Origin of the sequence: Sutterella wadsworthensis 2_1_59BFAA, assembly GCF_000297775.1 — a bacterium.
Lineage (GTDB): Bacteria > Pseudomonadota > Gammaproteobacteria > Burkholderiales > Burkholderiaceae_F > Sutterella > Sutterella wadsworthensis_A.
In genome coordinates, this window is record NZ_JH815521.1 from 41212 (window position 1) to 84837 (window position 43626).

Genomic DNA, 43626 nt, shown 5'->3' on the forward strand with positions numbered 1-43626 from the left:
TCGACAGGTCGCAAATCAAGAATTAGAGTCTTCCTGCCATCTACGGGCGAGACTTGAATCTTGAAAGAAGTGATCTGGAAGCCGGGCCATGGATCGAGAGATTTGAAAAGTTGCCCTACAATATTGGTCATAGCGCTCATCCTTTTTTCGCGGTTCTTCTCTAGTAACTTGAATCTGCCTGAAATTGGGAGTGAGCGCTACTTTTTTTTCTTGGAGGGAGCCGACCAGACTTTTTCTTAAAAGTCAAGGCCGCGTTCCACGGACTTCCGAGATGAACCAAGAAAAAGGCCGTCCGAGTCGTGAGACAGGGGCGGCCTTTAAAGATTGATGGGTTGTATTTGCGTCAGTACTCGGGCTCGAGCACATCCTCGGCCCTGCACACGTCGATGCAGGCAAGTCGCCAGGCGGCTTCGGCCTTCTCAAGGCTGCCGTTGGCGTCGATCGCGGCGGAGGCGTCGGTGATGACATGGGTGTCGAACCCTTCGCGAGCTGCATCGATTGCGGTGAACGAGACGCAGTAGTCAAGTGCAAGGCCGCACACCCAGACGTCAGTGATGCCGCGCTCGCGCAGACACCCCGCCAGCCCCGTCTTCGTCTCGTTGTCGGCCGCACAGAAGGCGGAGTAGCTGTCGATGTTGAGTTCCCTGCCCTTTCTAAGGACGAGGTCGGCCTTCATCGTGTCGACGCCCTCGATGGCAGCACCGTCGGTGCCTTCAACGCAGTGAACGGGCCAGAGCATCTGCATGCCGTATGGAAGTTCAATGACGTCGAGCACGTGCCTGCCTTCATGGTTCCGGGCAAAGGAGACGTGACCCGCAGGATGCCAGTCCTGGGTCATGACGATGCAGTCCCAGGAATTCTTTTCGAGCACTTCACGGATGACGGGCACGATCTTGTCGCCGCCGGGTACCGCCAGCGCGCCCCCGGGCAGAAAATCCTTCTGCAGGTCGACGATGATCAGGGCGTGCTTTCGTGAGGTTTGTGCCATTTCTTAGACTCCGGCAGCGGTTGAACGTTTGTGATTCCGCGGACGACTTCCACGGCAGTTGTTCGATTTTAAGGGACCTGGTGCGGACCTTGAGCCCGAGTCAGGATAAACCCTGCAGGGTTTGGCCTTTGATTGAGAAATGTCGACTCCCCTTGGGCGAATGCCTTAGGGAAGGCACCTTGAGCCCCTTTCCCGCACTGCTAGACTTTTCATCAGTTTGCCTGAAAATCAGGCGTTCGCAACAACCAACAATAAGAGATAGAATCATGACAGATATGGCAGGAACGGTGCCGGTCATCGCAGTGGACAAGGTGCAGGCCGTCGCGCTCGCAGTATGCACCTATTATTTTGGCGTCTGGCTCAAGGGGAAGGTCGGCGTGCTTTCACGCTATTCCATCCCGAGTCCCGTGGTGGGCGGCATGTCCTTTGCCATCGTCGTCTCCTTCCTCGAGTACTTCAACATTGTCAAGGTTCAGATCGACTCGACGCTGCAGACCGTGCTCATGCTCGGCTTCTTCACGACCATCGGCCTGATGGCCAGCCTTCGCGTCGTCAAGGACGGCGGCAGGCTCCTTCTCGGCTTCCTCCTCGCGGTCACGGTACTTGTGTTTCTCCAGAACGGCATGGGCATGGCCATAGCGGAAGCCATGGGCTTTGACAAGCACTACGGCATTCTCGCGGGCTCCGTCTCCATGATGGGCGGCCTCGGCACCGCCGCTGCCTTCGGTCCCTATTTTGAGGAAACCTACGGCATCACGGGCGGCACCGCCGTTGCCGTCACCGCCGCCACCTTCGGCATGGTCGCCGCCCTTCTCATCGGCGGCCCGTTCGGCGAATGGTGCATTCGCCGCTACAAGGTGAAGACTCCCGACGAAGTCCAGCAGCCTGAACCCGAGTTGCACCTCCCCGACGACATGGACACCGACATTACGGAACAGCACGCATCCGCGAAGCCAAACTTCACGAATGAGATCATGCGGGCGGTCTCCGTCACGGCGCTCGCCATGGGCCTCGGCACGATCGTCTCGAACTTCCTCGGCCACTACATCACGCTGCCCGCCTACATCGGTGCCATGATCGTCGCCACCGTCATCCGCAACGTCGGCGACTTCTCGGGGATGTACAAGGTCGAAGGCAAGGGCCTCAACGCAGTGGCCGACATCACGCTCGTCCTCTTCGTCACGATGGCCATCAACAACCTGAAGCTCCACGAGCTCGTGCACCTCGCGCTCCCGCTCGTAGTGATCCTCGCCTGCCAGACGATCCTGATGCTCATCTACGCCTGGACAGTGCTCTTCACGGCCTTCGGCCGCTCCTACGACGCCGTCATGCTCTCCGTGGGCGGCATCGGCTTCTCCATGGGTGCTACGGCCAACGGTCTTGCCAACATGCAGGCCATCAGCGAAAAGTACGGCTCGTCCCCGCGCGCCTGGCTCATCGTCTCGGTCGTGGGCGCATTCCTCATCGACCTGATCAACGCCGTCGTCATCACGTGGTTCGGCACGTTGTAACGACAGGCTCTCTTCTGATCTGAAGATGTCAGACCAAGCTCTCGTTTCACAACCCGACACGGCGCAGGAGGTCCTCAGGGGCCTTCGTGCCGCCGTGCCCGTCATGACGGGCTTCGTTCCGGTCGGCCTCATTCTCGGCTCTACGGGGACACATGCCGGGCTCTCGCCCTTCACCTCGGGCTTCATAGAAACGCCGCAAGGAGACATCTGACTTCAGGAAGCCGCGGCCAAGGCATTTCGAAAATCGTGTCAACCTCGTGCACGGCTTCCGTAGCCGATCAGGCTTTTTCGGGCTTCCTGATTGAAAGACCGCCCGCTTCGCGCCAAAGGGAGTGGAACCCGAGCTCGAGCACGTCATCGCGACCTTCTGCAAATTCCCGCGCAGCCTCGAGCACTGCGGGGAGATCCCAGGCAAGGAACACGTCATAGGCATACCGCCTGCCGTCGACCTTGACGACATCGGCGAGGATCTTGACCTTGTTGGGCATCAGGCGGGCGTTTTCGGCCTGCACGATCTTGAGGACATGGTCACAGGACTTCTTGTTGTAGTCGTGCAGGAACTTCGTGCGTTCCTCACCCTTGAGGCAGGCGGCCTTCTTCGTCACGGCGGCTCGGTCCTTCATGAACTTGGCTTCCTCAGCCTGGATGAGCTGCGTGCGTTTGGCGAGTTCGTCGCCGCGCAGGTAGTCGATGGCGTTGTTGGAGGCGCTGAAGACGCTGTGCGGCGTGAAGTCGGCACGGAAGTCGAACATGGCGGGAGTGCCTGCGAAGTGTTCCTTCGTCGCCGTGGCCGGATCCGTGAAGGCGGTGCCCTTGGCGGGGCCCGCGAGCGGATAGAGCGGCACGAAGACGGACTGGCACGGACGGCCGAGCGTCTTCCAGGCTTCGGTGAGCGTCGGATCGGCCGTCAGGTTGTAGACGATCGAGTCATGGGACGTCGTGCGGCAGATGCCTTCGGACTTGGAGTGATAGAGCTCCTGGTCCTGACCGATGTAGTCCTCGTGAAGGCGCAGGAGGGCCATGGCGTCCTTGACACCGAGCTTGCGGTCGATGACGGCGCTGTACGGGAACTTTTCAGGATCGTTGTATTCGACGCCCGTAAGGAACTTCCAGGCGAGCACGTTGCGGTTGGCGTTCCAGCGTTCGTGCCGAACGGATTCCTGAGCCACGACCATGCGCCAGTTGAAGATCGGGTTCTTGGCGTCGTGGCGGCCGTCTTTGACGGCACGCTCGACCTGCTTGGGCTCGATCCGCCAGGTTTCCTTGTCGTTGAGGTCCACCTTGTCCATCATGAAGTTGTTCGGGATGTAGACGACTTCGTTGTCATGGATCTTGCGGACGGCCCAGCTATTGCCCTGATGGATGGCGAGCTGCCAGGCTTCGTTGGCGTCGGCGAACGTATACGTGCGCCCGTCGTGGAAGTAGCCGAATTCGGCGAGCAGCTTCGTCGCGATGTCCACTGCCTCGCGGGCGGAGTGAGCGCGCTCGGCCACCAGACGGCGAATGCCGTAGCCGATGCCGCCGTCCTTCACCTCCATGCGGTCAGCGTCGAAGATTTCACCGCACCAGTTGGTGGCGACCACGACGCCCGCATCGTTGAAGAAGCCGTCAGCAAAGCTCGCGCCGTTGGGCACGAAGGTCTGCGTCCAGTAGAAGCCCAGCGTTTCCTCAACCTGCGGGATCTCGGCCGCGAACTTTTCGAACTTCACGGTCTCGCCCTTCTTGTGCTTGGCGGGCGGGACGTAGTGCTGCATGTTGAAGAGACGCCCGCCGTTGTCTTCGTAGTGGGCGACGATGATGCTCCACCGTCGAAGTTGAGTTTGAGGAAGCCTTCGAAAGCTTCTGAGAACGCAACTTCGACATGGGACGAAGAAAGCCCCGCCGAACAGATTATCGGGGGGACTTTTTTTGATGACAACGAGTGGACACGGGGTCCTGTCGGAAGTACAATACAACTACATTGTAAGTGCATTATTCTTTAGGAGGTAATATGGGAACTTTCACGATGCGTATGGACGATGAATTCAAAAAGGAATTCAGCGAGGCCTGCAAGGAATTGGGATGCAACATTTCGACTGTCGTGACGATGCTAGGGACCAAAATGATTCGCGAACGCCGCATTCCTTTTGAGGTCTGTTCGGATCCGTTTTATTCCGAAGCAAATATGGCTCACTTGAAGCGGTCAATTGCTCAGTTGGAGGCTGGTCAAGGAAAGGTTCATGAACTCATCAAACCCGAGGATTGATCATGCCTTTTACTTGGTCCGACGATGCGTGGAACGACTATGTTTGGTGGCAGTCTCAAGATCGCAAAACGCTGAAGCGAATTAATCTTTTGCTCAAAGATATTCAACGGAACCGATACGAAGGGTTGGGAAAGCCTGAGCCGTTGGAGTTTGAAAGATCCGGATGGTGGTCGCGACGAATCGATCAAAAAAACCGTCTGGTTTACAGGGTTTTGGACAATGGTTTCATCGACATTGCCTCCTGCAAGTCGCACTACGACGATTGAGAGAAAGCCCCGCCGCAAGACACTGATCTGGACCCCGAAACTTGGACTACAAAATAAACTCCAAGTTGAGTGCGGCCGATTTTAACGCTCGCCGCTTGGCATAGCCGGGACAAGCAAGTCCCGGCTACGCCGATAGCGTATTTTATCTGGGGCGCGTCAAGGGACGACCGAACAACTTAGATCCTCCCAAAGGGCCCCTCCAACTTCTTCGGTCAACCCTTGACCCGACTCATCGCTCTCAGACCGCTGAGAACGCTCTTATTCCGCTTTAACATAACGCTGACGGTACTCGGATGGTGCGTATCCATCCAAACGCTCCTGAGGTCTCTTCGTGTTCCAATGGGCGATATAAGCCGTCAGATCGCTCTTGAAGGCGTCAAAGCTATCCCAGCACTGCCCCCTGAAGAACTCGTCCTTCATATGGCCAAATGCCTGCTCTGTTGCCGCATTGTCCAAACAGTTACCCTTGCGAGACATGCTTCGCGTGACGTTGTGCTCCTTGGTCCATTTAATCCAATCAGGATTCTGATATTGCCATCCCATATCGCTGTGAAGGATGGGACTAGCCCCAAGGGGTAACGCCTTCACCAACGCGTCGAACATCTCTTCTTGCTGATCCATGTTGGGCGATCGACTGATGGAGAAAGCCAGAATCTCATTGGAGTAAAAGTCAACGACCTGAGCGAGGTATACCTTACCGAAGGACAAAGCGAACTCTGTCACATCGGTACCGATCTTCGTGAAGGGGCAGGCTGTTTTGAAATCGCGTGCCAAGAGATTGGGAACGGTACGATTGTCGCCTTTATAAGAGCTGTACTTTCCAAACCCCTGTCGCCTAATCTTACAGATCAACCCCAATTCTCGCATTACCTTCAATACCGTCTTTTTCGCGATGACGATGTTGAACTCACGACGTAAACGCATGAAGATCTGGCGATGGCCGCAACCATTTGACGTGCGGTTGAAGATTTCCTTGACCTTCTCATGAACGTCCGGGCGTGTAGCTGCCTTCGGATGTTTACGGGCATAGTAGTAGCTCGACCGGGGCAACCCAATGATCTTCAACAGAAGATCAAGATCATGTTGCCCTGAAAGAGAATAAACGATCTCTGCTTTCTCTCGATTGCTCAGTTTCGCCAATCTTTCAGGGCCGCGACTTTTTTTAAGATGGCATTCTCCGCTTCAAGTTGCTTGATACGAAGTTCCAGCTTCTCCATGGGGGTCAACTCTTGCACGGGCTTCTGCTTGGCCCCTAACTGACGTCCCCTTTTCTTCGGTTGCAGACCTGCTTCGCCATGTTCACTATAAATCTTGCACCAACGTCGAAGAAGCTTGGGAGCAACGCCATATGCAGCCAAGATGTCTTGGTACGAGACCTGATCTTCAATGCGAGCTTTGACTGCTGCCAGCTTGGTTTCGTAGGAATGTGTCGTTTTGACGGTATGTGACATTAGAAATCGAGAAACGCCCAAAATACGAATTGTAGCGCGCCAATCCCTAAGATCATGCTCATCCAGCCCAAGCTGGGTCATTATCTCTTGATAGCTTGCGCCATCCTCATAGAGCTCGAGAAACCTCAGCTTTCTAGCTTCAACTGTTCCCTTCCATTTATGTCCCATACAGATGGTCCCCAATTCTTTGTCCAAGAATCGGGGACCACATCACTTCCTCATCGTGAAGCGCACAAGCAAAGGCGTCAAGGTTTCCTTCAAGAATGAAAAGATCGAAGAAGCCAAGCGATACTGGGGGTACTTTGTCCTCGTGAGCAACGAAATTTGCGATCCCTTTGAAGCTCTGAAAGCATACCGCTCCCGCGAAAAGATTGAAGAGTTGTTCGCGACCTACAAGGACAGCTTCGACGGACGCAAGCCCAGAACGTGGTATCCGGAAAACCTTTACGGCAGACAATTCGCACAATTCGTCGGGCTGGGCTATCACTGCTTCCTGACGAAGAGAATTCAGGATGTGAAAAAGGGGCTTGCCCAAAAGAGCACTGAAAAGAAAACGAAGGAAGAGTTGAATCTCGAAGAAAAGCTGCTTGCTTGGCTCGATCAGCACTCACTGATTCAAATTCTTGATTGGTTCCGTTGCGTCGACTACGTTGCTACGACAGGTAACGACAGTGCTTCCAAATGGGCCACGGAAACAACCAAACGCGATCAGCTATTCCTCAAGCTGCTTGGTGTCAGTTGAATCGTGGCCGCATTAGACGACTTTTAGGGTACTACGGCGTCGCCCTCAAGTACGAATACCCGCTTTCCAAGCGCACCTCCGTCTATGGCGGCACGGGCTGGTACAAGGCCAAGGTCGACTACTCCGCCGACGACGTCTACAAGGAAGAGGGCTACCAGGCCTACCTCGGCCTCACGCACTGCTTCTGATGAGGCTCACGCATTGATCCTTCGGTCCGCATGGGAAAGATCGGTTCCGCGGACCGGGATTCAGGTTTGAAATACAGGACGGGCGGCTCCCGGTGAGGAGTCGCCCGTTTCCTTTGCGCCGATCGACACCCATCGAGTCTCGTCCCCTATGCGGATGTACGGAAGGGTGTCATTTACAAACAACTGCAGTAGAGCGCTTTACAAGACACCTTCCCCCGCCCTTGAACGTCAGTCTCCTGGGCCGGTTGTTGCAAATTAGCAACACTCCGCACGCAAAACACATATTTTTACAACCGAGGCTGACGTCACGATCGCCCCTTTCTGAAGGCCACTCTTACCGCCCTTCGGGAATACCCTTTCTTCGCAAAAAGAAGGCGGCAAACCCTTGCGCATCAAGGGGAGCGCTCATTTCGTCCGGATCCGTCGAGGTATTTCCGAAATGCCCTGCGTCGCTCGTGGACTTCGCCTTCATTTGCCCGGACGTCGTTGAGATGGGTTTGCGTACCGCCCGCATCGGCACTAGATTTGCGTTGCGATCAATTCAAACCCCTCGATCCTCCGGAAACGGAGGAAATTGGAGAAATACACAAATGTTCAAGAAGTCTCTTGCCGCGCTCGCCGTTCTCGGCGCTGCCGCCGGCTATGCCTCCGCTGCTGATGTGACCCTCTTCGGCGTCGTCGACACGGGCCTCATCTACACGCACCAGACCTTTGCTGACGACTCCAAGGCTGACGTCAACAAGTTCTCCATGGACTCCGGCGTCTCCTCCGCCTCCCGCTTCGGCCTGAAGGGCACGGAAGAACTCGGCAACGGCCTCAAGGTCGGCTTCAAGCTCGAAAACGGCTTCCAGTCCGATTCCGGCGCACTCAAGTCCGAAAAGCGCATCTTCGACCGCGAAGCTTCCGTCTCCGTCTACTCCGACTTTGGTACGCTCTCCATGGGCCGCATGGGCGGCGTTGGCTCCGGTGCCGGCACGTATGACCTCGTCCTCGCCACGGCTGATGCCTTCGACGGCGGCGACAACAACGTCTTCGGCTTCGCCACGTCCGACCGCTACGACAACATGGTCACGTACCAGACCCCGAAGTTCGCCGGTCTCCAGGCTACGGTCCAGTACTCCTTCAACGAAGACTCCGTCGAGGAAACGGCTCGTGAAGGCTCCTCCGCCGTGAACCGCTACAGCTCCGCCGCTCTTACCGGCGACTTCGGCGCTCTCCAGACGGTCCTCGCCTACGAATTCCAGAACTACAAGTCCTTCGGTGCTGCTGAACATGACGACGGCCAGATCGTCTACCTCGGCGGCAACTACGACTGCGGCTTCGCCAAGACCTTCGTCATGGGCCAGTACTTCAAGGGCATCAAGGCCGCTCAGCTCACCGCCATTACTGAAGCCGATGCCGATCGCATCGACACCGCTGTTGATCCGGAAGAATCCGCTGCCGCCGGCGTCAAGGGCTACGGCGTTCACCTCGGCACGATCGTCCCGGTTGCCGGCGGCGACCTGACGGTTGCGGCCTACTTCACGGACTTCACCGTCGAATTCGATGATGGTGTTGACGGTGATGCCAAGAGCTACGCCTTCGGTGCTAAGTACGAGTACTACCTCTCCAAGCGCACGTCCGTCTACACGGGTGCCGGCTTCGCTCAGGTCAAGTATGACGATGACGGCTCCGACAAGACGACCCAGGCTTACCTCGGTCTGACGCACCGCTTCTAACCGGATCCTTCAGTGCTCGGACCTGATCCTCAGCACTGAGTCATCCTGAAGCAAGGGCCGGCGGGCTCCGAAAGGAGCCGCCGGCCTTTTTCATGCCCGCCGTTTTCGTTCGCCTTACCCTTCCCTCTCATCATCGACGGCCTTCGCGATTCCGGACCGCGCCGCCCTCCGACAAAGCACCCGACCAAAAGAAAGACCGCCCTGCGTGATGCAGGACGGTCTTGTCATCTGTACCCTCAAGAGAAGGGATGATCGTGTCAGCGGACGATCAGAAGCGGTACGTCACACTCGCTCGCAACCGTCATCGTGACGGAGCCGAGCAGCGTGGCGGAGACGGAACTGTAGCCGTGGGAGCCCATGACGATCATGTCGTAGTTCTCTTCCTCGGCGTGTTCGGCGATGACGTCGCCCACGTCACCGTAGAGCGTCTTGGTCGAGACATTCATGCCGGCGCGTGTGAGAATGGCCTCGACCTCGTTGGCGATCGTGCCCGTTTCGGCAAAGCCGTTGGCCTGTTCGTCCTCAGCGCTCTTCTGAACGTGGATCAGCGTGAAGGACGTGCCCTGTTCGAAGAGGTCGACATGCTCCGTGAAGAAGCCCTGGACGCGAAGCGACTGGTCGGACTCATCAAGGCAGATCGCGATGCGCTTCAGGGACTCGGAAGTCGGCATGCGTTCGCGGATGAGCAGAATGGGACGATGAGAGTGCGCCACGACGTCGTTCGAGACGGAGCCGAAGAGCAGGCTGTCAAGCGGGCCCTTGCCGTGCGTGCCCATCACGACCATGTCGGCCGAAAGCTTGTCGCCGGCGGAAACAATGGTCTGGACGGGAGAGCCGACGCCGTAGTCGAGCGTCACGCTGGCGGGAAGCGTGCCGCAGCGGTCAATGATGGAGTCGAAGACGGTCTTCGCCTCCTCGCGGTAGAACTCGTCAAGGGTGTCAGGGTCCGTCGCAAAGCGGATGCGGTCCGAAGCGGGCTCCTGCGCGTAGAAAATGTGGATCTCGGGATCCTTGCCGAAGAGAGCGGGCTTGCCCGTCGCCCAGAAGGCGGCGTTCTTGCTGCATTCGGACGCGTCGATGGGAATAAGAATCTTCATTTTTTGGTCCTCCTCAGAGGTGCTCCTCGACGCAGGGTCCGTCGGAACGGTCGGAACGAAAGGGAGGCGTCGAATAACACCCTTGTGCCCCTTATCTTATAGAAAGAATCGGACCTTCGGGAGGAAAAATCGACATATACCCCCTATTTGATAGCACTTTTGCGTCACGAGTGAGCGCCCCTTGACCCCGCCCTCCTTCACGGGCCGTCTTTACACGGGAAAATCCCTCCAAAGGTCATGCAGGAAACGAGACACGCATAGGAAAAGAGCCGCCGGAAGCTTCCGTTCCGACGGCTCCTGATTGTTTGGACCGGGTCTTTTTTACCTGTCTTTGGCTTCCGCCACAACGAGCGTGAGACCGACTGCACGCAACGAGTCGAGCAGCACCTGAAGCGTCGGATTGCCGGACTTGCCGAAGGACCTGTAGAGGACCGCGCGGCCGATGCCGCTCGCCATGGAAACCTGGCTCATGCCGCGGCAGCGAAAGAGCTGGCCGATGCTCGCAGCGGCATCGGAGGCGGATCCATTGTTGAAGGCCTTGCAGATGTTGTCCATCTGAACCTGGTTATCCTCGAGGGACTTGGGCATGAGGACCGTCTTGTGCGAATTCATTCTGATCATCAGTTTCTCTCTGTATATTTTCGAGTTGAGATTCGGCCTTCAGCGGCGGCTCCTTGACGCAAGGCCCTGTCGTTCCTGCCTTTGAGGGGTATTGTGCGTATCCCCGACAGGCGCGACAGTCTCGAATCCGAGGGACCGTCAGGCCGTGTTTAAATTCGCGTATATGATACAGTCGCGCCGCCCCCTGCTGTCTACGACAAACACCTGAGTCGGGCCCATAAAGAAAAAATTTCTTGCGCCTGATCAAGGGTTTTTCCCAAAATTAACCTTTTCGCCGATGATTGAGCACGGCGTTTGGTTGTCGTCTTTAGGTTTCTCCCAAGCGTCATGAGACTGATTCTCGAGTCCTGAAGACTTCTGCAGGAGCGGTGTTTCGACCCGATTGTCGTGAAAAGGCGAACAATCTGAAGGATTTGGTTGCATTTGCCCGCCCTCTCCAGTTCTCCGGAGGACTTGTGGGTTCTTACCAGACTAAACAGTCCTATAAGGATAAAAATTTCTATATCAAAACACGGCTTTTCGGCCGGCAAAAAGGCCGCTTCGCGATGACGGCGAAACGGCCTTTTGGGGAGTCGTGAACGGGCGGAACTCGGGATCAGGCTCCGAGGCTCGCGACGAGTTCGGGCGCGAACTGTTGGCACCAGCCGTAGGCAGTGAGCAGGATGCCCGCGACGGGCACGAGCGCGTAGATGAGGAACTTCTCGAACGCGCCCCAGGTCTGGACCTTCGAGCGGAAGACGAAGGCAAAGACCACGGCTGCGCCGAAGATGAAGGAGCCCTGGCGGAAGTTCTGGCGGGCCTCCTCGATCGTGAAGTCGAACATCATCGAGAGGGAGACCGAGAGGGCCCAGGCGCAGATGATCGCGCCGGCCACCCAGAGAGCAGTGCCGATTCTGTCTTTCATAATTGGATTTCAGTCGGGTTCTTGTGGTTGGAAAAGGATTCAGTATTGTAGTCCTACGGAACGAGCGCCGTTGAAGCCGATCCGATTGCCGCGCCGCCCTCGCCCGCCGCCTTGCCCATGACGAAGGCTTGCCGATGCACGTTTTCTCCTTTTGCAGAGGACATTCGCCTTAGAATGACGTCATCAAGCAATTCACGAAGAGGACGCCATGCAGAGCCCGAAGCCGAAGATCCACGACCTTGCCATTCTCAACGCCCGCGTGCTCGACGTCTTCACGGGAGCGCTCGATACGAAGACAGTACTTGTTGAAGACGTCCTCATCCACGGGTTCGGTTCGGAACCCGCAAAAGAAACTTTCGAAGCAAAGGGCGCTGTGCTTCTGCCGAGCCTCATCGACTCGAACGTGCACATCGAGAGCCCGATGCTCTCCCCCGCCAGCTTCGCCTCACTGGTTCTTCCGTTCGGTACGACGACTGTCACCGCCGACCCTCATGAAATGACCAACCTACGCCATGCACGGGCTCGTCGAGGCCTGCCGGGACCTCCCGCTTGTCGTGAAGCTCATGGTGCCGTCCTGTGTTCCGGCCCTGCCCTTCGAGGATGAAGGCGCTTTCATTGATGCCGGGCAGACACAGGCGCTGCTCGAACACCCCGAGTTTTTTCGGTCTTGGCGAAATGATGAACGTGCCCGGCATCCTCAATGGCAACCCCGAGGCCTGCAGCAAGGTCGCGGCTGCCCTAAATCTCGACAAGCCCGTCGACGGCCACGCGCCGCTTTGCTCGGGCGCGGATCTCGAAGCCTATGCCCGTGCCGGCATCCGCACGGACCATGAATGCACGACGAGCTCAAAGCTTAGGGAACGCATTTCACTTGGCATGTACGTCTCGATCAGTGAAGGCTCGCTCGCGAGAAACCGTCTTCCCTTGATCGAGAACCTCATTGCCGACCTTTCGCGGCGCTGCAGCTTCTGCACCGACGACAGGCACCTCGCCGACACGCTTGAGCGCGGGAACATCAACGGCATGCTGGCGATGGCCGTTGAGGCGGGCATCCATCCCGTTGACGCCGTGAGGATGGCGACTCTCAATACCGCCGAATGTAATGGCCTTCAGGACCGCGGCGTGAGTGCGCCCGGACGCAGAGCCGACCTGCTGCTTCTCGACAACCTTGATGACTTCAGTCCGCTCGCCGTCTGGACGAAGGGCAGGCTCGTCGCGCGCAACGGGAGCCTTGTCATCGACGCTCCGAAGCAGAAGCCCGGATTTCTTGCGGACACGGTGAGGATTGCGCCCGTCACGGCCGAATCCTTCGACTTCCAAGCTCGTCAGGGAATGCCAGGATGATCGGCCTTCTGCCTCACAGCCTCATCACGGAGGAGGAGATTGCCTCGGTGAAGACGCTTCGCGACGGTACGGTAAGGCTCTCCGACAATCCGGGACTCGTGAAGCTTGCGGTCGTCGAACGGCGCAGGCGCACGGGCCGCATCGGCACGTGTCTTCTTGATCCCGCCTATAGGCTCAGAGGTGGCGCGATCGCCACGTCGGTTTCCCACGACTCGCACAACATCGTTGTAGCTGGTGACGACGAAGAGGACATGGCGCTCGCCGTTCAAAAGATTGAGGAAATGCAGGGCGGGATTGTCATGGTTGCGAGGGGAGAAGTACTCGACGCGCTGCCGCTTCCCGTCGCGGGCCTCATAAGCGATGGGACACCCGAAGAGACGGCGGCGGCCATCAGGCGGCTCACGAAGCTCGCCCACGGGCACTACGGCATTTCGCAGGACAGCGACGCCTTCATGACCCTCTGGTTCCTTGCGCTCCCCGTTATTCCGTACCTCAAGCTCACGACGAAGGGACTTTTCGACGTCACCCGATTTGATTTCGTGCCAAACGACGCGGCGCTTGAAGACAATCGCGGACGAGTGGGAGACCGGATTTCATCCCGACCCGCCGCATTTTTTGCCTGCCGTCATGCATTTCCGGCGATTCGAGCGTTTTCTTCGTATTTTTTGGCTTTCCCTCGTGTACACTTGAGCTCATTCGTTATTTAAGCAAGATCAGGAACATGTCCAACGTCTTCATCACCGGCGCTTCAAGCGGCATCGGTGCGGCACTTGCCCGCCAGTATGCGCAGCGAGGCGACGTCCTCGGGCTCGTCGCCCGCAATCCCGAAAAGCTGCAGGCCCTCATCGACACGCTTCCCGGCGACAAGTCTCGCTACCACGCGATTCCCGCCGACGTGACGAAAAAGGATGAGATCATTGCGGCCGCACAGAAGTTCGAGGCCCTTTCCGGGGGCGCTGACATCGTGATCGCCAACGCGGGCATTTCCATCGGCTGCAAGACCGAGTTCTACGAGGACCTTGAGGTGATGGAAGCCATCTACAGGACGAACGTCTTCGCGATGGCCTACACCTTCCACGGCTTCATCGAGCCGATGACGAAGCGCGGCCGCGGCAAGCTCGTGGGCATCGCCTCGGTCTCCGGCATTCGAGGCCTTCCCGGCAGCGAAGCCTACGGCGCATCCAAGTCCGCCGTCATCACCTACAACGAAAGCCTTCGCGTCGGCCTCAGGAAGACGGGCATCAAGGTCCAGACGATCAGTCCGGGCTTTGTGAGGACGCCTCTCACGAGCGCCAATCCCTACAAGATGCCCTTCGTACTCACGCCCGACGAATTCGCCGAGCGCGCCGTCAAGGCCATCGACAGCGACGCCTCCTACCGCACGATTCCCTGGCAGATGGGCCTTCTCGCGAAGGCCATGCGCATTGCGCCCAACTGTCTCTGGGACAAGATCGTCGCCAACCGCAAGCAGAAGCCCCGCCTCGCCGACAAGCAGAAGGCCGAAGCCGAGGCCGCGCAGAGGAAATGAGCGCGCCTGAACACTATGCTGATTGAACCGGTCCATTACAAAGAAAATGACCAGCGACCTTCCGGCTGCTCGACGTTGTGAGCAGGTTCATGCGCGACATGAATCCGCGCAGCACGCCGACCCTCATGGAGATTCACATGACCACCTACAAGCCCACCGGTGAGAAGCCCGACGAATTCAACCTTTATCTTCAGGGACGCATGTCCGCGCTCGGTCTCGATCCGAAGACCATCGCGGCAAACACGGGCATTGCGCTCCCCACGGTTCTCACCCATCTGAACCTAAAAGTCGTTCAAAACGGTCACGATACTCAAGTGAAAATGACGTTTTGATAGAAAAATCCGTGAAATACACGGACTTTTTCTTGCTTTCAATAGTGTACGTATGATAGAATATAAGGGCATTATTGGAGATACTCATGGGACGCCCTCTCACTGGAAAAACGCATGTCGGCATTCGCCGCGAAACCCGCTCGAATGGCGACGTCTACGTATACGAACGTGTGACTGGATATGATCCGAAAACTCAGAAAACAAAGACGCTCTCTACCCGACTTTTAGGCAAAATCCTGGCTAGGTCGACCGAAATGATCCCGACCCGCCCCAAAAAGAAGCGTTCCGAAGTTATCGAGGCACCCGTCCAGGCCGTCCGCACCCATGTCGGACTTCAAAAAATCCTCGAGTGGGCAGGTCATGAATCCGGTATTGATGCGGATCTCCAGAGGAGCTTCGAGATCGGCGACGCCCTCAAGTTGAGTTCGATCGCTCGGTACTGGGTCGCGACTGACGGTGACACGTTGCCGCGCATGGAATCATGGCAAGTAATGAATCCGCTACCGTACGGACACCCCATCACTCAGGATGTTTACGGCAAGCTGTTCGCCTCGGTTGGTCGAAATGAATCTGGAGTGCAGTCGTATTTTCAGTGCCGTGGACAAAGAGTCTCGTCGACGGGTTTGAATCTGGCGTTGGACACCACGACTTTCTCGACGTATTCGAAGAATCAAATTGAAGCGCGTCAGGGATTCAACAAGGATGGGGACGGGCTTGATACGATCAAGCTTCTCGTGCTGTACTCTGTGGAAAATCGTCAGCCCGTCGCTTTCAGCAAGCAGCCCGGGAACATCCCTGACAAGATCTCGCTCGCCAATGCGCTTCGACAGCTTGACATGCTCGATCTGGCGTCGCCGGTCATCGTGGCCGACAACGGGTTCTACAGTCAGGACAACATGACGCATTTTGCCCGCGAGCACACGAAGTTCTTGATGCTCGCCAACAGTACCGACAAGTGGGTTCGCTCGGAAATCGACGCCGCACGCGAAGAGCTCGGGCACTTCAGGAACGTCTGCCCGTTTGACGTCGATGTCAGCGGCGTCATGCGCCGCAGGCAGCACGGGTTCAGCATCGTGCGAAAACGCACGCGCGGGAATTTCGAAGCCGGGGAGACGGAATCGTTTACGCGACGCCTGTACGTCCATGTATTTCACAAACCGGAGGCTGCTCCGATTCAGGAGCGCAGGCTTCGCGAGAGCCTTTTCTCACTCAAGAAGGATCTAGAGGACGGCGTCGAGGAATTTCGGCCGGCTGCCCAGAAACAAATCGACAGCTACCTCACGGTGAAACGTACGGCCAAAGGCGTCAAGGTCGACTTCAAAATGGACGGGATCGAGGAAGCAAAGCGCTATTGGGGGTATTTCGTCCTTGTGAGCAATGAAATCAAGGATCCCTTCGACGCGCTGAAGGCATACCGTTCCCGTGAAAAGATCGAAGAGCTTTTCGCTACGTACAAGGACAGTTTTGATGGGCGAAAGCCGAGGACGTGGTATCCCGAGAATCTGTACGGCAGGCAATTTGCCCAATTCGTTGGTCTGGGCTACCACTGCTTCCTTGCGAAGAGAATCCTTGATGTGAAGAAGGCGCTCTCCGAAAAAGAAACCGAGGGAAAGACGAAGGAGGAGTTGAGTCTCGAAGCAAAGCTGCTCGCTTGGCTCAATCAGCACTCGCTCATTCAAATTTTGGACTGGTTCCGTTGTGTCGACTACATCGCCGCAACGGGGAATGCCAGTGCATCCAAATGGACAACGGAAACGACGAGACGCGACCAGCTCTTTCTCAAGATGTTGGGCGTGAAGTAATTCGTGGGGGCTTTAGACGACTTTAAGGATCTGAACCTCCCCGGCAAGCCCATCAAGCCCCAGAGCATCCAGAAGTTCGCAGCCGAGCTCAACGTTCCTTATGCGGTGCTTCGCGACCTCTACACGCGCGTGCGCTGCCAGGGCAAGGTTCGCACGAAGTACGTCATCGGCATGATGCCCAAGGGCGAGACCGCCCTGCTCGCCATGATGATCAAAAACACCCTGACCTACAGGTCCATTCCGATGACCGATTTCTCGGAGATGACGGGCATTCCTCTTGATCAGCTCATGTATCCCCCGAGAAAGCCCTCCGACGCCTTTGTCGCAGCCCTTGCACAGGGTTTTGACGTCGGCGAAGACGCCATCCGTGAACATACCACCAGTCTCGTGGGCACGAAGGACAGGACGCCCATCGTGCTCTCCGAGCTCCAGAAGCGGGGACTTTGCTTCAGAGACTGGATCGCCATGATCAACTGCTCCGTCGAGAACGCCTACAGGCTCCTTGTCGGCAGATTTCCGCTCGATCCCGACCTCAAGATCACGGCTGCTCTGGCCCTGCGCATCGATCCCGAAGAATTCATCTTCAGATACGACACCTCGAAGAGCACCACTGCCTCCGAAGCCAAGCGTGCGAAGCGCTTCTGCGAGCTTGTCATTGCCATGATGGAGCACAAGAAGCTCACGAAGTCCGAGTTCATTCACAAGAGCGGCGTGCACTCCTTCACGGCCGACACCATGCTGGCCGGCGAGACGACCTCGCTCCTCTACAGAACGCTGGAAAAGACCTCGGCGGCCCTGGAGATCCCCATCGAAACGATCATCGATCATATTTCGGGACTCAAGCCCGCCATTTGACGTCTCCTCGACGTCATCCTTCAGCGGTGACGACCGGGTCGCGGAAGACGAATCCCTCAGGACTAGGTCCGGCGGCAGCCCTTGGTGTGGAAATATCCGGTGGAATCCTTTTCAAAGATCGTACCGTCCGGATACGGTATTTTGCCGTCATAGCACATGCTGCGCATTTCAGGTGAAATCGAAATCGAGAAGCGAATTTTCATCATCTGTTGACGCGTGAGTTTGACACCCGCCTTCCTGGGTGCGTCGGCCGACACCCCGGCCGAGATCCTGACGCACGGACCGCCGTTAATGACGGCCGTACGCTGAAAGGCTCCGCACTTCTCCAGCATGGCCAGAACGAGGAACGCCGTCTGTTCGGTGGTGATCAGGCGCGCCAGCGCCTCGAGGCCACCCTCGGCCTGAAGGACGCGGGCGGCGTTTTCAAGGTGTTCGGGATTCCTGCAGAGTGGCGCAACCTGATGGATGGTTCGGTTGAGTGAAAGCCATTGCTCGTCGACGACAGGTTTCCTGAGGGTCATGTTTTTTATGTATGGTGTCATTTCTGTAGCTTGTGTTATTGCGAAGAAATGTCGAAACGCCTGAGCGGTTGCGACGCGAACATCGTGCCATGCAGATCAAAAGTTTTCAACCCGAGCAAATGACGGAAATGTCGTCTCAAGACGCATCCAAGGCGGTTTTCGCCTTTTGAAATCAATTTTCAGGGTGAAGATCTCTGCCGCTTCAATAGAACGTGATCGCCGTCAACGCCTGAAAGACAGAGGCCTTAAGGCGATGTTCACTTCCGGATTTCATCAGGAGCATCGACGAGACTTCGATTTCTTGATTCAAATCAAGCCTTTCTGAAATCACCCTCGAGATCAAGGATCAAGCTAAAAAAAATGGACCGCCTGCAGGCAGCCCTCTTGAGTGTCGAATGGAGCGCAAAATGCACGGTCGTCAGCGCATCATGCCATCGCAGGCCGTGCAGAGTTCTTCAATGTAGTCGATGCGGGAAAGCGCATGAGACCAGCAGACGGGAATGCCGTTGTCGCCGTCTTGGCCGTAGATGATGCCGGCAAGGCCGCCGGTAACCGCACCGATCGTGTCGGCGTCACCGCCCAGATTGACGGCCTTGAGGACGGCATCGACGTAGTTGTCGGAGTTGATGAGGCACCAGAGGGACGCCATGAAGACGTCGGAGACGAAGCCGGAGTTCGGCACGGAGACGCGCGAGAGGTGCGGCATGAGCTGCAGCTTCGGGAGGTAGTAGTCCGGAATCTCGACGAAGTGGTTCTCAATGAGCGCTTCAAGCGCCTCGGCGGGCTTGTGCCCCTGAAGGAGCTCGTCGACGTAGCACGAGTAGAGACGGCAGATGACGATGCTGATCTGGTGGCTGTGCGTGAGCGAACCAGCCGCATCGACGATCTCGAGGCGGTCGGGGCTGTTGAGAAGCGCATAGGGAAGCATGCGCATGAGTGCGCCTGCGCCGTTGTCGAGAATGTCGCCACCGCCGCAGATGTCGGCGGGCGTGCCGCTCCGATGGCGCGAGACGGCCCTGGCCGTCGTGCGGCCCCAGCCGTAGGCCTTGCCGTCGGGGGTGTAGGCCCCCTCGTGCAGCCAGCGGTCGAACTTCATCATCACGTCCTCGGCATCGTAGCCCTGCCTTTCACGAAGGCTGTCGAGCTCGGCCAGAATCATGGCCGTATCGTCCGACCAGAAACCGACGGGCTTTTCATGCCAGCCAAGGGGGTGCATGTTCTCGCAGACGTAGGTGTCCCTTTCCTGCCCTTCATAGGGCACGCCAAGAGCGTCGCCGACTGCTGCGCCGACAACGGCCTGCAAAAGATGCGACATCGAGAATTTCCTCCAATCCCGGAACGACCATCGTCCTAGGGTTTTCATTTGCTTCACGATTGTAGCCCATTCGCGTTAACCCTGAAGGGGACCGGTTCTCAATTCCCCTGACCTTTTCCCTGCAAAGCGGCTGCCCTGACCCGCCCTCTTCCGAAATTTTACGTTTTTCTACCGATCGCCATCCCATGAATGGGTTACGGCTCAGCCGCTCCGCTCCCCCTCACCGAAGGGGCCCGAGCGGCTCACCCGCTCTGTTTTGACACCTTTGCACGGCAGTCGATCGGCTCGAAACGACTGCAGGAGTAAAAACCGCTTCCTCTGAAAACCCAAATTCGAGGGTTTTCCCCAACGGGGCTGAAGCTTAATGAATGTCCCGTATGGCGAAAGGTTTTTGCCGAAGCGTACATTTGCTCTCGCCGGCAAACGAAAAACCCCGCCAACCGTCTCGAATCAACCGAACGTCGGCGGTTTTCTCAAAAAATCAGATGAAAATCATATGAAAATCAATTTCCATCAACTAGTATCCGCCGTGGGATCAAAGAAAGACAAGATCGCCGCAGGCCTTCTTGTTCTGTACGCCCAAGCAGCTTCCGCGGGGGACGTGCAGGCCTTCGACAAACTGTACACCCAGCTCACGGGCTGGGCCCAGGGCTCCCTGGGGAAGTCCATCGCCATCATCTTCCTGCTTGTCGGCCTCGCTGTCGGGCTCGCCAAGGGGAGTCTCTATGCTGCAGTTGTATCCATCGCCTGCGGCTTGACCTTGATGATCGCACCCTCCGTCATTGACAGCATCTTTACTGTCTGATGGCGGCACCCGAGGGCGTTCGCGTCCCGACCGGCCTTGACGATCCTCCTCGATTTCTCTTTTTCGATGCGGACCTCGTCGCCGTGGTCCTCACCGTGACCTATCTCGGTGCGGTGCTGGACCACATTGGGGCCGGCGTCTTTCTGGGCGCGCTGTCGGCCTACGGCTGGCACAAGGTCTCGGGCCTTCACGGCCGCGGCTACGGCGCAGCGCTCGCCTACTGGCACCTCGGCGCGTCTTCCTTCGGGCGGACGCCCCCGAGCTCGGCCAGACACTTCGTGCGCTGAAGCCCGTCCGCCGACGGTCAGGCCCGAACGTCAATCACTTCCCCCCATTCCCCAGGGCCGCAGCCGTACGTCCGCGCATGCGCAGCCGCCTCGGGGATCCTTCTCATGCTCTACACATCCATCGTCGCCGAACGCATCGGCTTGAGACGAAGCTTTGCCGTCATCATGGCGATGAGCTTTGCGCTCAACTTCATCCTCGCCCTCGCGCTTCTCCTGCAGCAGCCCGAGACGCGCACCATCGTCGTTCCGCCCACGCTCGCCGCCGAGCGCGAGGTCTGGACCTTCGACGAGGCGGGTCCCGGAGCGCCGTACCTCGAGCGTTGGGCCCTCTCCGTCCTCTCCCATGCGGCAAGCGTCACGCCCGAAACCGTCGACTCCTCCCGCCGCGTCGTCCTTCAGCACGTTGACCCGGGCTTCTACGGAAAGCTCGAGGAGGCCCTCATCGTTGAGGCCGACCGCATCAAGAAGGACCACTCCTCCACGATCTTCTATCCCGACCGCGCCCGCGTGAACACGTCCGACCTCTCCGTCGAGGTCGAAGGCGTCCAGAAGACGCTCGTCGGCAGCACCGTCACGAGCTCGAGAAAGAAGACCTGGCGACTGACGTTCCGCTACGACGCAGGACGCCTCTTCCTCACGTCCCTCACCGACCAGCCGTCGTCTGGGTCCTGACAAAACCTTCCCTCACGGAGCCCTCATGATCGTCACTCGCTCTGACATTGAGTCCTTCAAGCGATTCGTCCCGAAGCTCGCGCTCGCAGGCGCAGCCATCCTGATCCTCTCGGCCTTCGCCCCGTCGTCCGACGCCGCCGTCTTCACGGCCCGTGAAGGCGACGCACCCCTTGAATTCACGCTGCCCGCGCACGAGACCACCATGGTCGCCATTCCGGCCGACCCCATTGCCTCGGCCGTCTACGACCGTCACCTGATCGACGTTCAGACGGATGCCGCGAGCGGCATGCTCTACGTCCTCCCGAAGATGGAGGGCTCGGCCATGGTCTACGTCACCTGCAGGTCGGGCGAGACTGCGCCCCTGCATCTCACCTTCACCGCGGATGCGGAGCCCCGCACCATCATCCTCGAAAAGAGCGTGCGCAGGGCCGAACAGGCGAATGCGCCCGTTCGCGTGCCCGCTGCGCCCCTTCGCGCCGAAGGCTTCCCCGCCGAGATGAAACGCCTCGTGACGCTCGTCCTCAGGGGCGAAGAGACCGATGAAGTCTCCCGCACCGCCATGACCGAGCCCGCTCAGGGTGCGGCCGCCGCCATGAAGAGGCTCGCACCGCTTCGCGTGCGCATCGAAGGCATCTGGCGCTCCCGCCATGCCGAGGCGGTTGAACTCACCGTCAAAAACGGAACGGTCTTTCCCGTTGAGATCAATCCCGAGCTTCTCTCAGGCTCGGTCTGGGCTGCTGCCGCAACCGAAACCTCTCTTGAGCCGGGCGACAGCTGCAGGCTCGTCCTCGTGGAGAACGCCCGTGAATGAGATCAGAACGAACGATTGCGCATGCACCGTGCGCAACGCTGACGCCGGCCATCTTCCCGGAGTGTCGTCATGCAGCTGAAGGACATTTTCTCCGCGTCTTCTGACGGCGTCTCCCAGCCCTCGAACAGCAGTCTAAGGTTCAAGCAGAAGGCGCTCGCCGCCACGATCCTCGCCACTCTGGCGATCATCGCCTTCATTGCTGTCGAGGCATCCGACACCAAGCCCGCCCGCAAGGCTCCGACCGAAGCGGCCATGATCACGCTGCGCCCCGACGGCACGGACAAGGACGTGCTCATCGCCCGCTATGACGCAAACTTCCTTGCGCTCAGCCGCAGGATCGAGGAAGTGCAGCGCGAGGCCGCCGCAACCGAGACGCGACTGCGCGCGATCATCGCCGACCAGAAGTCCCGGCTCGAGACGCAGACAAGCGAAGTCAAGGACCTCAAGGCGATCGCAGGACGCGCGGGCCTTACGCCCCGTCCGGGCGAAACGCCCGAGGAGACCGAGGCCCGCATCAAGAGCCTGCTCAAGGCAAACGACGATGCGGCCTACATCTCGAAGCTCTCCTCCCAGTTCGGCTCGAAGACTCCCGGAAAGGTCTTTCACACCGATCCCGCCAGGAACACGAACGAACCCGCCTCTTCAATCGTCCCCGCGCTTCCCGACATCTCGGGCGGCGTGAAGGTTCCGGATGAAGCGCATGCGGCGGCGCGACAGGCGGTCTCGGGCCCGAGGCTCGCGATGGTGACGCTGCCGCCTCCCGCCCCACCGACGCCGCCCGCACCCCGTGTGGGACCTTCGCCCACGCTCAACCCCGACACGCCTCTGCAGGTGAACAGGGCCGCGGGCACGACCGTCGAGGACTACCTGCCTGCAGGCTCCTTCGTGCGGGGCAGGCTGCTGACGGGGGTCTATGCCTCCACGGGCGCAGGTGCTGCGAGCCAGCCGCTTCCGATGGTGATCCGTCTTGAGGACACGGCCGTGCTGCCAAATGCCTGGCGCAGTCAGGTGACGGCCTGCCACGTGACCGCCTCGGCCACGGGCGACCTCTCTTCCGAGCGCGCCTTCGTGAGGCTCGACCGGCTCTCCTGCGTCGGCAAGAAGGGAGAAGCACTCGACGTGCGCGTCTCCGGCTACGCCGTGGGCGAGGACGGCAAGGTGGGCGTGAGAGGAAAGCTCGTGACCCGATCGGGTCAGGCCATTGCCTCTGCGCTCTCCGTCGGCCTGCTCTTGGGGCTGGGCGAATCGATCACCCGCTCTTCCGAGGAGGTGACGACGTCGATCACGGGCACGCAGAGCAAGCGATACAAGAACGCCTGGATGTCCGGCATGGGCGAAGGCCTCTCCGACTCCATGGACCGCATCACCGACTACTACCTGAGACTCGCCGACCGCATCTTCCCCGTGCTTGAGGTGGATGCCGGCCGCTCCGTCGACCTCGTCTTCTCGCAGGGCGTGCTGCTCGCCGATCCCTCGAAGCGATAACGACAAACACAACACAGGAATCCAGCCATGATTCGAAACGAGACCGCACGCCTTCTGCGCCGCACGGCCCCTGCACTTGCCACACTTCCCCTTGCCCTCGCCCTCTCGGGCTGCGGGACCCTCACGGGCCTCAACGCCGAGAACGACTTCAGCTGCCCGATGACGCCGGGGGTCTCCTGTCGTTCGCTCTCCGACACCTACGAGGACAGCGTCCGCGGCCGCACGCCCGACAGGATCGAACGCGACAAGGCAATCGAGGCCGCCTCGAAGGGCCTTCCAGAAATTGAAGGCACGAACGGAAAGGCCGCCGACGAAACGCCTGCGGGTCCCGCCGTCCAGACGGTGAAGGCCGATGCGGCTCAGGCTTCCGTAGCCGCACCCGCCGTACGAGCGCCTGAGCGCCGCTCTTCGCCCAAGCGCCTCCCCGAGGTGATCGTGACCATCTGGATCGCGCCCTGGACGGACGACGAAGGCGACTTTCATGAGGGCGAGATGATCCACGCCCGCGCCTTCGACGCCCGTTGGGCCGCAGCCCGGCGGCGAGCCGAAAGCGCCGACAGGGGCTCCGCCGTCGTGCGCCTTCCCTTCGAGCGCCGTCGTTCGGCGTTGAAGCACGCTCAGACTTCGGTCCCGAGAGTTCGTGCATCAGAGTCAGACGTCGCCTCTTCGCTCGGTGACGGCAGCCGCCGCTTCATCGAAGCCCAGAAGGCGGCCCTCAAGGGCACGCCCTATGACCCCGACGTCCTCGCGGAAAAGATGAAGGCTCCTGAGGAGAACCCGTGATGACCTCCTCAAAGAATCCCGTCGGGGAATTCATCGAAATCCTTCGGCGGATCAGGACAGGACACGAGAACCTGAAGGTCTCCTCCGGGATTCCCGGCTTCATTCCGGGTACAGGCGAGCGCGTCGACGCATTCTCAACGGCGCTCCCCTGGGAGTCCGCCACGCCAGACGGCCTCTTCACGCTGAAGGGCGACAAGCCCGAAAACCCCGAGGGACTCGGCTTTGCGATCGAGATCTTTCCGCAGACGGGCGTCACGTCCGAGATGGAGAAGACACTCATCGGCCTCGCGGCTCCGCTTGAAGCCGGATCCGTCCTCTCGATCACGGCCTTCGCGTCGTCGGCCGTAAGGGGCATTGCAGAGCTGATGGTTCCCGAAGCACGTGTGCCCGACGGGTTTCCGCCGCTGAGCCCGGAAGCCGAAGGGATCATCGACACGGCCACGAACTGGGCCGCCGAAAACCTCGTGAAGGGTGCGGTCGAGCAGCTCACGCCCCAGGCTCCCGTGTATCCGAGGCACTGGCGAGTCTGGCTCACGGTTGTCGTTCCGACGACGAAGCCCGACGACGAGGAGGTCCGTGAAAAGGTCCTCACCGCGCGCAGGGCCATTTCCGCCGTGCTCGAGCAGGCGGGGCTCTTCATGGGCGTGTGGGATGCGGACGTGCTCGTCGGCACGGCTTCCGAGATCCTCAACCCGCAGCTCATGCGCTCGGGCGACTTCGTGCGTCCGTCCGCGAACCCGTTCGAGCCTCCGTCCGTTCAGGTGATGAAGGCCGACACGGAGGTGACGGTAGAGAAGCACCGCATCCGATTCGAGACGCTTGACAGGAAGTCCGCGGTTCATGCCGTGGGGCTTGGGGTCGAACACTACGGCGGGCACATCTCGCTCGCCCTCACAAGCCAGATGCTCGGCGAGCTCGGTCGTGGCGGCCATCAGATTCCGTGCCCCTTCCTCTTCACGAGCATCATCGCGGTTCTTGACTCCGCCTCCGAGCGCGTCAAGGCCGAAGGCCACCGCATGCGTGCGCTGCAGATGTCGCACACGCCCGTCTCGCAGATCAGTCCCTGGTATCCCGAAAAGGCGCGCCAGTGGACGATTGCCGTCAACAGCTTCCAGACCGAAGGGGGCATCGCGCGCGTGGCGCACCAGTACCTGCTCCTTGCACCTGCGGGACTTGAGGCCGAGGCCGTTCACGCCGCCCAGTCCATTGCACGCAAGGCGGGCATGGACGTGAGGCGCACGACCTGCCTTCATGCGCAGGCCCTGATGGGAGCCCTTCCGATGTGTGCGGGTCCGCTTCTCGTCGAGGACATGAAGAGGAGCTTCCGCATACAGCGCAGGACTCTTGCGACCGGCATCTGCGGCTCGCCCGTGATGACCGAGTGGCAGGGAACGCCGATTCGCGACGACCGTGACCGCAGGACTCCGCTTCTCACGCTCGTGGGCCGTCGCGGTCAGATCATGCACGTGGATCCCTTTGCGAACGCGAGCGGGAACTATTCGGTGACGATCGTGGGCAAGCCCGGTTCGGGCAAGTCCGTCGTGATGAACCAGCTGGCCTTCAGCTGCCTCGCGCAGGGCGGGCTCGTCTGGATCATCGACGTGGGGCGCTCCTATGAAAAGACCTGCGCAGTGCTCGACGGGGCCTTTCTCGTCTTCGACAAGGAGCACGTCTGGGATCTCAATCCCTTTGCGATCCTCGAGGCCCTTGCGGGCGACGACCGCTCCGAAGGGATCGAATCGGTGGTGTCGATTCTGGGCGAACTCGTCTCGCCCGGCCGTCCTCTTCCCGACCTCGAGCGCAGCGTGCTCATTCAGCTCACGGCCTCGGCCGCTCAGATGGCGGCGATGCAGGGAAGGCTTGCGACCCTTGCCGACCTCGATGCGCTTCTTGCAGAACGCGCCGTTCACGACAGGCGACTTGACGACCTGCGCATGCAGCTCGAGCCCTACCTCAATGGTCCGCTCGCGCGCTGGTTCGACGGCTCGGGCCGTCCGATCGACTTCAGCAGTCGTCTTACGGTGCTCGAGCTCGAGGGCCTCTCCGCTCACCCCGCGCTTCGACAGGCGGTTCTTATGACGCTGATGCTCTGGATCGAAAAGACGATGTCTCTCGACCGTCGCACCGTGAAGCTCGTCCTCATCGACGAAGCCTGGGACCTGATGGGTTCGGGCCACAGCGGGAAGTTCATCGCCTCGGGCTTTCGTCGTGCGCGAAAGCACAAGGGCGGGTTCGTGGTTGCCACGCAGTCGCTTGCAGACTTCTTCAAGAGCGAGACGGCCGAGGCCGCCTGGAGCTGCGCCGACACGCGCATCTATCTGAGGCAGGACGCCGAATGTCTTTCGAGCCTTGAGGCGAAGGGGCAGCTCGCGACCGACCCGTGGTTCAGGGCGGCGTTGCCGTCACTCACGACCGTTCGCGGAGCGTGGTCCGAAATGATCGTGAAGGTGGGCGATGCGCCGCCCGCGATCGGACGCCTCGTGCTTGACCGCTTCATGCAGGTCCTCTACTCGTCGCTGCCCGCCGAAGTCTCCGCCGTCAATGCATGGCGCGAGGCGGGTGCAACGATGGCCGCTTCCGTGAGCGCCGTCGCCAACGGCGCATTCGAACCCACGCCCGAAGCCCTTGCAGCCCTCAACCGAAATCAGGAATCCGACCGATGACCGAACAAAAGAACAGCAGCGAAAAGACGGAAAAGACCGACAGGAAAGAAAAGCCGGGCTCTGCTCCGAAGAAGCCCTCGATCGAGCCGAAGTCGGCCCGAGGCGCGAGCACGACGGCAAGAAGGAAGACCGCGAAGGAAGCCGACGACGCCCTTCAGGACAAGATCGAGAAGGCCCGTGCAGGCGCAATGCCCGAGCGCAGGGAACCCGCGGCCGCAGGAGAATCCGCCGGCCTTCCACCCGTGCAGACCGTGCGCGCCATGCCGCAGATCAACAGGAAGAAGGACGAGACGACGTCCGACGAGAAGGCCGTTGCAAAGAAGCCGTCCGCCCCCGTCAAGATGCCCGAGCGTGACGCCACGGGACGTTTTCTCCCGTCCGAGGAGAAGGCGAAGAAGCCCCGGGCAAAGGCCAGGGCTCAGCAGGCCAGGACCGAAGACGTGAAGAAGCCCTCGGAAAAGCCCGAAGCGAAGCCCGCGCAGAAAACGGCGCAGAAGTCCGAGCCCAAGGAGACTCAGAAGGCTCCGAAACAGGTCGAGCCGAAGGTCGAAACCAAGACGGAAAGCCAGCCCGCTCAGAAAACGCAGGAAGCGAAAGCCGCGAAGAAGCCCGAAGGCCCGGTCACGTCCGCCGCACCCGCAGCGCCCGTCCCCCACGTCAAGCCCGTCCTCTCCCTGCTGATGGATGAGGCCCCGTCCGGGGTCATGACGGACATGAAGGCGGACGACCGTCCAGCGCCCGGAGAAGTCCGCGGAAAACCCGCGGACGAAACGAACGAAGCGCCATCTTCGCCTGTCCTCAGACCTTCCGGCAGTCAGTCCCCGAACGGTTCCCGAATCATCGACATCGAAGGCGAAGAAGACGAAGAGGAGGACTACGACGACATTCCCGACCCGGCGGTCTCGGTTTCCGAATCGGCCGACGACAATGAGATCGATGATGACGAGCCTGACGACGATGACGATCAGTCTTCTGCCGACCGTCCCGTGAAAAAGCCCGTTTCCGTGATCCGTCCCGCGGCCGAGGACCCCGACCCCGTTGAGCTCGACAGTCAGGGCCGTCCCTATCACGCGACCGAGGTTCTCTCCGGCCGCCGAACGCCCGTGCGCGTCAAGCCGCCCGTTGAGGAACCCGCCGATCCGTCAAGGACCGTGGACCTCGAGGCCGAGCGCATTGATGCCGAGCATACGGCGAGGCAGGCCCTTCTCAGGCTTCACGCCCGAACCCAGCCCACGCGTGCCGAACTGGCTTCGATGCTGGTCTCCAGGAAGATTGAGCAGATGGAGCGCGGCAATCCTGCGTTCGAGAATGGTCCCTCTCGGGAAGGTGATTCGGATTCCGTTCCCGACCGGAACGAGGACGCCCGCAGCAAGGGTTGGAACTCGCTCTGGGGAAACGGCGTGCGCGATGCCGAGGCTGAGCAAAACGCGCTCGTCGACGTGCGTCGTCCGCCGCGCTATGCGTTTGACGAGGACGAACGTCCTCAGGTCGAGCGTGACGAAGCCTATGCCCGCCGCATGGATGCCTGGGAAAAGGACGTGATGGCGGAGAGTGAATCCCGCGACCAGCGCGTGTCGTGCCGCGGCCCGAAGCCCGGTCCCCGCGTTCCCGTCCGCACGGGCACGCACGAGACGCTCGGCGGCTTTCCGACCCCGCACCAGACTCGCGCCTGGAAGGCCGAAGGCGCTGAAGGAAAGGAGCGCGAATCGCGTCTTGACGTCGTTCGTGAAAGGCTCAACCGCCTTCATGCACGCTGGTCGGGGCTCGAGGGGTGTCTCAGGGCGGCGCTTGCCGTTGCCTGCGTCTCTTCCGTGGCCGCCTTTGCCGCCTGGACGACGGCGAAGTCGGTCGTGCCCGACCTCACGGTCATGCACACGCCCGTATCGGTCACGGCCGTCGTGGCCGACGAGGAGATCAGGAACCTGATGCTGATGACGGCGCTCCTTGACGCCAGGGGAATTCCGACGGGCCGCACGGCTCCTCAAGTCGACAGCGTGTACCTGACAGGTGAACTCAGAAAGATCATCGTCACGGACAACGAAGCCTCGCGCATGTCGCTGCCGCTTGACGACCGTCTCTTCAGGGCCGCCGTGATGGAGGCCGCCGACATGGCGGGTGCGCCGGTCCTCTCCCGAGCCGCCGTGCTGGCCATGCCCGACCCCGCTCACTCCACGACGGGCCGCACGCTTGACGTGACGAACCTCGTCATCGAGCGCCTCGGCCTCAAGAACGTGTCGGCCGCTGCCGCACGCGAAGTGGTCTCGGGCCTCATGAGTCCCTCGGGACTTTCCGCCGCCATGACGGCCGTCCCCAACGCCACGACGTCCGCACCTTCGCCCTCCGCCGAAGCTGCTCCCGTCAAAAACCGCTGACAAACAACGCTGACAACAGCCATTCGATAAAGAGCACAGACATGAATCAAGTGACCCCGCCTTCGGGCGTGAGGGGCTCCGCGCCCGTCTCGCCCGCTCCGAAGAGCAATGTCGCCGTGGAGCCCGGAGAGCAGTTCTACGAGCGTGCGCTCCGGAGGCGCATCCGCTCCTGGCCCGACGTGTCGGCCGCGGGCTTTCTGACGGTCGAGCTTTCGCAGTACCTCAAGGGCACGGGCGGTGCGACGGCCGAGGCCGTGATGGCAGCGCTCCTGCGTTTAGGGCACGACGGCCTTGTGGCCAACGGCAGGCGTCTGGCCTCAAGGCTCGACACGCTCACCGTTTCCGAAGCCCGTGACGTGCTCGAAGCGTGCGGCCTTGCGGCCGAACGCCATGCCCGCGCAATGACAAGGGCCTGCGAGAAGGATCCCGAGGGGATTTCCGAGCGTGAGGCCCGCGAGCGCGCGCTCTGCCCCGCCGTCACCGCAAGGCTCACGGGCACGTACCACGCCATTCCCTGGGATGCCCGTCACGACGGCCATCTGGCCTCGCGTGAAGTCTCGCGTGCCGCAGGACTCGTGCGCTGGGCCCATGCGCTCACGTCCGAGCGTTCTTCGCGCGTGCATCTGGCCGTGGGCCGTTCGCTTCTCTTCGGACGAGGTGCCGCCGACGTCTGGAAGCACCGTCGTCCGCTCGTCTTCATCAACCGCATCAACGCCTACACCGTGAAGCTCGTCACCGACTGCTGGACTGCGGATCCGCAGACCGCCGTCGTCTATGCGGGCGAGAGCGTCCCCGCGACGAATCCGTTCGATGCGTGGGAGATTCCGCTCGTCGTCGACACGCGCGGCTTTCTGCGTGCGCTTCTGGCCGTCGACAAGATGCCGTGTCTGATCGAACCCCGCCTCGGCGGCTTTACGGTGACCTGCGCCACGGGCCGCGTCGACCCGAAGGGCTTTCGCGACGGCGAGAAGCTCGCCCCCTGGATGAAGACCCTTGCCGAAATCGGTCTCATCAACGCCTATGACGAGGCCGCAAGGGCGGGCAATGTTCCCGCCTTCACGGGAGCCGAAGCCTGCGTCTGGGCCGAGCGCTTCAAGTCGCTCCTCTCCGTGACGCTTGCGCTCGACAACTCCGCCCGCCGGGGGCTTGAAGTCGACGAAAAGGCACTCGAAGCCGCCGCACGCCAGCGCGAGAATTACGTGGCCGTGAGAAACGAAATGACCTCGATTCTCGAAAAGCTCGCCGACGGCGCACACGAACTCCGTGAGGCCGAGCTTGCCCAAAGGGCCGAACGCCGGGCAAAGCAGCGCGAAGAACGCAAGACCCAAAGGGCCGCCCGTCTCGCCCGACGTGAGGAGAACGCCTGATGCGCACGCTTTCCTCTCTTCTTCCGGGCGCGGCGATGTTCGTCGCAGCCCTCACGGTGAATGCCGCCACGGTCTGTCAGGGCGAGATCCTCAATCCCGTGACCGACGTCTGCTGGAGCTGCGTCTTTCCCGTGAAGATCGGCGGCAAGGCCTCGCTCACCACCTCGGTTCTGCCCGACCCCGACACGGGTGCGGGCGGACCGTTCTGCACCTGTGGCAAAGGCCTCAACCTGAGGGCCGGCGTCACGTTCAGCTTCTGGGAGCCCCTTCGTACGGCGGAGATCGTTCGTCATGCGGGGTGTCTTCCCTCGATGGGCGGCGTGAACATGGGCGACATGGGGCTTCGCATATCAGACCACGTGAAGGTGCATTCGCACGAGCCCGACGGCTCGATGAAGCGGCACACGGACTTTCGTCAGGTGCACTGGTATGCGACGCCCTGGCTCTTCATTCTCGAGGCGCTCCTTGACGACGGGTGTCTGGACCATCAGACGTTCGACCTCGCCTACATGTCCGAACTTGATCCCCTATGGGACGACACGCTCTCGAGCTTCATCCTGAACCCGGACGCCGCGCTCTTTGCGAATCCGATCGCCCAGGGCGCGTGCGCCGCCGACTGCACGTCCGCCTCTTCGGGCCTTCCCCAGAACTCCCTCTACTGGTGCTCGGGCTGTCAGGGGAACGTCTTTCCGCTCACGGGCTGGAGCGCATCGCTCACCTCCCACACGGCCGTCTGGCAGCTGATGACCCACCGCTTTGCGATGAAGCTCTCGCGTGAGGGGCTGCTTCTTGCCGCCCACGGCTCGAAGGGGCTCTGCGAGTCCTTCTACGAGCCCCTGATGCGAAAGGACGTCTGGCGCACCCAGCTCGTCTGGCCTGCGCACTCGGGAAAGAACACCGACGGCTCCTGCTGCAGCCCGCTCGGGCGCACCACCGTCGTCTCGGGCTCGGGAAAGAGCTGGAGTGCAGGCGGCGAGGACGGCGTGGTACTCGTCTGGCGACGCCGCGACTGCTGCTCGATGTCCGCCAAATGGGGCGGATGAGCCCGACAACACCCTGCATTCAAGTCCTTTGCGGGAATTCATAAACCCAAAACCCACAGAAAGACAATGGAGATTCTCATGAAGCACGAATCCAACGACACGCCGCCCTTTGCGCCCGACGACCCCATCAGCCGGAGCCTTTTCGTGAGGCCCAACCTCATCGAGCGCCTCTGCGCCTCGGCGCTTCGCCTCTGCCTGCTCGTCTGCATTCCGGCCGCCGCATCGGTCTTCCTGATCAGCCTTGCCGACTCGGCCGAAGCCGCCTGCACGTCCGAACCTTCTCAGCACTACGAGGTGACGACGCTCATTGCCGACCATCCCGTGCAGACCTCGTCGGACCCCGACTTCGAGGAGATCCTCAAGGCCAACGCCCGCCTTGCCGTGGAGTCGGGTGAATGGTCCCGCCGTGTGAAGCGAAAGGAAGAGACGCTCATTCAATGGATGCGGTCCCCGGTCTTTCCTGAATTCCGTCCGATGGCCGTCAAGACCACGCTCATTCGCAGACCCACGGGTCTTTCGGTTGAGGACATCAGGCGCGCCGAGCTCTTCAACGACGTGAGCCGCCTCCTTCTCTTCTTCGACTCCCGTGCGGGCGGCCAGGTCAACTTCGCGATGAGGATGCTCTCCACCGCCTCCTTCGCCATTCGTCCCGTCGTGGCAGCGGGCAGCGTTGCGTTCGCTCAGGAAAAGCTCGGCACGCGCGTCTGGGCAGACCAGGGCTCGGTCCTCACGCGCCGTCTCGGTCTCAATCACTGGCCCGCCCTCGTGAAACTCACGCCGTCGGAAATCTCCGTCTGGACACCTGCGCTCAATGCCGACGGGATTCCGGATTCGCCCGTCCCCGCCGGCCTTGCTTCGAAGGAGTCGATCGACCTCTCCGCACCCGCCATGCGCCCCGCTGCATCGAAAACCCTCCATTAATAGGAAAGCCGTCATGAATTTTGTGTCCACGCTCGGCGCTGCCGCCCTTTCCTGCCTTCTCCTCCCCGCTGCCTTCGCCTCAGAACCCGCAGGCACTGCTCTCGAACCCTCGTCCGCCACGATTGCGCCCAAGGTCCGTGAAGTGGAGAAGGCTCCGTCTACTGAGCTCGCCGCCGCGCCTTCCGCCTCTTCGTCTCCTGAAGCCTTTTCGGACTCGAAGTCCGACAACTCGAACACTTGGCGACCCCGCATCACGATTCTGCTCGACACGGGGATGACGTCCTCGCTCGTCGAGACGGCGGCCGAGGAACTCAAGCTCGTGGGTGACGCTGCGGACGTCGAGGTCCTCGTTCGAGGTCTCCCCGTGACGCGCACCCCGACGGGTTACCGGACCGACTTCGAAGCAACGTCCGAACGTCTTGCGCCGCTCGTTGACGCAGGCTTCGGAGCCGCGATCCATCCTGAACGCTTCGCCTTCCTTCTGGCCCTTGCCGAAGAGGGTCTAGAGGCGGGCGGCAGGCTCGATGCGAGGACCGAAGAGGTTTACGAAGTGATGACCGCCGCGCCCACCGCACCCGCCGTTCTCCTCACGATCGGCCGCAGCGTCTATGCGGTCTCGGGCACGGCCTCCATCGTCTCGGCCCTTTCTCAGTGGCGTCGCACGCTCGCCGACGCCGTCATGGACGAATCGGACCGCACCCGCATCGCCGCCCTTCAAACCGTACTCGACGGAACGCCGCTCGGCCGAATCGCGCCCTGAACACCCAAAACCGCCCCCTGAAACCCAATCTCTACACCTCTTTGAGAGCCATGACCCGTACAGTTCCCGTTCGATGTCTCATTTCACTCATGACGTTCGCGCTCGGTCTCTCCATTGCCCTGCCCTCGCACGTCGTGACGGTTGCCGAGGCCGTTGCCGCTGCGCGCAACACTCAGCTTCCCGACATCGACGGGATCATGGCGAACCACGACGGCGTGCTTGATGCCGTGGGCGGCGGGTCGACCGAAGGTCTCGACGACGTCAAGAACCTCTGGGCCGACGGCAAGGGCACGCTCACGGGTTCGGCCGAAGCCACCGTGATCGAGTGTCGCGGCAAGACCGACACGACCTGTCGCGCCATTCAGGTGCTCGACAAGGGCTTTCCGGAGCGTCCCGTCATCGGCGAGGACGTGCTCGCGGGCCGCGACGAGATCGTCAACAATCCGACCGTAACGCCGGACGACAACGACACCTGCAAGGACGTGACCATCGAAGCCGACCCCGTCGAGGTGACGAAGACCTGTCGAGCGGGCGGCTGGTGGAACGAGAAGGCCTGCCGCATCGGCCCCGTCGAGATCGGCAAGGTCACGGCAAAGTACTTTGCATGCGCCGAAGGCGAAGGCACGTCCTCCGAGCGCTCCTGCCTCACGACCGTCTCAGGAAAGCCCGCATCCTCCGTCTGGACCGAGCGATGCTTCTTCGGCAAGGAATCCTCCGCCGCCTCCGGTACCGTCACCGAAGAGACCTCGGCCGTCGCACGCGCGATCTTCTCGGGCGTGTGCACCTCCACCGACGCCACGACCGAAACGGTCAAGTGCAGTGAAGTCCTCGAGTCGAACAACGACCACGGCTGCGTCCTGGGCGACAAGACCACCGCACGCGTCAACGGTGAATACAGTCTCAGCCACGACCCCTGTTCCGACGGCGACGTCCTCATCGGCCAGCACACCTGCGGCAACTCCTCCTATCTGGCCATCCAGGTGAAGGGGTTCAAGTCCACGCGAATCTCGCTCGGCTACACCCTCCGAAACATCGCCCACCGTACGAACAGCAGCTGCAAGGCCGACTACGAATGGACGAAGCGTGAATGCTCCGGCCCCACCTGCACGGCAAAGCTCGGAGCCCGCGTCTATTACAACGGTTACATGACGGGCTCCATGAGGCTCACCCTCACCTACGTGAACGAGTCCTACTACATCAAGGAAGAATGGGTCGACCACTGCGCCTCGATCCGCCCCAAGACGGCTGCGACTGCGGAGGGCTCCTGACATGCGCCGCCTCTTTTCGCTCCTCCCTCTTCTTCTCCCGCTGCCGAACCTCGTTCAGGCGGCTGATCCCGTCTGCACGCTCGAGAACCGCGTCTGCGCCGAGAACAACAATTCCGGGAAATGCATTCGCTACGAGAACACCTTTACCTGCGTGACGGTCAATCCCGCGGGCTCTCGCTGCACGGTCGACGCCAATCCGACGCTCACTGACTGCACGCTCTCCGCGCCCGTCTGTTCGGCCGAGTCCGGCGGCATTTGCCTCGAGACCACGACCGACTTTGTCTGCAAGTCCGAACCCTCGGGCGAAGGCATCCGCATCGACGACACCTCCGTCACAGTCTCATACTCGAAGGAAACCAAGGGCGAAATCCCTGCCGGCTGCATCATCGGGGCCGAAGTCTGCCTCGACGACGACGCGCGCGACATTGAGGTCGAGAACTGGGAGGGACACTTCGTCTCCGCCAATCCCGTCTGCTGGGTGACCGAACGCACGATCCTCTGTCCCTCCGTCGACGGCGCGGCCTCCTGCCAGAAGCTCGAACTCGCGGGCTGCCAAAAGCTCACCGACCCCGTCTGCGAAACCGAGGAACACGGCGTGTGCGTGCGCTGGTCCTCGACCTATCGCTGCACGCGTGACGAAATCATCGGCGACGACATCATCACCGACGACGTCGTGACGACGCCCGGCGACGTGACCGAGGACGACTCGGCCTGCCGGAAGGAGCTCGAGGATGCGGCCGCCCGGGGCGAAAACTGCACCGTCAATTCCACGGTCTGCGTGAAGACCGACCCCACGGGCGTCCTCCCTTGTCTCGAATACCGCACGACCATGACCTGCACATCGTCGTCGACCGACACCTGCGGCCCCCTGAAAAACCTTTCGGGTTCGGGCGACTGCATGCTTGCGGCCGAGCCCGAATGTACCCTCACGGACGCCGACGGCAACTGTCGCCGAACCGAGTCGACTTATGTCTGCACGGAGTCCGTCACTTCCGAATCCGTCTCACCCGCCACCTTCCTCAAGGCCATGACGGTCACGAACTGGCGCGTGAACGACGACTGTCTCCTTGACGACGGCTCCGTCATGACTGCTTCCCTTTCGCTCCTCTCGCGCGCGAGCACCACCGACAATTCGTCTGGTTGCATACTGGCGTCCCGCACCTGCATCGAGGGCGAGGGCCTGCGCTTTGTTGAAGGCCGTCCCGCCTACCGCGCCTGCTGGGCATGGGAGGAGAAGTGGACCTGCAGGGCCGAAGGCAACGAATGTCTCGAGTACGAGAAGGACCCGTCCTGCAAGCTCGTCTCCGAAACCTGCTCCGACGGCAGCCCCGACTGTCCCCGACCCTCACGCGTCTACTCGTGCACGCGTCCCGGCCTCTCCGCCTCCGTGGGCCAGGTCTGCGACGGTCAGATCTGCGTGGGCGACCAGTGCCAGGACGTGGGCGACACGGCCGACGGCGACTTCATCGACGCAATCCTTCAGCTTGAGATCGGACGGCAGCTCTCCGTCTACGGCGACACCAACGTCAACGAATTCTTCGGCGGCACGGTCTCCACCTGCCGCGACCGCATGGCGGCCGAGACCTGCTGCCGCGCCGACGCTGCCCCCAACACCTCGAACGCCGCCTTCGGCCAGTACCTCCTCTTCGGCGTTGCCGCAGGCGTCGAATTCGTCAAGTGGATCGGCTCGCCCTACGTCTACGACCTCCTCTCCTGGTCGGACAAGACCTCGTGGCTCCTCAACAAGATCTACGGCTCGTCGGGCACGGGTGCCTACTCCCCCACGTTCTCCTTCTGGGGTGCAACCGCCCAGTACTCCGAGTCCGCAGGCTGGACCTTCAACTTCTCGTCCGCGGGCTTCGTCTCCGCCATGGCCAGCCAGTTCTGGAACAAGTACCAGAGCTGCCGCGCAACGGACCAGCGCACCGCACTCGCCAAGACCCAGCGACTCTGCCACTACGTGGGCACCACCTGCGAGAAGAAGGTGACGGGGCTCGGCTGCGTCGAAACCGCCGAAAAGCACGTCTGCTTCAACTCCCGCCTTGCCCGCATTCTCAACGAGCAGGGCCGCCCGCAGCTCGGACGCGACTTCGGCAACCCCATCAAGCCCGACGCCCGCGGCTTCACGATCGACGAATTCGCAAAGCTCGACTTCTCGAAGATGGACCTCTCCGAATTCATCGCCGACATCGTCAAGGAAGTCACGGCCCGCGGAAACATTTCCGCCGAGGCCGCAGCCGCACGCGCCAGGGAACGCATCGAGGCCATGGTCAAGGGGGAACTCGCCACTACGGCCAAGCTCCCCGGCGCTTCCGACACCGTCGCCTCCAAAGACCAGCCCACGAAACCCGACGGCACGGGCGGCCCCTCCACCCCGAGCTCGAAGTGAACCTCTCGTCCATTCAAACACCGACCATGAAGATCAACATCATCACCGGAATGATCCTCGCCGCGCTCTGCCTCCTCCTTTTTGCAGGCACCGTTGCTGACGCATTCGCAGGACCTCTTCCGTCCACAGGCGGCCATCCGCTCGATTCATCCCTTTCGAATGCGCAGGGCGAATTCGCGTCTTACGCCCCCGCTCGTCCTCACGATGCACCCGACGTTCGTCATCCGTCCACCTGGTGGGACGAGGACGTCTGGGCGGATCCCGATCGTCCCTTCCTCTATTACGGCGACAACGAGGTGCCCGACATGCGTCCCGGCTCTACCGTCGAGCCGCCCGAACCCCAGTCTGTCGTCAAGCCCGATGAAAAGCCCTTCGACCCCGAGGACTTCACCGCCTTCAAGACCGTCGAGGATCTTCGAGCCGAACGCGAACGCCGCCTCAACACGGCCATCATGAATCCGTCGCCCGCCAACATGCAGTCCTATCAGGCGATCAACGCGCACCTTCTCGCGCTTTCCGCCCGCTTTGCGCAGGCCTGGCAGCTCGGCCGCATGCAGAACCCCGGCTACGACTGGACCACGACCGCACCGTCCGCGAACTTCGCCACCGTCGAGCTCGGTGCCATGAAGCGCGACAAGTCGCATGCGCTCGTCAAGTCCCTTCAGGGCGACGCCGGCCTTCTCTTCATCGGCAAAAAGGGCGATCCCCTCACGCAGGTCGCCGCCGGCCCCGTTCGTGCATTCGCCAACACCTGGGGACTCGAGCTCCTTGCCGTTGCCGACGGCATCGACGCCCCCGCCGCCGGGACCAGCATTCCCGGTTTCGAAGGGTTCGACCTCGTGCAGCCCGACGCAGGCCGCGCGAAGAAGCTCGGCGTCAACACCCTGCCCGCCGTCATTCTCGTGCCCAACCCCAAGGCCATGTCACGACCCGACTTCGCACTCCTGCGCGGAGGACTTGCCGGTCGCGACGGCATGCTCATCGCCGCAGGCGCGGTTTCGGGCGAGGAACTCTCACGCCGCCTCGTCTTCATCCTCTCGAACCCTTCGGGCTTTGAAGACACGCCACACATCAGGGGCCGCGCCGCGCCCACTGGCTCTCTGCTCCTGCCACCCGATCCTGCGCTCAGGATGCCGTCCGCCCAAACTGCCGATACTCCGCCCGTCGTGATCCCTCACGCCGGTGCCGCGCTCAACCCGAAACCCGTTCGCTGACGCCGTATGCCGACCAGCACATTGATTGACGAAAAATCTCCAACCAAGAAACTCAGCCCATGAAAAGAAGAAACTCATTTGCACCTCATCTGCCAAAGCCTGCGCTTCTGCCTCTCCTCGTCCTCCTTGCGCTCCCGCCCTGCACCTCTCAGGCCGGGTTCCTTCAGGAGTTCTATGACGACGCCGGCCTTCAGAGCAGCTACACGGCTCCGGGCCTCTACGCGTCCGCCTCGATGGACACCGTCACGGGCGGCCGCTTCATCCTCAAGGCCAATCGTGAGGATTTCCAGCCCTATTACCTTCAGGGGCCCGAACTCAAGGCCGGCTGCGGCGGCATCGACGTTTTCCTCGGCGCCTTCTCCATTCCGTCGAAAGACGAGTTCGTGAGCTTTGTGCGCTCGATCGGCACGGCCCTGCCCGGGCTCGCCTTCCATGCAGCCCTCCAGTCGCTCGCACCCGACCTCAACGAACAGATCTCTCAGTTCCGCGACATGCTCATGCGCTACGCCAGCATGCTCGGAGACTCCTGTCAAGTCGCCGAGAACATCATGAACGCGGGACCCAACGAATGGATCTCGACACTCGGCCACAAGGCGAGGAATTCCCTGCGCAGTCTCGGTCAGGCCGAAGACGCTCACGACGCCGACTCCCTCACCCGTGCTGACGGCGGCAAGGTTGTTTCCAGCGCGCCCACGCGCACTGACACCGGCGGCAACATCGTCGAGGCTTCCGAACTCAATCTCACCTGGGCCCTCCTCATCTCGGGCAAGGGCTCTCAGCGCCTCACTCAGGAAAAGCGCGAGGTCATGATGTCGCTCATCGGCACCCGCGTCTTCGTTAAGAAGGGCTCGGGCACGAGTACCACCATCGAGGAGCGCAACTACCCCGCGCTCGACCTTCTCAACGCCGTCCTCGGCGAACCCGGCTCGGACAAGACTCCCACGGAGGCCGTCGTCTACAAGTGCGATGAAAAAGACAAGTGCCTCAATCCGACCAGAACCACCTACATCGACGTCAATCTCAACAACCAGATCTACAAGGCCATGACGAACTACAGGAGTTCGCTTGTCTACAGGGACGTCTCCAGAGTCACTGCAGAGGAGATGACCATGCTCGCCACGATCTCCTCCCTGCCGCTTCTCAAACTGGCCGAACTCGCCGCCTCTCCGCGAATGATCAACTTCTCCGACGGCATGCTCCAGACGTTCGCCCAAGTCGCAGCCTACGAGGCGATCCTCACCGCAGTCGGACAGCTCACCGAGGACGCCAAAAGCGTCGTATCGTCCTCGTCCGCCAAATCGGCCAACAGTCAGGCGACCGAGTACGCCCAAACGCTTGTCGCCCGTTGCGACGTCCTTCGAGCCGAGCTTCTGAGCCGTGAAAAGGTCATGTCGGGCAGGGTCTCCCAGGTCTCGAGTCTCATTTCCTACATCTCTCACCTTCAGCGCACCATCTACGGTGACTCCGCCATCGAGGCGCTTTCCACGATGCCGGGCAGCGGCATCACCCAGTAAGGAATCCTCATGACAACCGAAGCACTTGACTTCTACGCATACTGGAACGGAGCGCAGGTGGCCGACCTCTGGACGACCCTCGCACTCATCACGGGCACCGACGACTACCGCTCGCTCCTCCTCTGCGTCGCCCTGTTCGGCCTCATTTGCGCAGCCGCAGGCGCCGCCGTCCGCTACAGGGGCGGCGACCTCATCGTCTGGATCGCGGCCATGGTCTTCATCTTCTCGGCCGCATTCGTTCCCCGCGTCAACATCGCCGTGAGAGACGTGCGCTCCGCCAACGTTCAGGTCGTTCAAAACATCCCGCTCGGCATCGGATGGCCCGCATCCGTCATCTCCCGCGCCTCCTACTGGCTCACCGAATCGTTCGAAACGGCCTTCGGAGACGTGGACGCGGCACGCTACACACGCTTCGGCGTGGCCTTCCCGCAGCGCGTCGTCACGACCATGCTCTCCGTCAAGCCCATCACGGCCGACGGCAAGATGTCGCTCACCAACTTCACGGAACGTTGCATCGTTCCCGAAATTCTCGAGAACTCCGTCAAGCGTCAGGAGCTCCTCAACGCCCCCGACATCAATGCACTCATATCCACCAACGGCTGGGTCAATCCGGCACGTCGCGTGTTCATGAACAACAAGGTCCTGACCTGCACGGAGGCGGCTGAAGAACTCAAGAAAACCCTCGAGAAGACCGAGATTCCCGCCCTTGAGTCCCGCTTGCGCCTCAAGCTCAACGTCGACTTCAAGGACGGCGTCAACGCGGCCCTCTCCACGGCCATTCCGCAGGCCGAATCTCTCATGCTCGGCGTCTCGCGCACCATGGCGGAATCTCTCAGACAGTCCCTCATGATGTCCGCGATCCCGGACACCACCATGACCTTTGCAGCCAAGGCCGGTCAGGCGCCTCTTTCGGCAGGCGTCGCCATTGCACGCTCCCAGGGCAACCTCGCCTCCGAGATCAATTACAGAACCCTGAGCGAAATGGCCCGATCGGCTCTCCCGAAGCTTCGCAACATCCTTGAGTTCACCGTCATCGGCCTCTGGCCCATGGTCTTCCTGATGATGCTCGGCACGGGTGCAGGCGGCGCAATGGTCTGCCGCGCCTACTTCACGCTCCTCATCTCCGTGAGCCTCTGGGCGCCGATCACGGCCATCATCAACTACCTCACGCTTCACCTCGACATGGAGCCGATGAATCAACTCGTGAACTCCGCCGGCGGCGTGACCCTTGCGGCCGCCACCATGATTCGAGACGCAGGCGCCACTTCTCAGGCAATGGCGGGCTCGCTCCTGTGGCTCGTCCCCGTGCTCGCCTACGCCGTCGCAAAGGGCAGCGACATGGCCCTCACCGCCATGACCTCCTCCGTTCTCGCCCCCGCATCCTCGGCAGCTCAGGCTCAGGGCTCCCAGCTTGCCATGGGCAACGTGTCCGCCGGCAACGCCTCCCTGAACAACGCCTCTCTCAACAACGTGTCCGCCAACAAGACCGACACATCGAGCAACTGGGCGGATCCGAACACGCACAAGGTCGAACTCGCTCAAGGTACGGCGGCCTTCGACCGTTCCGCAGGACAAATGACTGCCATTAACGTCCGGAAGTCCGACCTTGGCGTCTCCTCCGACACGGCGAATATGAACGCTGTCCAGGATGCCAATAACTTTGGCACCTCGTCGGTTGCGACCAATGCAAGTACGCTTGCAACGAATTCTGGGGTTCAGTCCGTTTCGGGTAGCGGCGTAACCAACAGCGTCAATCGCGATGACGGCTGGAGCGTCACCAGGAACTCCGGCACTACGTACGGGACGAATGAATCGACAAATTATGGCACCGTCAACTCGAGCGCTTTTGGGTCACAGTCTTCCAGAAATGGAAGTTCCCAAAATCAATTCCAATATTCTTCTGGTGTGGCATTGAGCGCCGGCGCCTCCAGCACTTTCAATACCAATAAGCCTACTCAGGCTAACTCCTCCAACAGTGACAATGCAGATACCCCTGCCATTCACAATGGAACTGAACAATCAAGCGAAACCAATGGAATCGAGTTATTGAATGTACTGAGCACAGCTCCCTCAGCCATTGGCACAATCGCCAGTTTCGCCAAAACCAATAAAGGAAGACCTAACCATAACATTCCATCTAACAAAACGGCGGAATCAATTAGCATGAATCAAACTGAACTTTTCAGATTGAATGCCGGTCCGACCGGAACGACTGCAGCAATGTTGGCTGATGTGACAGGACTCACCACCTATAATTCTAGAAATAGCACTTATCAAACTGGGAACTCCTTCTCCGTCAATGAACTGACGGGAGAAAACAGTTCTGTCATTAACGGCACTAGAAACGTTTTGTCTGACTCGACAAACGCTCAGTTCTCTGAACAACATGGCCTCAATGAGGGACGAAGCACCACAGACAGCAATTCCGACCTCGAATCGGCAAACCATACGGCAACGAGTGGAAAGTCAAACAATGTAACGCAAGACAGGGAAAACTTAGTGCGAGACCTCGGCCTGGCCATAGCAGGAGGTGATGCATTTGAAGCGTTGAGAACGTTTAACTCCAGCTCCGAAAGCCGTGCGGCTTTGAGTGCATTAGTCAACCGAAACACGCCTAAGTATGAGCAAGTTCTGCCTCTTAAAGCGCCTTCAATCGGCCAAACTGGGAAAGCGTTCGTTGCCGTTTCCCGTGAAGACATTGTGAATGATTATCAAAGCTCGACCCATGCCGTGCAGGCTGTCAGTGACGATTCGGTTAGTAGGCGAAGGGCTGAAAAAGATATCAGGTTGCCATCCAAAAATGAGTTTATGGCACAAACACACCAGGAACGTGACTTGGCCAATTTCAGGCTCGGGCTCAGCATGGTTGCTTCGTCTGATTATTTGCAAGCAGAGACTGGGATTCGTAGCGTACTTGAAAGAGCATTCGGTGGCGCCTTGACTTATTCATCTCCGCAAGAAATCTATAACACGCTGAATGAAAGATCGACAAACGATCCTGAATTAAAACAGACATTAACCGAACTTGGAAGTGTCGCTCATTCCGGGATGTCCGAAGATGAAATCATGAACAACTTCAAAAACAGGCGATAATTACTCCCGACTTCCGAACAGATAGCCGATACGTCCTGGCGAATCTGCTCTGAAGTTATAGTTGAACTTAGTCCCTTTTGGATAGACTGTTTTCTTTGACCACAAACGTCGGTGCATTTCCAACCACTCCATGAAAGTCGGCTTTGAACTAACACCTCGAAATCTTCGATATACAAAAGGGACTCCTGTTATTTCAAAAATTTCGGATCCATAGTAGAACGCCCAACATAAGCACCATCCCAAAAGACGAACTTCATACAAAACTGTTCCATCAGCTGTCTCGTCAACAAACGTGTACATAGGAGCCCTCAACTCAAGATTGTTTTTTACACCCTAGCACATATTCGACAAACATGTCTCCCCTAACACTCTCACTGAAATATGTTCAACTATGGAATTTCATGAAGCAAAAGCCATTGCCGAGCGCCTTGGCTTCCAACTCTTTGCCGACGTCCGCGGCGACACCAACGCACTTCGCCTCTTTACTGAGGATTTTCGCCAGAAGTACGGCAAGAAGTCCCGCTGCGGCGTCTACATGCAGTTCAGGGCCGACGAGAGCGTCAGAAATTTTGTGTCCATGGGATAATCGGAGCCCGCCAATCGGGTGCATCCAATGAACACGAATACCAAACGCAATTCTCGTAAGAAGTCCACCAACCCCCTCGATAACCATATCGACCAGTACGTTTCCGAGCTTCGAGCATCGGGCCGCCCGCTGGGCCCCGAAGCCTTCTCCGAGGCCGTCCGTACC

Annotated in this window: 40 protein-coding genes and 1 pseudogene; 32 read left to right on the plus strand and 9 right to left on the minus strand. The window is 60.3% G+C overall.

All coding sequences use genetic code 11. The annotated features are described in order from the left end of the window. Positions 1–343: 343 nt before the first annotated feature. Positions 344–988, minus strand: coding sequence for a nicotinamidase (locus HMPREF9465_RS11075; RefSeq protein WP_005437023.1), 645 nt, complete (start codon positions 986–988; stop codon positions 344–346). Positions 989–1254: 266 nt separating this feature from the next. Here HMPREF9465_RS11075 and gltS point away from each other — a divergent pair, with 266 nt between their 5' ends. Beyond that, the gene (gltS, locus tag HMPREF9465_RS11080) at positions 1255–2499 is read left to right on the plus strand and encodes a sodium/glutamate symporter (RefSeq protein ID WP_005437025.1); all 1245 of its coding nucleotides are present in this window, start codon (positions 1255–1257) and stop codon (positions 2497–2499) included. Between the two features lie 25 nt (positions 2500–2524). Then, positions 2525–2710, plus strand: a complete 186-nt coding sequence (locus HMPREF9465_RS13340; protein ID WP_147645373.1) for a hypothetical protein — start codon at positions 2525–2527, stop codon at positions 2708–2710. A gap of 67 nt (positions 2711–2777) precedes the next feature. Here HMPREF9465_RS13340 and HMPREF9465_RS11085 read toward each other — a convergent pair whose 3' ends face one another. Next, positions 2778–4454, minus strand: coding sequence for a C69 family dipeptidase (locus HMPREF9465_RS11085; RefSeq protein ID WP_269208177.1), 1677 nt, complete (start codon positions 4452–4454; stop codon positions 2778–2780). A 35-nt stretch (positions 4455–4489) separates the two neighbouring features. Here HMPREF9465_RS11085 and HMPREF9465_RS11090 point away from each other — a divergent pair, with 35 nt between their 5' ends. Together HMPREF9465_RS11090 and HMPREF9465_RS11095 are read left to right on the plus strand one after the other, a co-directional pair. Next, entirely contained in the window at positions 4490–4744 is a 255-nt protein-coding gene (locus tag HMPREF9465_RS11090; protein WP_005437028.1) for a type II toxin-antitoxin system RelB/DinJ family antitoxin, read from the plus strand. Positions 4745–4746: 2 nt separating this feature from the next. Continuing rightward, on the plus strand, positions 4747–5010 hold the full coding sequence (locus HMPREF9465_RS11095; RefSeq protein WP_005437029.1) for a Txe/YoeB family addiction module toxin: 264 nt from the start codon (positions 4747–4749) through the stop codon (positions 5008–5010). A 258-nt stretch (positions 5011–5268) separates the two neighbouring features. Here the strand turns inward: HMPREF9465_RS11095 and HMPREF9465_RS11100 are convergent, their stop codons facing one another. Together HMPREF9465_RS11100 and HMPREF9465_RS11105 are read right to left on the minus strand one after the other, a co-directional pair. Then, on the minus strand, positions 5269–6150 hold the full coding sequence (locus HMPREF9465_RS11100) for an IS3 family transposase (RefSeq protein ID WP_147645179.1): 882 nt from the start codon (positions 6148–6150) through the stop codon (positions 5269–5271). After that, positions 6138–6629, minus strand: coding sequence for a helix-turn-helix domain-containing protein (locus HMPREF9465_RS11105; RefSeq protein WP_038007218.1), 492 nt, complete (start codon positions 6627–6629; stop codon positions 6138–6140). Before HMPREF9465_RS11105 ends, HMPREF9465_RS11100 begins: the two co-directional genes overlap by 13 nt. A gap of 43 nt (positions 6630–6672) precedes the next feature. Here HMPREF9465_RS11105 and HMPREF9465_RS11110 point away from each other — a divergent pair. The 3 genes and pseudogenes from HMPREF9465_RS11110 to HMPREF9465_RS11120 form a co-directional block, all read left to right on the plus strand. Further along, positions 6673–7203 (plus strand): annotated as a pseudogene (locus HMPREF9465_RS11110) (transposase); the annotation flags it as partial. Then, positions 7200–7391 (plus strand): hypothetical protein, encoded by a 192-nt coding sequence (locus tag HMPREF9465_RS11115; RefSeq protein ID WP_038007848.1) that lies wholly within the window; start codon positions 7200–7202, stop codon positions 7389–7391. The pseudogene HMPREF9465_RS11110 and the gene HMPREF9465_RS11115, both read left to right, overlap by 4 nt. Positions 7392–7981: 590 nt before the next feature. Beyond that, positions 7982–9109: a porin gene (locus HMPREF9465_RS11120; RefSeq protein ID WP_005437034.1), complete on the plus strand. Its 1128-nt coding sequence runs from the start codon at positions 7982–7984 to the stop codon at positions 9107–9109. Between the two features lie 257 nt (positions 9110–9366). Here the strand turns inward: HMPREF9465_RS11120 and HMPREF9465_RS11125 are convergent, their stop codons facing one another. From HMPREF9465_RS11125 to HMPREF9465_RS11135, 3 genes are all read right to left on the minus strand, one after another. Beyond that, positions 9367–10206: a universal stress protein gene (locus HMPREF9465_RS11125; protein WP_005437036.1), complete on the minus strand. Its 840-nt coding sequence runs from the start codon at positions 10204–10206 to the stop codon at positions 9367–9369. Positions 10207–10527: 321 nt separating this feature from the next. After that, complete coding sequence (locus tag HMPREF9465_RS11130) at positions 10528–10827, minus strand: DNA-binding protein (RefSeq protein ID WP_005437038.1); 300 nt, start codon at positions 10825–10827, stop codon at positions 10528–10530. Positions 10828–11422: 595 nt separating this feature from the next. Further along, the gene (locus HMPREF9465_RS11135) at positions 11423–11731 is read right to left on the minus strand and encodes a hypothetical protein (RefSeq protein WP_005437040.1); all 309 of its coding nucleotides are present in this window, start codon (positions 11729–11731) and stop codon (positions 11423–11425) included. Between the two features lie 208 nt (positions 11732–11939). Between HMPREF9465_RS11135 and HMPREF9465_RS13515 the strand changes: the two genes are divergently transcribed. From HMPREF9465_RS13515 to HMPREF9465_RS11160, 7 genes are all read left to right on the plus strand, one after another. Then, on the plus strand, positions 11940–12335 hold the full coding sequence (locus HMPREF9465_RS13515) for a hypothetical protein (RefSeq protein ID WP_005437041.1): 396 nt from the start codon (positions 11940–11942) through the stop codon (positions 12333–12335). A 14-nt stretch (positions 12336–12349) separates the two neighbouring features. Beyond that, complete coding sequence (locus HMPREF9465_RS13520; protein WP_051009085.1) at positions 12350–13075, plus strand: amidohydrolase family protein; 726 nt, start codon at positions 12350–12352, stop codon at positions 13073–13075. Then, the gene (locus HMPREF9465_RS13525) at positions 13072–13782 is read left to right on the plus strand and encodes an adenine deaminase C-terminal domain-containing protein (protein WP_005437043.1); all 711 of its coding nucleotides are present in this window, start codon (positions 13072–13074) and stop codon (positions 13780–13782) included. Before HMPREF9465_RS13520 ends, HMPREF9465_RS13525 begins: the two co-directional genes overlap by 4 nt. A 14-nt stretch (positions 13783–13796) precedes the next feature. Further along, a complete protein-coding gene (locus tag HMPREF9465_RS11145; RefSeq protein ID WP_005437044.1) occupies positions 13797–14603 on the plus strand; it encodes an SDR family oxidoreductase in 807 nt (268 codons plus the stop codon). Between the two features lie 137 nt (positions 14604–14740). After that, positions 14741–14935, plus strand: a complete 195-nt coding sequence (locus tag HMPREF9465_RS11150) for a hypothetical protein (protein WP_231289393.1) — start codon at positions 14741–14743, stop codon at positions 14933–14935. A gap of 86 nt (positions 14936–15021) precedes the next feature. After that, on the plus strand, positions 15022–16737 hold the full coding sequence (locus HMPREF9465_RS11155) for a transposase (protein WP_005437052.1): 1716 nt from the start codon (positions 15022–15024) through the stop codon (positions 16735–16737). A 3-nt stretch (positions 16738–16740) separates the two neighbouring features. After that, entirely contained in the window at positions 16741–17592 is an 852-nt protein-coding gene (locus HMPREF9465_RS11160) for a helix-turn-helix domain-containing protein (RefSeq protein WP_005437053.1), read from the plus strand. Positions 17593–17654: 62 nt separating this feature from the next. On the opposite strand, the gene HMPREF9465_RS11165 is transcribed toward HMPREF9465_RS11160, so the two are convergent. Together HMPREF9465_RS11165 and HMPREF9465_RS11170 are read right to left on the minus strand one after the other, a co-directional pair. Next, entirely contained in the window at positions 17655–18113 is a 459-nt protein-coding gene (locus tag HMPREF9465_RS11165; RefSeq protein ID WP_038007852.1) for a hypothetical protein, read from the minus strand. Positions 18114–18531: 418 nt separating this feature from the next. Then, positions 18532–19428, minus strand: coding sequence for an ADP-ribosylglycohydrolase family protein (locus tag HMPREF9465_RS11170; RefSeq protein ID WP_005437055.1), 897 nt, complete (start codon positions 19426–19428; stop codon positions 18532–18534). Positions 19429–19819: 391 nt separating this feature from the next. Between HMPREF9465_RS11170 and traA the strand changes: the two genes are divergently transcribed. From traA to HMPREF9465_RS11260, 18 genes are all read left to right on the plus strand, one after another. After that, positions 19820–20233, plus strand: coding sequence for a TraA family conjugative transfer protein (traA, locus tag HMPREF9465_RS11175; RefSeq protein ID WP_147645375.1), 414 nt, complete (start codon positions 19820–19822; stop codon positions 20231–20233). Next, positions 20233–20520, plus strand: a complete 288-nt coding sequence (gene traL, locus HMPREF9465_RS12580; RefSeq protein WP_005437059.1) for a type IV conjugative transfer system protein TraL — start codon at positions 20233–20235, stop codon at positions 20518–20520. The genes traA and traL overlap by 1 nt, the downstream gene beginning before the upstream one ends. A gap of 105 nt (positions 20521–20625) precedes the next feature. After that, positions 20626–21192 carry a type IV conjugative transfer system protein TraE gene (gene traE / locus HMPREF9465_RS11185; protein WP_005437060.1) on the plus strand — a complete coding sequence of 189 codons (567 nt, stop codon included), beginning with the start codon at positions 20626–20628 and terminating at the stop codon, positions 21190–21192. Between the two features lie 25 nt (positions 21193–21217). Next, positions 21218–22003 carry a TraK domain-containing protein gene (locus HMPREF9465_RS11190; protein WP_005437062.1) on the plus strand — a complete coding sequence of 262 codons (786 nt, stop codon included), beginning with the start codon at positions 21218–21220 and terminating at the stop codon, positions 22001–22003. Between the two features lie 69 nt (positions 22004–22072). Continuing rightward, complete coding sequence (locus tag HMPREF9465_RS12585; RefSeq protein ID WP_005437064.1) at positions 22073–23488, plus strand: TrbI/VirB10 family protein; 1416 nt, start codon at positions 22073–22075, stop codon at positions 23486–23488. A gap of 27 nt (positions 23489–23515) precedes the next feature. Next, a complete protein-coding gene (traV, locus tag HMPREF9465_RS11200; RefSeq protein ID WP_005437066.1) occupies positions 23516–24271 on the plus strand; it encodes a type IV conjugative transfer system lipoprotein TraV in 756 nt (251 codons plus the stop codon). Beyond that, positions 24271–26934: a TraC family protein gene (locus HMPREF9465_RS11205; protein ID WP_005437067.1), complete on the plus strand. Its 2664-nt coding sequence runs from the start codon at positions 24271–24273 to the stop codon at positions 26932–26934. Before traV ends, HMPREF9465_RS11205 begins: the two co-directional genes overlap by 1 nt. After that, complete coding sequence (locus HMPREF9465_RS11210) at positions 26931–29306, plus strand: hypothetical protein (RefSeq protein WP_005437068.1); 2376 nt, start codon at positions 26931–26933, stop codon at positions 29304–29306. The genes HMPREF9465_RS11205 and HMPREF9465_RS11210 overlap by 4 nt, the downstream gene beginning before the upstream one ends. A 41-nt stretch (positions 29307–29347) precedes the next feature. Beyond that, positions 29348–30673 carry a hypothetical protein gene (locus HMPREF9465_RS11215; protein ID WP_005437069.1) on the plus strand — a complete coding sequence of 442 codons (1326 nt, stop codon included), beginning with the start codon at positions 29348–29350 and terminating at the stop codon, positions 30671–30673. Then, positions 30673–31716 carry a TraU family protein gene (locus tag HMPREF9465_RS11220; protein WP_005437070.1) on the plus strand — a complete coding sequence of 348 codons (1044 nt, stop codon included), beginning with the start codon at positions 30673–30675 and terminating at the stop codon, positions 31714–31716. The genes HMPREF9465_RS11215 and HMPREF9465_RS11220 overlap by 1 nt, the downstream gene beginning before the upstream one ends. Before the next feature lie 78 nt (positions 31717–31794). After that, positions 31795–32637, plus strand: a complete 843-nt coding sequence (locus tag HMPREF9465_RS11225; RefSeq protein ID WP_005437072.1) for a hypothetical protein — start codon at positions 31795–31797, stop codon at positions 32635–32637. A 13-nt stretch (positions 32638–32650) separates the two neighbouring features. Continuing rightward, the gene (locus HMPREF9465_RS11230) at positions 32651–33397 is read left to right on the plus strand and encodes a hypothetical protein (protein ID WP_005437074.1); all 747 of its coding nucleotides are present in this window, start codon (positions 32651–32653) and stop codon (positions 33395–33397) included. A gap of 50 nt (positions 33398–33447) precedes the next feature. Continuing rightward, entirely contained in the window at positions 33448–34665 is a 1218-nt protein-coding gene (locus tag HMPREF9465_RS11235) for a hypothetical protein (RefSeq protein WP_005437076.1), read from the plus strand. Position 34666: 1 nt separating this feature from the next. Further along, positions 34667–37054: a conjugal transfer protein TraN gene (gene traN, locus HMPREF9465_RS11240; RefSeq protein WP_005437078.1), complete on the plus strand. Its 2388-nt coding sequence runs from the start codon at positions 34667–34669 to the stop codon at positions 37052–37054. 26 nt (positions 37055–37080) lie between these two features. Further along, a complete protein-coding gene (traF, locus tag HMPREF9465_RS11245) occupies positions 37081–38268 on the plus strand; it encodes a conjugal transfer protein TraF (RefSeq protein ID WP_005437080.1) in 1188 nt (395 codons plus the stop codon). 59 nt (positions 38269–38327) lie between these two features. Beyond that, positions 38328–39782 (plus strand): conjugal transfer protein TraH, encoded by a 1455-nt coding sequence (locus tag HMPREF9465_RS11250; RefSeq protein WP_005437082.1) that lies wholly within the window; start codon positions 38328–38330, stop codon positions 39780–39782. A gap of 9 nt (positions 39783–39791) precedes the next feature. Continuing rightward, positions 39792–42875, plus strand: coding sequence for a conjugal transfer protein TraG N-terminal domain-containing protein (locus HMPREF9465_RS11255; protein ID WP_005437083.1), 3084 nt, complete (start codon positions 39792–39794; stop codon positions 42873–42875). Positions 42876–43266: 391 nt separating this feature from the next. After that, on the plus strand, positions 43267–43461 hold the full coding sequence (locus HMPREF9465_RS11260; RefSeq protein ID WP_005437084.1) for a hypothetical protein: 195 nt from the start codon (positions 43267–43269) through the stop codon (positions 43459–43461). Positions 43462–43626: the final 165 nt, after the last annotated feature.

Excerpts from the sequence above, each read along its gene's own strand:
- HMPREF9465_RS11075 (WP_005437023.1), bottom strand. The coding sequence starts at position 988 with ATGGCACAAACCTCACGAAAGCACGCCCTGATCATCGTCGACCTGCAG.
- gltS (WP_005437025.1), top strand. The coding sequence starts at position 1,255 with ATGACAGATATGGCAGGAACGGTGCCGGTCATCGCAGTGGACAAGGTG.
- HMPREF9465_RS13340 (WP_147645373.1), top strand. The coding sequence starts at position 2,525 with ATGTCAGACCAAGCTCTCGTTTCACAACCCGACACGGCGCAGGAGGTC.
- HMPREF9465_RS11090 (WP_005437028.1), top strand. The coding sequence starts at position 4,490 with ATGGGAACTTTCACGATGCGTATGGACGATGAATTCAAAAAGGAATTC.
- HMPREF9465_RS11095 (WP_005437029.1), top strand. The coding sequence starts at position 4,747 with ATGCCTTTTACTTGGTCCGACGATGCGTGGAACGACTATGTTTGGTGG.
- HMPREF9465_RS11105 (WP_038007218.1), bottom strand. The coding sequence starts at position 6,629 with ATGGGACATAAATGGAAGGGAACAGTTGAAGCTAGAAAGCTGAGGTTT.
- HMPREF9465_RS11120 (WP_005437034.1), top strand. The coding sequence starts at position 7,982 with ATGTTCAAGAAGTCTCTTGCCGCGCTCGCCGTTCTCGGCGCTGCCGCC.
- HMPREF9465_RS11125 (WP_005437036.1), bottom strand. The coding sequence starts at position 10,206 with ATGAAGATTCTTATTCCCATCGACGCGTCCGAATGCAGCAAGAACGCC.
- HMPREF9465_RS11130 (WP_005437038.1), bottom strand. The coding sequence starts at position 10,827 with ATGATCAGAATGAATTCGCACAAGACGGTCCTCATGCCCAAGTCCCTC.
- HMPREF9465_RS11135 (WP_005437040.1), bottom strand. The coding sequence starts at position 11,731 with ATGAAAGACAGAATCGGCACTGCTCTCTGGGTGGCCGGCGCGATCATC.
- HMPREF9465_RS13515 (WP_005437041.1), top strand. The coding sequence starts at position 11,940 with ATGCAGAGCCCGAAGCCGAAGATCCACGACCTTGCCATTCTCAACGCC.
- HMPREF9465_RS13520 (WP_051009085.1), top strand. The coding sequence starts at position 12,350 with ATGCCGGGCAGACACAGGCGCTGCTCGAACACCCCGAGTTTTTTCGGT.
- HMPREF9465_RS13525 (WP_005437043.1), top strand. The coding sequence starts at position 13,072 with ATGATCGGCCTTCTGCCTCACAGCCTCATCACGGAGGAGGAGATTGCC.
- HMPREF9465_RS11145 (WP_005437044.1), top strand. The coding sequence starts at position 13,797 with ATGTCCAACGTCTTCATCACCGGCGCTTCAAGCGGCATCGGTGCGGCA.
- HMPREF9465_RS11150 (WP_231289393.1), top strand. The coding sequence starts at position 14,741 with ATGACCACCTACAAGCCCACCGGTGAGAAGCCCGACGAATTCAACCTT.
- HMPREF9465_RS11155 (WP_005437052.1), top strand. The coding sequence starts at position 15,022 with ATGGGACGCCCTCTCACTGGAAAAACGCATGTCGGCATTCGCCGCGAA.
- HMPREF9465_RS11165 (WP_038007852.1), bottom strand. The coding sequence starts at position 18,113 with ATGACCCTCAGGAAACCTGTCGTCGACGAGCAATGGCTTTCACTCAAC.
- HMPREF9465_RS11170 (WP_005437055.1), bottom strand. The coding sequence starts at position 19,428 with ATGTCGCATCTTTTGCAGGCCGTTGTCGGCGCAGCAGTCGGCGACGCT.
- traL (WP_005437059.1), top strand. The coding sequence starts at position 20,233 with ATGGCGGCACCCGAGGGCGTTCGCGTCCCGACCGGCCTTGACGATCCT.
- traE (WP_005437060.1), top strand. The coding sequence starts at position 20,626 with ATGCTCTACACATCCATCGTCGCCGAACGCATCGGCTTGAGACGAAGC.
- HMPREF9465_RS11190 (WP_005437062.1), top strand. The coding sequence starts at position 21,218 with ATGATCGTCACTCGCTCTGACATTGAGTCCTTCAAGCGATTCGTCCCG.
- HMPREF9465_RS12585 (WP_005437064.1), top strand. The coding sequence starts at position 22,073 with ATGCAGCTGAAGGACATTTTCTCCGCGTCTTCTGACGGCGTCTCCCAG.
- traV (WP_005437066.1), top strand. The coding sequence starts at position 23,516 with ATGATTCGAAACGAGACCGCACGCCTTCTGCGCCGCACGGCCCCTGCA.
- HMPREF9465_RS11205 (WP_005437067.1), top strand. The coding sequence starts at position 24,271 with ATGACCTCCTCAAAGAATCCCGTCGGGGAATTCATCGAAATCCTTCGG.
- HMPREF9465_RS11210 (WP_005437068.1), top strand. The coding sequence starts at position 26,931 with ATGACCGAACAAAAGAACAGCAGCGAAAAGACGGAAAAGACCGACAGG.
- HMPREF9465_RS11215 (WP_005437069.1), top strand. The coding sequence starts at position 29,348 with ATGAATCAAGTGACCCCGCCTTCGGGCGTGAGGGGCTCCGCGCCCGTC.
- HMPREF9465_RS11220 (WP_005437070.1), top strand. The coding sequence starts at position 30,673 with ATGCGCACGCTTTCCTCTCTTCTTCCGGGCGCGGCGATGTTCGTCGCA.
- HMPREF9465_RS11225 (WP_005437072.1), top strand. The coding sequence starts at position 31,795 with ATGAAGCACGAATCCAACGACACGCCGCCCTTTGCGCCCGACGACCCC.
- HMPREF9465_RS11230 (WP_005437074.1), top strand. The coding sequence starts at position 32,651 with ATGAATTTTGTGTCCACGCTCGGCGCTGCCGCCCTTTCCTGCCTTCTC.
- HMPREF9465_RS11235 (WP_005437076.1), top strand. The coding sequence starts at position 33,448 with ATGACCCGTACAGTTCCCGTTCGATGTCTCATTTCACTCATGACGTTC.
- traN (WP_005437078.1), top strand. The coding sequence starts at position 34,667 with ATGCGCCGCCTCTTTTCGCTCCTCCCTCTTCTTCTCCCGCTGCCGAAC.
- traF (WP_005437080.1), top strand. The coding sequence starts at position 37,081 with ATGAAGATCAACATCATCACCGGAATGATCCTCGCCGCGCTCTGCCTC.
- HMPREF9465_RS11250 (WP_005437082.1), top strand. The coding sequence starts at position 38,328 with ATGAAAAGAAGAAACTCATTTGCACCTCATCTGCCAAAGCCTGCGCTT.
- HMPREF9465_RS11255 (WP_005437083.1), top strand. The coding sequence starts at position 39,792 with ATGACAACCGAAGCACTTGACTTCTACGCATACTGGAACGGAGCGCAG.
- HMPREF9465_RS11260 (WP_005437084.1), top strand. The coding sequence starts at position 43,267 with ATGGAATTTCATGAAGCAAAAGCCATTGCCGAGCGCCTTGGCTTCCAA.